This is a genomic window from Pseudidiomarina aestuarii (genome assembly GCF_003987355.1).
GTDB lineage: Bacteria > Pseudomonadota > Gammaproteobacteria > Enterobacterales > Alteromonadaceae > Pseudidiomarina > Pseudidiomarina aestuarii.
This window is the reverse complement of record NZ_PIPR01000002.1, coordinates 228,779-270,176: the sequence shown is the minus strand read 5'-3', so window position 1 is coordinate 270,176 and position 41,398 is coordinate 228,779. Positions and strand designations below refer to the sequence as shown.

The following is a 41,398-nucleotide window of genomic DNA, read 5'->3' as shown; positions in this document are numbered from 1 at the left end:
GTAAACTGCTGCTTTTGGCGACTTCATCGTCTGCCTCAAGCGTGGGGCGCATTTTAGAGATTTAACTGCGCCCGTCAAGCGCCTTTTGAGCATTTTGATATGTTTTTTTGCTGACTGCTGCTTTTCTGCGCAAACCGTTGAGAAAAAGAACAAAAAAGCCCACCGAAGTGGGCTTTTCTTCAACTTTTAAAAGCTTTGGTTAGTTTTTAGGGTCGCCTTTAGGGCCGCCTTTACCGCCGCCCTTACCGCCGCCACCAGTATCGCCACCGGTATCGCCACCAGTGCCACCACCAGAACCACCACAGCCGTTAGCAGTTAAGTAGTCAACCGCAGCTTTGGCTTGAACAATACCATGGCCATAAGCATTATCGCGACCAGCCGCACCTTTATCGATTGCCGTTGCCGCAAGCGCCGCACGGATATCGTTGTTAGTACATGCAGTATGTTGCGACCAAACTAATGCTGCAACACCAGCAACATGAGGTGTCGCCATAGAGGTGCCATCAAAGAACGCCCAATCACTATCTGTCACACCCACAGTCGCTGAACTACCCAGCTGACCTAACATAGCAGCACCATCAGTATCACTTGCTCCAACAGCAGGGATAGAAGCGCTGTATGTACCCAAGGTACCGAGAACTACACCGGGTTCATTATTGAACACAATTGCCGCAGCACCACCACCCGCTTCACAAGCCTGAACTTTTTCAGCAAATGAAATCACGCCACGTTCAATCAGACACACTGCGCCAGCAGCACCGGCACAAGCTGAATCACCAATACCGCAATCAACGAGAGGGCCCGTTGCTGACGTGCGAGCAGTTCCGTCCATGCCTGTTGCAGCATAGCTTGCGCCGCCAACAGTCAATTCAACACGTTCACCAGTACCACGTGGAACCGATGACAACACTGCAACACCTGGGCCAGCTAACTCTACTTGCGAAGTTTGCTGAGAGAATGCAGCAATAGTTTCCGTTGAGTCTACAGCAGCAACCGATACTACAGAGTCATAAGAAGCAGGATACGAGTCGCGTGTATTACCATCATTACCCGCAGCGGCAATACTTAAGATACCTGCGCTGTTCAGCTGACCAAACGCGCGATCTTCCGTACGGTTAGCGCGGCTGCCACCCAAACTCATATTGATTACTTTTGCGCCTTCTTGCGCACACTCATCAGCGGCAGCGATTAATGAAGACGAATAGCTCCAACCTGATGCGCCAAACACTTTGACGATATGCAGGTTCACTTGACCATTCGGCAACACGCCGACTACGCCATCACCATTTGTCAATGCTGCAATAGTACCTGCAACGTGAGTACCATGGCCGTTTTCATCTGAATACCAGTTGCCACTGCCACTATTAAAGCGACCTGTTACACCACTGGTTGGCAGATCTGGATGACCCAGGTCATAACCAGAATCGATAATACATACTTTGACTGCGCCTGCAGCAGCATCAGACACTTGATCCGCCTGAACCTGAACAATGCCGTAAGGTAGGTTCGGCTCATATTCAGAACTGAGGAGCTGACGTGGCGAATCTTCTTCAACCAAAACCACATTGGGGTTGTTACGAAGACCGTTCAACGCTTGCGCTGGAACCGTCACTGCCATCGCGTCAAAGTTAGACAAATCGACATTCTTATTACCGCCGACACGGTTAACCATTTGCTCAACTTGCGCTTTGCTACCCGGTTTAAATTGAATGATGACCCGCTCTTTATCTGCTGGAGCGGCTTGCACTGCTGTCGCAACAGCAAAAGAGAGTGCAGCGAGCGTGAACACGCCACGTTTAGTATGATTTGACATAAATAAAACCTTATTATTCTTGTTAGAAATCCTGTTGTTCGTCGTACTTAGTTGTTATTTTAACCAGCACTTGAAACATATTGTTACTTTCTGTAATCAACTGCAACCCTTAATTTTGAGCTTTTTTGTAAAGCCCAAAATGCGTACAATGCGCGCTCATTGAATTGAGGCACTCATGACGCACCAGGCTATACAACACGCAGATTATCAGCAGCAATTGACCGACAAAGTATCTCGCTTAAAGGCTCTTATTGGCCCCTATTGTGAGAGCGAACCCGAGCTATTTGCATCACCGTCTACACATTATCGAATGCGAGCCGAGTTTCGTATTTGGCATGAAGGCGATGACATGTACTGCATCATGTTTGATCCAGACACGCGCGAACGCATTCGAATCGATGAATTCCCGGTAGGAAGTAAGCTGATCAACACGCTTATGAAAGCTTCCATCGACTACATGAAGTCGAACGAGGCATTGCGACGTAAGCTCTTCCAAATAGAATTTTTAACGACGACTCATCAGCAGGCTTTGGTTTCGCTCATTTATCACCGTCCGCTTGGCGACGATTGGGAAGTTGCAGCTCAAGAGCTACGCGCACATTTGCAGCAGTTCGCGACGATTCACTTAGTTGGCCGCTCACGCAAACAAAAAATTGTTCTTGATCAAGACTGGGTCCTCGAAAAGCTGACCATTGCAGATCGAGATTACTGGTTTCAACAGGTTGAAAACAGCTTTACTCAACCGAACGCGGCGGTCAATCAGCAGATGGTGACGTGGGCTATAGATGCAACCAAGAATAGTACCGGTGATTTACTCGAGCTTTATTGCGGAAACGGTAACTTTAGTTTGCCAATGGCGCAGAACTTTGAGCGGGTGCTCGCCACGGAGATCAGCAAAACATCAGTAGCTTCGGCACGCTACAACTGTGAGCTGAACAACATCGATAATGTCACTTTGGTGCGAATGTCTGCTGAGGAGTTCAGTGCGGTGATGGCGGGAGAACTCGAATCTCGTCGAGCGCAAGAGGCTGATATTCGCTCATTTAAGTGCAACACCGTTTTGGTTGACCCGCCACGAGCAGGTTTGGATGCAGAAACCGTAGAGTTAGTTCGACACTACGAGACGATTGTCTACATCTCGTGTAATCCAGAAACTTTGGTAGAAAATATTGCGGCGTTAACGGATACCCATGCGGTGCAGCGTTATGCACTCTTTGATCAGTTCCCGTACACACACCATATGGAAGCAGGTGTTATTCTGAAACGGCGTCCGCTATAGCTGTATTGCCGCGAATCAATCGTAAATTGACCCAATGTGCAGCGATAATCATTGAAGCGCCGAGTAAGATAATAATGGGTTCGCCCATTTCACCGAGACTATCTTTGTGCCAATAAATCACACCACCGGCTAACAATAGGGCAATTGGATACGCCTTCATATGCTGACGCATACCAATAAATAATGCGACCATGCCAAGAATGATACTGGTACCCAGAATCACACGCTCTAAGATTTCTTCTCCAATAAATGACAACCCAATCATCGACAACAAAGGCAGAATCACAGGCAGCAACAAGCAGTGCAGAGCGCACAGTGTTGTTACCCACATTCCAGTTTTATCGATAGATTGCTTGGTCATGGAAAAATCTTTGAACCATAGGTCGTGAATTCGATTGTTATATTATAACATCACGATACTTGGGGCAAGTCACTGTTCAAATGATTGTCGCGCACTAGGCGCGGTCATGCGCAAAAGGCAAAATTTCTTCGATGTGTTGCTTATGAGTGGCAAGCATCACCAACCGATCAAAACCAAGAGCGACACCCGCACAACTGGGGAGCCCCGATTCCAACGCGGCAAGTAATCGCGGATCGGCCTGCATTGCTGTTAACCCATTTTGGGCTCGCTGTTTCTGATCATTCTGAAACCGCTTTGTTTGTTCGGCGACATCAGTCAATTCAAAATAGCCATTGGCTAGCTCTATACCGTTCACGAATACTTCGAAACGTTGGGCTGTCGCAGGATCATCCGAGCTCGGTGCAGCAAGCGCAGCTTGCGCAATCGGAAAATGGGTGATGAAAACAATTGTATTCGCGGGTAATTGCGGCTCGATCACTACGCTCAGAGCCAATTGCTGAAGCGTCGTAAAATCACTCTCTCGGGCCGCTAAATCAGCAACTTCCGATCGTTTGAGCAGTTGTGCCTGCAATTGTTCAAAGCCGTTCGAAGCAAAGATATCGACATCCAAAAATACCCTGAAGGCCTCAGCGTAAGTGAATGATTGTACTTGATTTAGCTCCAGCATTTGCTGTAAGTAAGCGCTCACCTCAGCAATAAGATCTGCCATAGTAAAACCAACGCGATACCACTCAAGCATCGTAAACTCGGGATTGTGTCGCCGACCTTGCTCGTCATTACGAAACACTTTACCTAGTTGATAGATGCAACCGGAGCCGGCAGCGAGGAGACGCTTCATAGCAAATTCAGGGGAGGTTTGCAGATACCACTTACGGCTATCGCCACTCAGCTTGGTCTCGAGATTACTTAAATGAACATCGGTGACACCAAACCGACTTAGGAGCGGAGTATCGACTTCCAAGACTTGTCGCGCAGCGAAAAACGCTCGTGTCTGTTGCAAAAGTGCAGCACGCTGACGAAGCGTTTCCAGCGTTGCGCTTGGGCGCCACTCATCGGCATGCTGCATACTTCTGGCCGTTATTTCTGAACGCGTGATACGTACTCGCCAGAGCGAGTATCGACCTTAATGACTTCGCCGATTTGCACGAATAAAGGTACTTTCACAACCGCGCCAGTGCTCAAGGTTGCTGGTTTGCCGCCAGTGCCCGCAGTATCGCCCTTCAGACCTGGATCGGTTTCGACAATTTCCAGTTCGACAAAGTTTGGCGGAGTCACCGCAATCGGGTTGCCGTTCCACAACGTGAGCGTGCAGATATCTTGCTCGACTAACCATTTGGTCATATCGCCCACTGCTTTCGCATCGGCTGCAATTTGTTCAAAGGTTTCGTTGTTCATGAAATGCCAGAACTCACCGTCATTGTACAAGTAAGCTAAGTCGACATCGATGACGTCAGCGCCTTCAACGCTATCGCCTGATTTAAACGTTTTCTCAACCACTTTGCCGCTGATCAATTTGCGGATACGAACCCGGTTAAAGGCCTGCCCTTTGCCTGGTTTGACCATCTCGTTTTCGAGAATGTTGCAAGGCTCGCCGTCCTGCATGATTTTCAGACCGGCTTTAAATTCATTGGTGCTGTAGTTCGCCATAGCTTCCTCGTATGCTTTCAAATAAGCGATTTCGCGCGCAATAATAAACCAAAGCGCTACAATTTTCAGGTAAAATCAGTGCCGAATCCAAAGAATTTTCGAAACTCTTATCCTTGAAGGAAGCCCGTGACGACCTCTGCAACCATCTCTATTCGGCCGCAATGGCAGCAAGAACTCGCACAAGCGGTCACGGATCCGCACGAGTTGATTCAGCTACTGGACCTGACGGACCAAGTGAGTACAGATGATATTGCTGCACGACGTTTGTTTCCGCTGCGAGTCCCCAAGCACTTTGTCAGCCTGATGAGCCGTGGCGACCGTAACGACCCACTGTTGCTGCAAGTACTTCCAAACGCAGATGAATTTGTTGAAGCTCCAGGTTACACCACTGATCCCTTGGTTGAGCAAGGTTCAACGCAAGCGCTTCTGCATAAGTATCAATCGCGTGTGCTGATTATCTTTCGAGGTGGCTGCGCTATCAACTGTCGGTATTGCTTTCGGCGCCACTTCCCTTATGAAGATCATCATTTTGGAGCGCAGGAACGCGCTCATTTGCTGAATTACATTAAGCAAGATCCAGCCATTAATGAAGTCATTCTGAGTGGGGGCGACCCGCTAATGGCGACTGACCAACAATTGGCGCGCTTATTAACCGAGTTGGAAGCTTTACCGCAATTAAAGCGAATTCGTATTCACAGTCGGCTGCCCGTCGTCATTCCCAGTCGATTGACACGAAAGCTCGCGGAGCGTCTGCAGCAAAGCCGATTGCAGTGTATTTTAGTGCTGCATGCCAATCACCCGCGCGAGGTATCACCAGCGCTACATGCAGGTACGCAGCTTTGGGCGGCACACGGTATTACGTTGTTCAATCAAAGTGTGTTGTTGAAGGGAGTGAATGATAGCGCTGAAACGCTAACCGAACTCAGTGAAGCTTTGTTTGACGCACGGATTATGCCGTACTACTTACATCAATTGGATAAAGTAGCGGGCGCCAGTCACTTCGCTGTTAGCGATGAAGGCGCCCGCTTGATTGAGGCGGAGTTGCGAGCTCGTCTGCCTGGGTTTCTCGTGCCTAAATTAGTCCGAGAGATAGCCGGCGAGCCCAGTAAAACTCCTTTATAACTGAATCTTAGTTATTACGTTCAAAGGTGTCGTTAAACCAACGGTCCAACAACTTTTTCTCGTAATACAGCTCATCACGACCACTTTCTTTCGCTGCTCGCATGGTTTGATGCGCACCCATGTCACGTAAATTTACGGACTCTTCACTGAGCACTGCACCTGAGCTATCGGTGTACTGATAGCTAAACTCAATGCGTGGGTAGTCGATGCGATCAACAATTCGCATGTAGGCTGCACCACCTTGACCGTAAGTAGGTTCAACGCGACCGGTAATGTCTAAATCAGTGACTGTAATCGAGAGCGTATTTCCTTCAGGCAATTGGGCGGCTAAACTTTCAAAATGCTTAGTCAGCCCCTCAAATAATTGCGCTTGGAAAGATGACTGCCGTTCATTCACTGCTTCAATGTCACGGTAATCGTCTGGATTTTTGAATTCCACTTTGGCGGTCGCTGCCAACGCAGTCGAGCTCATTAGCGCCAATGAAATTGCCATCGATAGTGTAGTTAACTGTTTCATAATGTACCTCCTTGGGTAGCTTTCATAAGTAAAGATGCATCATTTGCCGCAAATGTGACAGTTCTTTGCATGGCTTTAACTTATTTCGGGCAATAAAAAAGGGCGACTCGCAAGTCGCCCTTCTAATACTGCCATGACAGGACTTACATCATGCCCATGTTTGACTATCACCTAGCCCACGTATTGCGTGGATTCTGGGCTTCAGAGATAATACCTGTCTACATCAATGTCTACATTAGTGTCTTCATTTGTAGTGGTAGAAATGACAAAAAGAAAAAGCAATAACATCCATCTAAAGCTTCGGGGTAACGTCTGGTGGTATCAGCGACGTGTTCCTAAAGCATTACAAAAATTCTATCCTGACACAGCAACCATCTCTCGTAGCTTGGACACATCGGATGTTCATATAGCTCGTAAGTTAAGGGATAAGATAAACGGTGAGCTTGCTCATTCAGCATTAACGAGAACCGACGATGATAATAAAAGGTTCAGAGAACTTGTGCGTGAAATGCGAGCTGAAAAGGAAATCAACCAAGATTGGGATGCATGGATTTATCCTGAAAAGTTGTTGGAACGTGGTGATGAGCTAACACTGCGAGCTTACATGACCGTCAATGGCAAAGAAAATTATGAGCGCTATTACGCCTTTACCGTTCGTGAAGCTTTAGCTGAATGGCTTAATCGACATGGCGTGAACAAATCGAAGGAAACGCAACGCAAAGTTGAGCAGTCCGTAAACCTGTTCCTTGAATTTATGGATGCTGTCGATATGCCTATAAATGACATCACGAGACGACATGCTTATGACTTTCTGGCAACGATTGAGAAGGCCAAAGCTCGTGCAACGTGCCAAGCTCACATGAGCCGTCTAAAAACCCTTTGGAAGAATACTCGTGACTTAGGCGAAGTTAGCGGTGAAAACCCATTTGAAGGACACAGTTACACTAGCCCAATTACTAACAATAGAAAGCAGATGTTTGAGCCTCATGAACTACGAAAAATCATGGAGCTTATCAACGGTGAATCAAGAGAGCGCCAGCTATACATTCAGCTAGCTCTCTTTACTGGCTGTCGTTTAAGTGAACTCGGTAACCTTAAAAAGCGTCATCTGATGGAAAAAGGAGGCGTTCCATACATATTTATTGAGCAGGGCAAAACTTCAGCGGCAACTCGAAACGTTCCTATCCCTAGAGACATAGCCAGTGAGCTAAAAGTTATCGCTGAGCAACTAGACGATGAGTCGCCACTACTCGGCATCGAAGGGAAGACATTTGGCCGTTGGTTCTCAGTTTTAAAAACTAACCACATTACAGATGACTCAACAAAGAGCTTCCACTCATTCAGGGGCATGTTCATCACGGCCTTAAAACGCTGTGACATACCCGAGACAATTACTGCCGAAATCGTAGGTCACAAGCGAGGTTCAACGATGTCTTACGGTTACTATGCGAAAGACAATGAGGTACAGAAACTGAGTGAAAGCGCCAGTAAAGCTGAGAATTACATTAGAACTGAATGGTTAGGTAACAAAATGAAGTGAGGTTAATTATGGCAAAAAAAGCAAAATCGAAGCCTATAAAAATTGATAAATACAAGCCAGCGTTAAACGGACTATACCCTCGTCACTACGGATGGTATCTGACTCAATGTCATTCAACAGACTTTCAAGATATGTTCGGAGTAACGATAAAAGCTGGAGAAGCATATTACCGCAGGTATGTCGCAGGGATAGCTTATCAGTTGAGTATGCAATCTATGGATTCATTCATATCGTTGTTATTCGACTACAATGACGGACTGGTAGGTTTGGGTGAGAAGCTGCACGAATTGAATGAAACTAAGAGTATGAAAGACCTAGAGGACGCTAGAGATCTTTTGGAAAGCGCTGGGGCGTAAACCGCCCCGAGCTATAATATCAAACATCAAGTTTATCTGCGTTTTTTACTACCAGTCTTGCAAGTCGAGAAGCTAGTTCGTCAATTTCTTGGTTTAGTCGCTCAACTTCTCCCTTAGCTCTGTTTAGAGTGAATTCCCACGTCGCTATCACGCGTTTCTTCTGTTCAAGTTGCTCATGGAGGCTTACTAATTCGTCCATTTTTTCTTTCCCTCAGCTTTTATCTAGGCCGAGCAATTTTAGCAAAAAAATTTGTGAGCCTATTCGACAAATAAGGAAAAGCGATTCCCCCCCGTAGGGGTGCTTGTGCTTATCGAACATATCTCGAATCGCCAACGACCTAAGCGTTGGGAAGCTTTAGTAGAAGCGCTTGAGTCCTTGCGCCAGTAAATTCGTAGGCTGCGGCTGCTTTTTTAATGAGTCGCTCATCACTACTTAACAGGTAATCACAATGCGTGGCTAACGAAACGTGCTGCATGTCACTAAAGGAACTAGCAAATCTCTTACGTTCTTTTAATCCTTTATCGGGGTAATAACCAGCCAAGTTCAGATGAAAGTAGACGCTTGATACCTGCTCAGACACGAAGTTCCTTCGTTCGGGGTTTATGGGGTTAGGAGCATCTACGCCAAAGAACTGATACATGGTAACGTCTGACTGATTAATGTTTTCGTCACGAGATATCACTTGCCACACTTGCTCGACAACTTTTGGTGGCTCTATGTTATTAAGGTCTTTTGGGCTTAGCCTAAGCTCTTCTCGGTAACGACTGAGCGCTGACTGAGAAGTATCGTTAAGCTTAAGGGTGGTCTTAAGGTTATCCGCAAGCTGCTTAAGAATGATTTTGTAGTCTTTTAGCGAGACTGCTTTCATTGTTCCTAAAGACTCAAATAGGCGCGGAAGCTCTTCTCTAGCGTTTGGGAAGAATGGCTCTAGATTTCTTATGTTGTCTTCTAGTGACTTAGCGTTACGCTCAAATGCTTCAAGCATTCTCTTAATTATGTCGTCGACTGTAAGATCTGGTAGCCCTCCCATTACCTTGTGAGTGACTAGTAAGTTGGCTTCAACTAAGTAATCTAGGTCGCGATTCTGAATGAAGTTCTGATATACCTCAGCAGGACTCTGAGACTGAATGATTGCATCACCCGTCGGCGTGAATTGGGCGTTTAGGTTTAACCGCAAATGAAACGCTTCTAACTCTTTTAGAACATTCAAGTATTCCGTAGCGTTTCCACCACCATCTTCCGCTCGACTTATCTCTCTGAGTGTTTCGTCTGAGTAAATTGCACGGAAGCGCTCTGAGAATGTGGCGTCATCAAATGAGTAAACGCCTTTTCGCAAAGAGTCGATTATGTTCTGGTCTAAATACAACAAAGGCCTAGCGTCTTCACTATCACGGTAATACGGAATCATCAGCGCCCTCTCAAGCTTTAGCTAATCTCCACACCTTACTTAGTAATATCCAGCGATACAATCCTCCCAGCACAGTGATTCATTTAGGTATACCTCAACGATACACACAAATGAGACACAAAAAAGTGTATCAATAGAATTGATTTTAATATTTTAAGACAGTATAAAATTATCAGTCTAGAGTTAAATGAGACAGTTGAGGTGATTTTTGTATGTATAAAATTGGCTATATCCGAGTATCATCCGTTGACCAAAATACTGAGCGCCAGTTAGAGGGAATGGAGTTAAATAAATTTTATGTAGATAAATGTTCGGGCTCTACTACTGAGCGCCCACAATTAATCGAGTTACTAAAGGATGTCCGTGAGGGAGACATTGTTTACGTTCATAGCATCGACCGAATGGCTCGTAATCTCGAAGATCTGCTGAGTCTGATTAAACAATTCAATGAAAAGGATACTACGTTGCACTTCGTTAAAGAGGATCTGAAGTTCAAAGGGAGCGGTGACGATGCATCTCAGAAGTTAATGCTATCTATTATGGGGGCTGTTGCCGAATTTGAACGAGCGATTATCTTGGAACGCCAACGAGAAGGTATTGCTAGAGCGAAGCAACGTGGCGTTTACAAAGGGCGCAAGAAGTCTGTCGATAGAGACAAGGTGCTTGAGCTTCACCAGCAAGGCGTTAAGAAAATGCAGATAGCTAAAAAGCTAGGGATTGGTCGAGCGACTGTCTATCGAATACTTGAAGAACAGGCTGAGGCATAAAGTCTCAGCCGCTCGTGAGTAACTGAACTTTACACCAAGACAATATGGCTAGGACGCTTTTCAGGCTCATCTATTTGCCAATCTCCAGACTCAATAAGTCCGCTTACCGCAGACTTTATAGTTACACGCCCTCGCTTAAGATTCTCAACATACCCATCTAGCTCTTTCCTAACTGAATCGTTTCTAATAATTGGAATAATAACCTTCTTAGCGTCATCGCGTGAAATTTCTGCCAAACCGTCTGAACCCCTTGCGAAAGAACGCATTTGTACTCCCCAGCCCTCAGTATTCATATAAGCCAGCAAATCAATCAGGTGATGTTCAAACTCCGGTTTAATACGACAACGGTGGCACCCATTTGTTACAACATGACTATCATAACCTTGACCGATAAAGCACCACTTTACGGCACTCCCCCATATTGAGCCAAAATAAATATCTCCACTTTCAGCGAAGTGTCGTGCTCTGCTGGGTAATTCCCATCCCTTTAGCTTATTGCTATTAAAGTCGCCAAACCCTATATCGCTAAGTTCAACATAGAAATAATCGCGAGAAGGGACTGTTCTTACAGCGGCTCCTCCAGAAGTTTTCTTTTCATCAATAAAATCAACTATATCTCCAAGTACGAGATGGTCGTGTTTAGCTATTCCGTCCCGTAGATGACGTACTTTTCTGCTGTAGCGCTTGGGGTCAATGGTTAAATCAGGGTCTGAATACACCTCTTTAATATCAATAGACCATCCTTCAAATCCATCTGCGGGTGATTGTCCTTCAGTCAACCAATCAAAACATTCAGTAGCGCCGCTTGCTCTGATTCGATTTATAGCGGCCTCAAAGTCTGAGTCGACTATGTAATCCCCGTCATCGTCTACAATAAAGCTTCCATCGTCTGGATTTCTGACATAAGTCGGTGCAGCTTTTTTATTACCTGCTTCACATCCTACCTTCTCAATCATCTCGACAAAGAATTGATAGTCATCATCCGCGGGGCTTGAAGGCTTTGATTTCTTTTCCAAGAACAAAACGCTAGCACTTACATCTGCACCACTAGCTTTGAAAGTAAATCTAGGGAAAGAACAAATTCCTGCAAGCCGCGCATGTGTTAATAACCATTCACGGAATACTTGGTAACGATGCGAGCGATTCCCCAAATAGCCATTAGGCAGGATTATACCAATTCGGCCATTTGGTCTAGCTTGCTTCAGACAAACTTCAACAAACAACAACCCAGATTCCTGCGAATCTAATAATTTAGAGCTTTTCTGAAGTCCATTTTCAGAAAGCGACCATTCATATCCCAGATCGAAGTGCCGTAATACCGACTTTCTTTTCTCTATGATTTTCTTACCAAAGGGTGGGTTACATAGCATGATGTCGTATCTACTAAGACTATCTTCTACTGTTTCTAGAGAGTCAGCTTTTTGAATATTAGTTTTACCATCGCCATTTAGAACCATGTTTAAAACTGACACTTGGACAGCATTCGCCGAGTTATCAACGCCCCATACACAATCTGCATATCCTGGGTTGAACTCACGACCAATGTGAAATGCTGCAACTAAAAAGTCGGCACTGCCACATGCAGGGTCGCAAACATGTTCACCAAACTGAGGGTTCGCCAATTTGACGATAAAATCAGTTACCTCGGTCGGTGTGAAGAACTGTGCCAGATCCCACTTGTACATGTGTTTAGCAAACTTCATGTAAAAGGTCTGAACAATATCCCGTTTTGAGTGTGTGATTCTAACTGGAGCCAATATCCTTAGGACATCTAGCAGGGTATCACCAGAGACTGGAATAGAGCTCTCGATGGGGTTCGGGAGATGCTTTTCATAAAAAGTCACAGCCTTCGCTAGGATCTTGTTGAATTTATTCAATGCAGTATTCGATGGGGTGCCTATTGCACTGTAATCCTGTATACCGACCTCAGTATCAGGCCTTGTCGCATGAGCGTGCTCATCAAATATTTTTGCAAGCAATAACTGTAAGATAATCTCGTATCGTTTCTCGTGGTCGAACGATGCTTGATGCAAAATGTTCTCTATCCGTTCAAAAACATCGAGTAAGGAGTCTGACGGCGCAGTATCAGCAAATGTTAGAGGCTTCGTTTTTATTTGAATGCCATATTCAGGCAAAAAGCTAAGAGGCCCCTCTAGAGTTCCTCTAGTTCCTCCCTCGATTTCTTGCCAAAACACGCGTTGTTCTACGTTGTCCCAATACAAACCTATGCAATCATCTCTTTTAGAAAAATCAAGCATTGGCTGAACTTGGGTATGCTTTACATAATCTGACTTTGCGTTGTCGCGCTTCACTTCACACAATAGGATTGCGTGCGATAACAGCGTGTCCACATCGTTAGTGTCAATACTATCTATTGGCACATCTAAAACCGCAAAATCACTTCGGAAACTGTTACGCCCCCCATTACCGAACTTTTTGACTACAGGCTCTATTTTTATATGGTCGACAGGGTAATCTAGTTCTTCTACAAGGTACTTTATAGCTTCTACTCTGTAATACTCTTCGGTTGGTGTTAATCCATCCTTGCTTTTCTTGGATGCTTTTAAAATGCCACGAACTGGACATTTAAGAGTTAACTTTGTAGACATCTGCTTTCCCTAGTTTAAAACGGCTCGAAGGTAAATTTTTATTTACAAATACTAATGGCTATGACCCCGTGAGGCAATAGAAACAGGCAGAGGGTTGTTCATTCAGCCTGCTTTAGCCAGCTTAATATAACTATTACTTATGGTTTTTAACGATTCTATATCACATCCCTATGGGGAGGCTAAGCCCCTGTTTTTAGCGTTCTCTAGCAATTCCCACCCCTATGATAAAGCCGCCGCAGTAGTGGTGGTCTTGTCCTTACTTAGTCAGCTACTGGTGACTGTCTGGTCATTGGCTTGGTAGATAATGACTCAATAACCATCATGGTACGAATGAGCTAGCGGTTGTCTGTTAGTTACCAGTTATCTTGTCTTAAATTGATTAATTAACCATCGAACTAAGTGATTTCGACTGGTCTATAAACAGACTTCTAGCCCTTGTCTTAGCACTCATCAACCAACTACTAGCCAAGCATTGACCAAGCACTAGACCTCACTGACTTCATTTCATTAGTTATTCATTAACCAGTAAGACGCTGGGGGGTGACTTACCTATATTAGAGACGACCTTATGTCATATACCAGTGGATTAGACGACCATTGGTTATCTCAGCGTCCTCATTAGGAGGATTCCATGATTCATCAACTGATTACTGACTCAGAGATTCACTACGAGTGGTCAAAGAGTCTCAGCAAGACCTACGGTTACACTGAGCATGTTCGAGTTGTTCCACTAGAGACCAGCTTAGGGTTATCAAGTAGTGCAATAACTGACCTGTTTAGTGAGTGGTATCCAAGCATTAGCAACAGAGCTAGAAGAGGAACTCAGCAAGCACTTCAAGCTGTACTCCTGAACATAGCTAGAGCGCTACGAGAGACCCAGCGACATTCAGCGATGACAGGCTTTATCTGCCCGACATCCAATACCCATCACAAAACTATCAAGCGTTATCAGGAGTGTGACTTTAGTCGAGTAGTGTTTGGTTCTGTACTGAAAGATCTGGCTGATAAAGGGCTGTTAGAGTGCCATAAAGGCTATCGTGGCAAAGATTTCAGCGTAGGCTTAGCATCACTTTGGTTGCCAACAGACAACGCTAGAGAGCTTCTCAGTGAGCTTAGCGCCAGCGCTGAGGTGATGCCATTTCACGATAACACTGAGAGCATTGTTCTTAAGGATGACGAGGGTGAACTCATCGACTACCAAGATAACGATGAGACACGCTTAATGCGCTCAGAGTTGGAGCTATTGAACGAGCTAAGGCAATCAGCAACGTGGTCTTATCGTCCTGCTGAGCGATTTCATAACGACACTGGCGAGCTAGTTCTAAGTGACCAATATGTATCGCTAGGCTCTCGTAATGTCCGCTTTAAACGCTCATTCAAAGGCTCATTCAATATCGGTGGTCGGTACTATGGTCATGCTCAATGTCTAAGCAAGGCTGAACGTTCCACTATCATCATCGACGGTGAGCCAACAATTGAGCAAGACATTAAAAGCATGCACGTTCGTATGCTCTACAACTATCTAGGCAAACCAGCGCCAGCAGATGGCTATGACATTGACGGATATGACCGAGAGACCGCTAAGAAAGTGGCTCTGATTGCGCTTAATGCCGATTCAGAGAAGTCTGCCGCTGGCGCTATTCGTCAGAGCTTAGGGTTTACCTCAAATGAAGCAAAGCAAGCCATAGAGAGCTTTAGGCAAGCCCACAAGCCCATCGCTGAGTTCTTGTATTCGTCTAGTTGGAAGCAACTGCAATACTTGGACAGTGAACTGGCTAGGGGGATTCAGCTTAGAGCGGCTGAACAGGGGATTCCTGTGATACCAATTCACGACAGTTTTCTAACTGGTTCGAGCAAGGCTGATATTTTGGCTGAGATAATTCATAGCGAATACGAGAAGCGATTCGGTTATCCGCCAACCTTTAGTAATGCTATTACTTATAAAAAAAACTTTAACATGATACAAAGTTAACATGTTTGTCCGATGAAATCATAGAATTGCTGAAAATTATTACAAGGAGTGGCGATGAGTATAGTAAACGGATCTGTAGAAAATGCTTTGCGAGATAAATTGACGGAGCTACAGCAGGAGCATTTCTCGAATCACGACGTAATTATATATTACGGACCAATCGAGTTTTGGGCTAAAAATCTATTTCGCCAACAACTAGAGGAGCATGGGAAAAACGCAGAGCGAAAAAACAACCTCTTAGTCATACTCCATACCGGTGGGGGGTCAGCTGAGAGCGTTGAAAAAATGGTCGAGATGTCACGCCATTTTTATGAGAATATTGATTTTTTAGTTCCTGATGTGGCTATGTCGGCTGGCACCATATGGTGTATGTCTGGCAATAAGATATATATGGATTATTCATCGTCTTTAGGCCCGATCGACCCACAAGTGCAAAATAATGATGGTAAGTGGGTTCCGGCCCTCGGCTATCTGGATAAATGCAACGAACTCATTGCTAGGAGTTCTGGTGGAGGGGTACTTAGTAATGCTGAAATCATAATGTTAAATAGTTTGGATTTAGCATCTCTCAGAGCATACGAGCAAGCTAGGGATCTATCTATTTCGCTATTGAAAAAGTGGCTAGTAGAATTTAAATTTCGTGACTGGAGTGAGCATAGAAGTACACCAGCGAAATTAGGACAACCAGTTACTGATGATGAGAAAGCTGAACGAGCAGAAGAAATAGCACAACTTCTAAGTGACAATAATAGATGGCACAGCCACAGTCGAATGCTCGGTATCAAAACACTTCAAAATGAACTAAAATTAGAAATTGATGACTATACTGACAATGCAGACTTAAGATTAGCAATAAATCGACTACATGATTTTTGTGTGGACTATACTCACAAAATGAACAAAATGGTTCTTGTAGGGTCAAAGTATGAGTTGTTGTCATAATCAGGGAGAACACTATGAGCTATTTAGTTAAGCAAGTAGAGAAGGTTATTGAAACGCAAAAGGCGGAAAATCAAAAGCTTAATCAACAACTTGAGTTTTTAAAGCAGGCACAGAAAGCAGGTGTAATCAAAAAACCTGAATATGATGTAGCTAGTAGAGTGTACCTCTCTTCTCCTGCTTAACATATAAACTAAAGACAGCCCCGCAAGGGGCTTTCTTTTGCGTTAAATTTAAGTTTGTTGCAAACAAAAAAGGGAGATGCCGAAACACCCCCCCTTTTCTGACTGTCTACATTGATGTCTACAATTTCGTCTACACCAATTTCAACTCATTGTTTTTGAATGGATTTTATGATGCAACCGAAATTACATCATGCCGCCCATGCCACCCATACCGCCCATGTCTGGTGCGGCTGGTTCATCTTTTGGGATTTCAGCGATCATGGCTTCAGTCGTGATCATCAATGACGCGATTGATGATGCGAACTGCAACGCTGAACGAGTGACCTTGGTTGGATCCAAGATCCCCATCTCGAGCATGTCACCATAGGTATCATTACCGGCGTTGTAACCGTAGTTACCTTCGCCATTTTTCACATTATTCGCGACCACTGAAGCTTCAGCGCCAGCGTTCATCGCGATTTGACGCAATGGTGATTCCATTGCGCGCAACGCTAACTTGATACCGACATTCTGGTCTTCGTTGTCGCCACGCAGGTCAGCTAGTTTGCTGGCTGCACGAACCAGAGCAACACCGCCACCAGGCACAACACCTTCTTGAACCGCAGCACGGGTCGCGTGCAATGCGTCTTCAACACGGGCTTTCTTCTCTTTCATTTCTGTTTCAGTTGCAGCACCGACTTTGATGACTGCTACGCCGCCAGCTAATTTAGCCAGACGCTCTTGCAGCTTCTCACGGTCGTAGTCAGACGTCGTGTCTTCAATTTGCTGACGAATCTGTGCCACACGGCCTTCAATTGCTGCTTCGTCGCCGTTACCATCAACAATAGTGGTATTGTCTTTGGTGATCACAACGCGTTTTGCAGTACCGAGGTCCTCTAACTGCGCTTTGTCCAGTTCCATACCGATTTCTTCAGAAATCACAGTACCACCGGTCAGAGCTGCGATATCTTGCAGCATTGCTTTACGACGGTCACCGAAACCAGGCGCTTTCACACCTGCGACTTTTACGATGCCGCGCATATTGTTCACAACCAGAGTTGCTAACGCTTCACCTTCGATGTCTTCAGCGATGATCAACAATGGTTTGCCTGACTTCGCAACGCCTTCCAGCACTGGCAGTAGTTCGCGAATGTTGCTGATTTTCTTATCCACCAACAAGATAAACGGACTTTCTAGCTCCACAGAGCCGTTTTCTTGGTTGTTGATGAAGTATGGAGATAAATAACCACGGTCGAACTGCATACCCTCGACCACGTCAAGCTCGTCTTGCAGCGCTTGACCTTCTTCAACGGTGATCACGCCTTCTTGACCCACTTTTTCCATCGCTTTGGCGATGATTTCGCCGATAGTGGTGTCTGAGTTGGCAGAAATAGTACCGACTTGAGCGATTGCTTTAGTGTTGTCACATGGCTTCGATAATTTCTTCAGTTCTTCAACCGCAGAAATAACGGCTTTATCGATACCGCGTTTCAAATCCATTGGGTTCATACCCGCAGCGACGGCTTTCAAGCCTTCGTTAACGATAGACTGCGCCAATACCGTTGCAGTGGTCGTACCGTCACCCGCTTCGTCGTTTGCTTTAGACGCAACTTCTTTCACCATCTGTGCGCCCATATTCTCGAACTTGTCTTCCAGTTCGATTTCCTTCGCTACAGAAACACCATCTTTGGTGATGACCGGAGCGCCAAAAGACTTATCTAAGACAACGTTGCGACCTTTTGGACCTAAGGTGACTTTGACTGCATCGGCCAACACGTTGACGCCTTTCAGCATCTTTTGACGTGCGGTATTACCAAATTTTACTTCTTTAGCTGCCATGATTCTTTTCCTCTATCAATTCGTTGACGACCTAATCGAGATCCGAACTTAGCCTTCAACAATAGCCAAGATGTCCGACTCGCTCATGATGAGGTATTCCTCACCGTCGATCTTCTGTGTCTTCACGCCGTAGCTTTCATTAAACAGCACAGAATCACCGACTTTCACGTCTAATGCTTTGACGTCGCCGTTCTCTAGGATGCGGCCATTGCCCACGGCAACAACTTCACCACGAGTCGACTTTTCAGCGGCTGAACCGGTCAGCACAATGCCGCCCGCAGATTTGGTTTCTGCTTCCGAACGTTTAATGATCACGCGATCATGTAAAGGACGAAGTTTCATGTGTGATAACTCCTAAACCTAAGTTGTGGGTTGATAACAGCGCTCTTTCGAGCAGTTAAAAGATTAGTGCCACAGTTATGGGGGGCATTTTTGCGAACACAAGGTTTTTCAGTAAAAATTTTTTCTGAATTACGTATACTGGTGCGACGCAGTGAAGACACCTTATTAGTTTCTGGCTTCGACGAGGGTCCCAATGACTCAAGCTCACGATACAACAAATGAATTCCGCCTGGTTTTATGTAGTTGTCCAGACAAAAACACCGCTAAAGCGCTCGCTGAGAAGGCGTTACGTGCCAAGTTAGCTGCTTGTGTGAACATTTCCGCACCAAGCACCTCTATGTATTGGTGGGAAAATCATATTCACAGTGACGAAGAGGTCACACTTGCGATTAAGACTACAGAAGGTCACATCGTGTCCTTGTTTGCTTTAGTGCAAGAAGCGCATCCCTATGAAGTTCCAGAACTCATTGCTATTCCTATCAGTGAAGGTAGTTCTGCTTATTTAGCTTGGTTAGAGAAAGTAACTCAGGAAGGTTAAGACATGATGCTCGGAACGGTATTACGCAGTACGTTCGTTGCGCTCGCGCTAATCGTTGCTGGCCAGTTGTTCACAAGCGATGCGAAGGCGCAAGATTTTGGCGCCGGTGACGACCCCTTTGCACAAGAGCAATTCTTACCCGTTGACCAAGCATTTCAATTCGATTACCGCCAAAATGGCGCTGTCATCACCTTCACCTGGACGGTGGCCGATGGCTACTATTTATATCAGCATCGCTTTGCTCCTGACCCATCAGTCGAGCTAGCTGAAGTACCTGTTTACCCCGAGGGAGAGAGCCATACCGATGAATTTTTCGGCGAGTCGATTGTGTATCGCGATGCCGTGAGCATCACGTATGTAGTGCATTCCGCTGAAGCTGACCAACCTTTTACCGTTTCTTACCAAGGCTGTGCTGATGCAGGATTGTGTTACCCTCCAACCACCAAAACCATATATCTCAATGCGGTTAGCGGTGATGGCTCGACCGCAATTAGCTTTGAAGAAATAGTCGCGAACAGTCAAACCGACGATATTTTTGATCTCGCGGCACAGCCTCTATGGCTATCGTTGGGTATTTTCCTGCTGCTCGGTATTGGCCTCGCGTTTACCCCCTGTGTATTGCCGATGTATCCGATTATTTCGGCAATTATTATGGGATCAGGTCAACATAAGCAGACCTTGCCCACACGGCGCGCATTTACGCTATCGTTTGCCTACGTGCAAGGCATGGCGATTACCTACTCTATACTCGGTGTGATTGTTGCCTTAGCTGGACTGAAGTATCAGGCGATGCTGCAACATCCCATTATTCTGATTGGGTTAGCATTGCTGTTTGTGGTGCTGGCACTGAGTATGTTGGGTGCTTACACCTTGCAGTTGCCACAGCGCTGGCAGCAAAAGTTAAATGAAGTCAGTCAACAGCAACGTGGTGGTGCGCATCGCAGTGTGTTCACTATGGGCGCACTCTCAGGATTGATTGCCTCACCCTGCACCACGGCACCGTTGTCGGGCATTTTACTCTTCATTGCTCAAACCGGTGATATCACTATAGGTGGCGCAGTTCTCTACGCGCTCAGCATAGGTATGGGCATTCCGCTGATTATCTTTGGCGTGTCAGGCGGCAAACTGTTGCCGAAAGCCGGTGCTTGGATGAACACTATTAAACGGATCTTTGGTGTTATCTTGTTGGGTGTTGCCCTGCTGTTTGTCGAACGCCTACTGAGCTATGAAGTGGCTGGTTGGTTGTGGGTAGCTTTCATTAATGTGGCGGCTATCTATCTCATTGTCAGTGGTTACCGCGAACTCAAACGCAATGCAGCACATGTCTTCGCTATCATCTGGATTGTGCTTGGAATTGCTTTACAACACTATTTTTGGCCGACTACCTACCATCAAGCCGATTTTGTTGCGGTTGATTCCGTAGCCAGTATTGAAGCTGAGCTCGCCTCTGCCGGCGACCAGGTTGTGATGCTCGATTTGTATGCGGACTGGTGTGTTGCCTGTAAAGAGTTTGAACGTGAAACCTTCGGTGACGAGAACGTGCAAGTCATGTTTGATGAGATGCGCATCTTGCAAGCCGATGTCACCGCCAACAATGCGACCAATCAAGCAATTTGGCAGAAGTATCGCGTACTCGGCCTACCCACTATCTTATTCTTTTACGATGGTGAGGAAATTCCGGGATCGCGCGTCACAGGCTTTATGCCTGCCGATGATTTTCTACAGCACATCGAAAATTGCTGCGAAAAGCGCTGATAAGACCAGTATTTTGCTGCGTAACTGCGATTTTTCACTATAATGAAAAATCACCTGTGAACTAAGTGCCTAAAGCGGACACTAAATAAGCAGTTTGCAACGTAATCGAAATTTTCGAAGAAGATCGCAGCATAATGACGTCAACTACGCCGAAAAAACATCGAATTCTGTTGCTCAATGGGCCAAACCTAAACCTATTGGGAACCCGAGAACCAGAAGTCTATGGTTCCGCAACGCTTGCAACTATTGAAGCGAAGCTGCAACAACAAGCTCAGCAGTTTGGTTTTGAACTGAACTGTCGCCAAAGCAACGCTGAACATCAATTAATTGATTGGGTTCACGAGGCACAACAACAAGGCGTCGACTTCATTGTTATCAATCCGGGTGCATACACGCACACCAGCATTGCACTGCGAGACGCCCTCGCTGGCGTCGCGATTCCGTTCATTGAAGTACACCTATCCAATATTCACGCTCGCGAAGCTTTTCGTCGCCATTCATACCTCGCTGATATAGCCGTTGGAGTCATTTGTGGCTTGGGCGCTCAAGGTTATGAATTGGCGCTGACTGCTGCGCAGCAACAATTACACGATTAATCTCAACACTGGGGTCACACAAGATCATGGATATTCGTAAAATTAAAAAGTTGATCGAACTCGTTGAAGAGTCTGGTATTGCCGAACTGGAAATCACCGAAGGTGAAGAGTCAGTGCGCATTCATCGCGGCTCAAGTGCACAGCAGGCTATGCCAATGCACTACCAAATGCCAGCTCCGCAACACGCACCTGCTCCAGCAGCAGCGCCAGCACCAGCTGCCAGTGCGCCGGTTGCCGAACCAGAAATTAGCGGCCACGTAATGCGCTCGCCTATGGTGGGTACCTTCTATGCAGCGCCAGCACCAGGCTCACCCGACTTCGTGACCGTCGGTCAGCAAGTCAAAGCAGGCGATACCTTGTGTATTGTTGAAGCGATGAAGATGATGAACCAAATCGAAGCCGATAAAGGCGGCGTCGTGAAGCAAATCATGGTTGAAAACGGCGAACCGGTCGAATTTGACCAACCCCTGTTTATCATCGAATAAACCCACGCGATCAGGACATTATCATGTTAGATAAGGTTGTCATTGCCAACCGCGGTGAAATCGCATTACGCGTTCTACGAGCGTGTAAAGAACTGGGCATCAAAACAGTTGCGGTGCATTCGACGGTTGATAGAAATTTAAAACACGTGTTGTTGGCAGATGAGTCGATTTGTATCGGCAATGCGCCAGCAACGGATAGTTATCTCAATATACCTCGCATTATTAGCGCGGCAGAAATTACCGATGCAGCGGCGATTCACCCTGGCTACGGTTTTTTGGCTGAAAATGCCGATTTTGCCGAGCAAGTGGAGAACTCTGGCTTTATTTTTGTCGGTCCAACCGCTGATGTTATCCGGTTGATGGGCGATAAGGTCTCAGCCATTGAAGCGATGAAAAAGGCAGGTGTTCCTTGTGTGCCTGGCTCTGGTGGTGAACTGGATGACGATGACGAGAAGAATAAGAAAATAGCCAAACGTATTGGCTATCCGATTATCGTTAAAGCAGCCGGTGGTGGCGGTGGTCGTGGGATGCGCGTCGTGCGCAAGGAAGAGGAACTCCTGAGCTCGATCAGCATGACCAAAGCTGAAGCAGGCGCGGCCTTCGGCAACCCGATGGTCTACATGGAAAAGTTCCTCGAAAACCCACGCCATATTGAGATTCAAGTACTCGCAGATGGCCAAGGTAACGCAGTGTATCTGGGCGAGCGTGATTGCTCCATGCAACGCCGTCACCAGAAGGTTGTAGAAGAAGCACCAGCACCAGGTATCACGCCTGAAATGCGCAAGTATATTGGCGAGCGCTGTGCCAAAGCTTGTATCGAAATCAACTATCGTGGTGCCGGTACCTTTGAATTCTTGTACGAGAACGGTGAGTTCTATTTCATTGAAATGAACACGCGGATTCAGGTCGAGCATCCAGTCACCGAAATGGTCACCGGCATAGACTTAATCAAAGAGCAGCTGCGCATTGCTGCGGGGCGTCCATTGTCCATTTCACAAGAAGATGTGGTGATACGTGGCCATGCTGTGGAATGTCGGATTAATGCCGAAGATCCAAATACCTTCGTTCCTTCTCCTGGCTTAATTACTCGTTTCCACTCACCAGGTGGTTTAGGGGTGCGCTGGGACTCGCATGTGTATGCAGACTACAAAGTGCCACCAAACTACGACTCGATGATTGGTAAGCTCATTACTTACGGTGAGAATCGTGATGTGGCGATTGCGCGCATGCGTAACGCATTGAGCGAACTCATCATCGAAGGTATCAAGACCAATGTCCCGCTACAAAAGGACATTATGGCCGATGAGAACTTCCAGCACGGTGGCACCAATATCCACTATCTCGAGAAGAAACTAGGCATGGGCGGTCACTAACGCCTATGCCATGGATTCAACTTACCGTAGCCGGCTCTGAACAGGCAGCTCCGCACATTGGGGAGCTGCTTGAAGAGCAAGGCGCTGTTGCGGTGACCTTTCGTGATGCCCAAGACAATCCGATCTTTGAACCCCCTCGCGGCGAAGCGGTGTATTGGCATGAAACGCTGATCACCGGACTTTTTGATGCCGAGGCAGACTTGAAGCCGGTCATTGCTGCATTGCAGGCAAGCCCCCACTTTTCCGATGGCCTTGATTACAAAACCGATGGGCTGGAAGACAAAGATTGGGAACGCGAATGGATGGATAACTTTCATCCAATCCGTTTCGGTGAGCGCTTATGGGTATGTCCAAGTTGGCGCGAGATCCCTGACCCCGAGGCGGTTAATATTTTACTCGACCCCGGTATGGCGTTTGGAACTGGCACGCACCCAACCACTGCACTTTGTTTAACCTGGTTAGACGGACAAGACTTAACGGGTAAGACGGTCGTCGATTTTGGCTGTGGTTCGGGCATTCTCGCTATCGCGGCATTGCTACTCGGTGCAGAGCGCGCCATTGGTATCGATATCGACCAACAAGCCTTAATTGCGAGTCGCGACAATGCTGAGCGCAACGGCGTGGCGGATCGACTGGAAGTGTACTTGCCGAGTCAACAACCTGAATTACCAGCCGATATTGTGTTAGCCAACGTGTTAGCCGGGCCACTGCAAGATCTTTCCAGTGTGATCAGTGCCTATGTAGGTCCACAGGGTGACTTGGTGATGTCGGGTATCCTCGAGCGTCAAGTAAGTGCGGTTCAAGCTGCTTATGCGCCGAGCTTTACTTTCAGCCCAACCCAAATGAGTGCCGAGTGGGCGATGCTGCATGCACGCCATAACAACGCTTAGAGCCTAATCACAGAACGCTTTTGTCAAGTCAAAAAAGTGCAAAAAAGCTGGGATTTGTACAAATTCCAGCCTTTTCATTTGCGCACAAATTCCCTAAAATTTCCCACCCTTGAGTTGCACAGTTTTTAACCGATGCGGATCGGACCTTATCAATTAGATAATCCAGTAATACTCGCACCTATGGCAGGTGTGACGGACCTTCCCTTTCGGCAGTTATGCCAAGAGTTGGGAGCTGGACTAACTGTATCCGAAATGCTTTCGAGCAATCCGCGCGTCTGGAATACCCGCAAATCGATGGCGCGGATGGGCCACGCGGATGAACCCGGTATAAAAGCGGTGCAAATTGCTGGTTGTGAACCTGAATTAATGGCTGCCGCCGCGCAACACAATGTCGAGCATGGCGCGCAGATCATCGATATCAATATGGGTTGCCCAGCAAAAAAGGTGAATAAGAAGATGGCAGGATCTGCCCTGCTGCAATACCCAGAGTTGGTAGAAGAAATTCTGCATGCCGTGGTCAATGCAGTTGCGGTACCGGTGACGTTAAAGATACGAACGGGCTGGGATCCTGAGCATCGCAATGGCGTAGCGATTGCGCAACTGGCTGAACAGGCTGGAATTCAATCGCTGGCCGTGCATGGTCGGACACGAGCATGCATGTACAAGGGCAATGCGGAGTACGACACCATCAAAGCGATTAAACGCGCGGTGTCGATTCCGGTTGTCGCAAACGGTGACATTACGACACCAGAACGTGCCCGTGAAGTCCTCGATTACACTGGTGCAGACGCGGTTATGATTGGCCGCGGCGCACAAGGCAATCCGTGGTTATTTCGGGAGATTGCGACTTATTTAGCGACGGGCAAGAAAGTGGCTCCGCCAGCACCGAGTGAAGTGAGTGATGTGGTGTTACGTCATGTACACCGATTACATCAGCACTACGGTGATTTTATGGGAACCCGAATTGCTCGTAAGCATGTGGGCTGGTATTTGCAAGAACAGCAGCCTGCGCAAGCGTTTCGTCAGCACTTTATGGGTATCGAGGACCCGCAAGAGCAACTCGATGCCTTGGCGAATTTTTTTACATTTGGAAACTAGAAGAGATAGAGCGCACCTATGTTTGATCAAAATACGAATCGTGACACGGTTTCTCCATTTACCACTTTAGGTAACAACGCACAGCCTAAGCCTCTGCGTGATTCCGTGAAACAAGCCATCAATAAGTTTCTGAAAGCTTTAGATGGTCACGATCCTGAAGAGTTGTATGAGTTGGTTTTGGCGGAAGTAGAAGCTCCATTGCTCGAAGAGGTCATGACCTACACTCGCGGCAATCAAACGCGGGCAGCGACCATGCTCGGTATCAATCGCGGCACGTTGCGCAAGAAGCTGAAAAAATACGGCATGAATTAATGCCCCTTGAAAAAGAGCACCTGTGTGCTCTTTTTTCTTTTGTGCTCCAGTCAACTACACTCTTATTGCTTTTAACAGACGGTGATTTTTCATGGACCAACGACCGATTCAACGCGCACTGATTAGCGTTTCTGACAAAACTGGTATTGTCGATTTTGCCAAGGCCCTGGTTGCTCGAGGCGTACATATTCTCTCAACCGGTGGCACTGCCAAACTTCTGCGTGAACATGCTATAGCGGTTACCGATGTGTCTGAACACACCGGCCAAGTGGAAATCATGAATGGCCGGGTGAAAACGCTGCATCCTAAAATTCACGGTGGCATTCTGGCGCGTCGTGGTGTTGATGAGGCTGTTATGGCCGAGCAAGATATCGCTCCAATTGATATGGTCGTGGTGAATCTGTATCCGTTTGCTGAAACTGTCGCAGCCCCAGACTGTACCCATGAAGATGCGGTCGAAAATATTGATATCGGTGGCCCCACGATGGTTCGAGCGGCAGCCAAAAATCACCGCGATGTCACTATTGTGGTCAATGCCAGTGACTATGACCGCGTGCTGACAGAAATGGATGCAAACGCCAATAGCCTGACTTTTGACACGCGCTTTGACCTTGCCATTCGAGCGTTCGAGCATACTGCACAATACGACGGTATGATTGCGCAATACTTTGGCGCGCGTTTGCCGGGTCAAGAGAGTCCATTCCCACGCACCTTTAATATTCAGCTCGAGAAGAAGCAAGACTTGCGCTACGGCGAAAACAGCCATCAAAGTGCCGCTTTTTACACTGAAGCGAAGCCCGCTGAGGCGTCTGTTGCCACAGCACAGCAATTACAAGGCAAAGCGCTGTCGTTCAATAACATTGCTGACACCGACGCTGCCTTGGAGTGTGTGAAGTCGTTTGAACAGCCTGCGTGTGTGATCGTGAAACATGCCAACCCATGTGGTGTTGCCATCGGGGATAACTGTCTAGCTGCCTATCAACGCGCTTTCAAAACCGACCCGACCTCAGCGTTCGGCGGTATTATCGCGTTTAACCGCGAATTGGATGGTGATACTGCGCGTGCCATCGTTGAGCAGCAATTTGTTGAAGTGATTATTGCTCCGCGGGTTAGTGCTGACGCCCGTGCCGCCGTTGCTGCGAAAACCAATGTGCGGTTATTGGAGTGCGGTGAGTGGTCGTCTGAGCGTCCAGCCACGTATGACTACAAGCGTGTTAACGGTGGCTTGCTGGTTCAAGACAGTGATCAAGGCCAAATTACCGCAGCTGATTTGAAAGTTGTGACAACAGTGCAACCGACGGCTGAGCAGCTTCAAGACCTTCTGTTTTGCTGGAAAGTAGCAAAATTTGTGAAGTCGAATGCTATTGTGTATGCCCGAGACGGCATGACCATTGGCGTCGGTGCAGGCCAAATGAGCCGTGTGTATAGTGCCAAAATTGCTGGCATTAAAGCGGCTGATGAGAACTTAGAAGTAGCGGGATCGGTAATGGCATCGGATGCCTTTTTCCCGTTTCGTGATGGTATTGATGCTGCCGCTGCAGCGGGAATTTCTGCCATCATTCAACCCGGCGGGTCCATTCGCGACGACGAGATTATTGCCGCCGCGAATGAACATGGAATTGCCATGGTATTTACCGGAATGCGTCATTTTAAACACTAAAAACTTGTTGGTTATGTGGTACAACAGATTGCCCTTACATGCTTTGCAATGAGGAACTGACCATGAACAAATTCGCATTATCCAGTGTTTTTGCTATATCCGCGCTTGCTGCTGCTTGCAGCGAAGCTCCCCAACAGACCGAAGCTCCGCAAGAGCCAACAGCCGCTGTTGAAGAGCAAGCGATGCAAGAAGAAATGATGACCGAAACGGCTGGCCTAACCTTAGCTGACGTTGTAGCGAGCGAATTGCGCTCAGACAGCAACAAAGCTCGCGATGCTTTTCGGCATCCGGTCGAAACCTTAGAGTTTTTCGGCCTCGAACCCGACATGACAGTCGTTGAGATTTGGCCAGGTGGCGGTTGGTATACAGAAATTCTGGCACCGTATCTTAAAGACCAGGGTATGCTTTACGCAGCGCATTTCCCTGCGGATAGCAGCAGCGATTACTTCAATCGTTCACGCACTGCCTTTGCCGAACGGATCGCCTCAGATGATGCGTTTTCAGCAATCGTCATGACCGAATTCAATGCCAACGCCGTGACCGAAGTGGCACCAGCTGGTTCAGCCGATATGGTGTTGACCTTCCGCAACTTGCACAACTGGTATATGGCTGCAGGTGAAGAAGGTCTGCAAACGGCGTTTGCGACTTTCTATACGGCTTTGAAACCGGGCGGTGTGCTAGGTGTTGTTGACCACCGTTTGCCAGAAGATCGTCCAGATGAAGAAATGTCGAGCTCTGGCTACATGAAAGAAAGCGTTGCGATTGCCATGGCAGAAGCCGCGGGCTTTGAATTGGTCGGCAGTAGCCCAATTAATGCTAATGAAATGGATACGGCAGATCATCCGCGCGGTGTCTGGACATTGCCACCAAGCTTGCGTCTTGGTGACGAAGACCGTGAGAAATTTCTGGCTATTGGTGAAAGTGACCGATTCACACTGAAATTTATGAAACCAACCACAACTCAAGAGTAACAATAGGCATGAAGGTATTGGTTATTGGCGGCGGCGGTCGCGAACATGCATTAGCATGGAAAGCGGCACAGTCGCCGCTCGTTGAACAGGTTTTTGTTGCACCCGGCAATGCCGGCACAGCAAATGAGCCGAAATTAGCTAACATCGCCATCGGGGCTGAGGCAGTCGACGAACTCCTCGCCTTTGCTCAGCAAGAAGCGATAGGACTCACCATTGTGGGTCCTGAAGCTCCCTTAGTGCTGGGTGTTGTCGATAAGTTTCGCGCCGCTGGCTTGACTATTTTTGGGCCAACCCAAGGTGCCGCTCAACTGGAGGGGTCAAAGGCGTTTAGCAAAGATTTCTTAGCACGCCATCAGATCCCAACAGCCGCCTACCAAACCTTCACCGATATTGCCGCGGCGAAAGCTTATGTTGAGGCACAAGGTACACCTATTGTGATCAAGGCTGACGGCCTTGCCGCTGGTAAAGGTGTGATCATTGCGCAAGACCAAGCAGAAGCCTTCGCCGCTATTGATGACATGCTGGAAGGGAACCGCTTCGGTGCCGCCGGCAGTCGCGTGGTTATTGAAGAGTTTTTGGTGGGTGAAGAAGCCAGCTTCATCGTCATGGTTGACGGCAAAACAGCACTCCCGTTTGCCTCAAGCCAAGATCATAAAGCGCGTGATAACGGCGACAAAGGTCCGAATACCGGTGGTATGGGCGCTTATTCACCAGCACCTGTGGTCACGCCAGAAGTTCACAACTGGGTTATGGATCACGTCATTCAACCGACCGTGGAAGGTATGGCTGCTGAAGGTCATCCCTACACCGGCTTTTTGTATGCCGGTTTGATGATTGCACCCGACGGTACCGCAAAAGTACTGGAATACAACTGCCGCTTCGGCGACCCCGAAACACAGCCAATCATGTGGCGACTACAGTCTGACTTAGTGGAGTTGTGCTTGGCAGCCTGTCAGGAGCAATTGGCCGAACACCACATCGATTTTGACCCGCGTGCAACCGTCGGAGTCGTTATGGCTGCGGGTGGTTATCCTGATAACTATCGCAAAGGCGATGTCATTTCCGGTCTAGCCGGCGACGATGCGACCACCAAAGTCTTTCACGCCGGCACCCAACTCAATGAACAAGGCGAGGTGGTCACCAATGGTGGCCGCGTACTCTGCGTCACCGCTATCGGCGATAGCGTCACTCAGGCCCAACAAGCGGCCTACCAGCGCCTAGCCAACATCCATTGGAATGATGTCTACTACCGCACTGATATCGCCCACCGAGCTATCGCCCGCGAATAACTCCGTCCCCCCACTCCGTTCAACGAGCACCACGCTAGTTGAACGGAGCTGGCTGTCATGAATGGTTCATAATAGCGGTATATAGTCGGTGGTATTGAGCTTCATTTCTGCCCACAGACAGCCGATGACCTTATACCTTCCTGAGCAGCAATTACATAGATCTGTTAGTGCCATACAACATACTACGGACCGGCTTGAAGCGGCTCTGGAACTGTTACTTGAGAATGCGTCATTAACAGCGGTGTTTCAACCCATCGTCGATATCGACCAAGGTCCAATTGTCGGCTATGAAGCGCTGATCCGGGGACCGGAAGGTCATCCGCTACATCGTCCACTTGCGCTCTTTGATGTTGCGAAAAAAAGTGGTCGTGAAGCGGAGCTCGAAGTACTTTGTCGAGAAATTGCGCTGCAGCAGTTTGCTCGGTTGGAACTCCCGGGGCTACTTTTCCTCAACGCAAATCCGAATACCCTCACCGCAGCTAATTATCCACAAGGATGTACGTTGACAGCTGCAAAAACGGCGGGTATTGATCCAACCCGAATTGTGATTGAACTGTCGGAGCAACATCCCGTTTCTTCACCAGATGAGCTCAAACGCGTGGTACATCGCTACCAGCAAGCGGGTTTTAAAATTGCTTTAGATGATCTGGGTTCGGCGTATTCGGGTTTGACGTTATGGGCAGAATTGGAACCAGACTATATCAAGATTGATCGGCATTTTATCGACCGTATTGATCAGCAACCGCGTAAGCGTGAGTTCGTCAAAAGTATTACGCAATTGGCTCGTTCTTTGGGTGCAACGATTATTGCGGAAGGCGTCGAACGTGCCGACGAACTGCGCGAATTACAACGTATGGGGATTCCCCTTGCACAAGGCTATTTCCTCGGCTTACCCCAAGCGAACCCAGCCACGCAATTAACCAATACTGCGCTCGAGCAAACGCCAACGCCCAGTCGTAGTGGCACCATTGGAGAGCTGCTTGAATCGGTTCCCACTATTGCGCCGCAGGTCCCCTGTGTGCAAGTGCTGGAATACTTTAGTCGAAATAAAGAGCTTCTATCTTTGCCAGTGGTTGAAGGCGATCGTGTTTTGGGAGGCGTACGTCGTGAGCAAGTACTCGAAATATTCAGCAGCTCCTACGGGCGCGCGCTGTATGCTAGCAAACCGGTTCACCATATTATGGAACGAAATCCTCTGATTGTTGATGCAACCACACCTATCGAGGAAGTTAGTCAATTGATGACCGAAGATGAAGCTCTTGAGATTCACCGACAAATTCTGATCACCCAAGATAAGCGCTTTGTCGGCACCGCCTCAGTGAGGAATGTTCTGCGCCAAATTACTGAAGTGAAAATCCAGAATGCACGGTATGCGAACCCGCTGACGCTGCTGCCCGGCAATGTACCTATCTATCGTGAAATCGACCGTCGCTTGCAACAACATCAGAGCTTCTACGTCGCTTATTTCGATTTGAATAATTTCAAGCCATACAATGACCTTTATGGATACGGCGAAGGCGACCGGATTTTGCAGTGGCTGGGACATTTATTACAGAAAATACTTACAGGAAGCGGTACCTTTGTCGGACACATCGGTGGCGATGATTTTGTCGCAATTTTCTCGAATGATTCGAATTGGCGTGCACTGTTAAATGAGGTGTTGGAGGCCTTTAAGGAAAATATCGGCCAATTCTATCGACCACAAGACCTCACCGAGGGCTGTATATTAGGTACCGATCGCGATGGCACCCAAAAGCGTTTTCCGTTGCTAGCTCTCGCCATTGGCGTCGCGGCGGTTGACCCAAATCAGTGCCAATCACATGACGATGTGGCCGCGCTGGCTTCGCTCGCTAAAAAAGGAGCGAAGCAGCACGATCATTGCGAGTTCTGGCTCATTCCAGAGCCCAGTCAGACTACCAGCGCCACTGAAACCCAATAACAGGAACAAAAAAGCCCGTGCTGCCGAGGCAAACACGAGCTCTTCGAAACGGTTTAGGAAAGCTGATTAATCTTCGACGACCAGGTCGTCATCGTCGCTGCCACCGCCGCTGATTTCGAAAGCGTCATCGGTATAGCGGCTGCGGCCATACATACTGCCCACTTTCGGACGGTTAATGCGCGCCTGATATTTGGACCACGCACGCTCGACCGGTGAGTCGGCTGCTTTTTCGCCACGAGCGACAGCAAGCAATGATTGCTCTTCAGCTGATTGCGGTTCAAGTTCACCGCTCATCAATGCAGAAATCAGGCTGCCATGTTTAGCCAGTAAATCGCTTTCGCGAATTGAAAAATCTCCCGAGCGGGCAAAGCCATACGGGTAATGTTTGAAGTCGTTAAACGGCTTTTTCATAATTTGATCACGGGTCATAGATGTCATGGTGTGCCCTTCCTTTCGACCAACAATATCAAGGAAAACATGGTGCAAATGCCGAACTGCAATTGTCAGTGACGATATAGAGGTGAAATGAACGGCTGTCAATATATTTTTATTTTTTTTACGGTGCTGGTCGAATGCTAGCCCGATCAAGTAGAGTGGCAAGTAGGAATCAAGCAACACATAGGTTGAAGCAAATCATGAAATTATTTGCCATGTTGGGTGCTATCACAATGGCGCTCGGTGTGATTTTAGGGGCATTCGGCTCGCATGGTCTCAAGGAGCGACTCAGTGCCGATATGCTGGCGGTCTATCAAACTGGTGTTCAGTATCAAATTTACCATGCTTTGGGGCTGTTATTGGTTGCTGCGTTAATGGTGCCTTATCCAAACGCGACTGGCTTGCGTACAGGCGGCTGGATTTTACTCGCTGGTATCATCCTATTCTCGGGCAGTCTCTATTTGTTAGCGTTAACTGGATGGCGCTTTTTCGGTCCAATAACTCCGGTTGGTGGAGTCTGTTTTATTGTGGGTTGGCTGTGGATCTTTTGGGCGATGCTCAAGGAGATGTAAGCGCTAGCGCGAACCCCATCACTCGCATATACTAGCGGCTCATTCGTTACTGAGTTCATTCATGTTTTTGCTGATCGTTTTTGCTGTTATTGCTATCGGTGTATCGTTTATTTGTTCCATTTTGGAAGCGGCATTGCTCTCCATCACACCGAGTTATATTGCCCAGCTCAAGTCTGAACGCCCGCGCTTACACCAACGCCTACAAGCACTGAAGAGCAATATTGACCGTCCCTTAGCGGCAATCTTGACATTGAATACTGTTGCCCACACGGCGGGTGCCGCAGGTGTTGGCGCGCAAGTTGGTGTCGTATTTGGCGATGGCTATCTCGCCATTGCCTCTGCGGTCATGACGATTCTTATTTTAGTACTGTCAGAAATCGTCCCAAAAACCATCGGTGCGAAGTTCTGGCGCAGTTTAGCGCCATTCTTACCTGCCATTCTGAACTTCATGATTCTCTCGCTGCGACCTTTTATTTGGTTATCCGATAAATTAACCAAGCAAATTGGTGGCGGAGAGCCCGACATCGATGTGCGCTCAGAAATTAAAGCGTTGGCTACTCTCGGCAATGAACAAGACATTATTGACGCTGATGAACGCCGTGTGATTAGCAATATTCTGGATTTGCATACTATTCGGGTGCGCGACGTGATGACACCGCGAACCGTCTGTGAATCGGTTCGTCCTGACGAGACCATTAGCGAGTTTTTGTATCGCGTTAAATCGCTGCCTTATTCGCGTTTTCCGGTCATTGATGCAGATGAAGAGCCCCATGGTCTGATTCTTCGGAATGAAGCGTTAGAGAGCGAATCTGACAAGCAGGTTTCTGAATTGACTCGACCTATCGAAGTGGTTTCTGAGTATGTGGATGTCGAGACGGTGATGACGCAGTTCTTGCAAAGCCGTCAACATATGGCGGTGGTTTATGATGAGCACGGCAGCTGGTTAGGTTTACTGACCTTAGAAGACATCATCGAAACCATTCTGGGCCAACCCATTATGGATGAGACCGACACCATTCCAAGTCTGCGTCGCTATGCGCAACAGCGGTGGGGCAAGCGTCTCAAACCCGAGCCAACAAAAAACCCTGAGAGCTAAACGCTGTCAGGGTTTCGGTATTTGGAGCGAGAAACGAGATTCGAACTCGCGACCCCAACCTTGGCAAGGTTGTGCTCTACCAGCTGAGCTATTCTCGCAGTGCTTACATGAGGACGAAATTGGAGCGAGAAACGAGATTCGAACTCGCGACCCCAACCTTGGCAAGGTTGTGCTCTACCAGCTGAGCTATTCTCGCATTCATTTCGCTGTCACTTTATGCAACGGAGGCGAATTTTACTGAATTCAGTGGGCTTTGCAACCGCTTTTTATCGTTATTGCGCCTGAGTGCTGAAAAAGTGGGCGCGGTAGTAACGCAACTCCTCAATAGACTCGCGGATATCGGCAAGTGCCGTATGCGCGCCCTGCTTTTGAACTCCCGCGGCTATTTCTGGTGCCCAGTATTTCGCTAACTGCTTCACAGTACTGACGTCTAAATTACGATAATGAAAGAAACGCTCTAGTTCTGGCATGTAGCGAGCCAAAAAGCGCCGGTCTTGGCAAATACTGTTGCCACACATGGGTGAACTTCCCGGCGTGCACCACTGGGCTAAAAACGCTAACGTCTCTTGCTCTGCTGCTGCATCGTTCAGTTGGCTCGACTGGACGCGTTGTACCAACCCTGAAGCGGTGTGTGTGCGCACATTCCAGTCATCCATCTTATCCAAATGGGCTTGCGGTTGATATACGGCTCGCACTGGACCTTCCGCCAACACAGTCAAATCGAAATCGGTAATGATAGTGGCTATTTCGATAATGTGATCATGATCTGGATCTAAGCCAGTCATTTCCAAATCGATCCAAATGAGGCGTTCGGCGCTTGCAGCCATAGTAAATTCCTTTCAGTTATCGTTCGAGCCGTTACAATTAAGTTCAGGCGCTATTGTGCTGAATAATGTATGATCCGATCCAGTGTTAATGACCGCTTTTATTGCAACTATGTGATTTCGAGTGACCAAACAGCGACGTTTAAATAAAGGGCAACTGCGCCGCGTGCGCGCCAATCAAACCAAACGACTGCACCAAGCAGAGTTGGAACGTGATGTAGTGGATGCTACCACAGGTTCGGCTGAAGCTGGGGTAGTGATTAGTCGTTTTGGTCAACAAGCCATTATCGCGAGTGAATCGGGTGAGACGGTACGCTGTCACATTCGCCGCACCGTTGAATCCCTCGTCTGTGGCGACGAAGTGGTCTGGCGTCGCCTCGATCAGCAAGCTGAAGATAGCGTTGCTGCCGTGATTGAAGCGGTACAACCGCGCCGTTCTTTGCTGAGTCGGCCGGACTACTATGATGGCGTTAAGCCCGTGGCTGCCAATATTGATCAGATTCTCGTCGTCACCAGCGTGTTACCCGCGTTCTCGACGCAAATCATTGATCGCTATTTAGTGGCTTGCGAAGACATCGATATCGAGCCGGTCATTGTGCTGAACAAAGCCGACTTATTGGCTGACATTGAGCCCGAATTGCTGGAGCACATCACCGAAGCGTTAGCTCTCTATAAACGGATCGGTTATCGCGTACTGCAGGTTAGTGCCAAAGCTCAACAGGGCATGGCTGATTTACATCAGTTATTACGCAATCAAGTGTCTATTGTGGTCGGGCAATCTGGTGTCGGCAAGTCATCGTTGGTGAATGCACTGTTGCCAAACATCGATGCCGAAGTGAACGTCATTTCCGAAAACTCTGGGCTTGGTCAACACACCACCACGGTTGCTACACGCTATGTATTACCGCAAGGGGGCGTTTTGATCGACTCTCCCGGTATTCGCGAATTCGCACTCTGGCATTTAGAACCCGAGCGAGTCGCTTGGTGTTTTGTCGATTTTCGCCCATTCTTAGGGTTATGTAAGTTTCGTGATTGTAAGCACTTGGATGATCCAGGCTGTGCGTTACAAGAAGCTGCTGCAACAGGTGAACTTGCCGAAGCACGGCTGTACAATTTCCATCGTATTATTGAATCGATGACGCTGAAAAAGCCGAGTCGAGCTACATCTCGAGGTGATAAAACGTGAATTGGGATAAGTTTAAAATCCAGTTGCAGTATGCGACACCAAAGCATTTATTGTCCCGGCTGGTGGGCAAATTTGCTGCCGCCCGAGCTGGCTGGTTTACCCAACTGTTTATTCGTTGGTTTATTAAACAGTATCGCATCGACATGTCTGAGGCTGTGTACGAAAGTCCGCGTGAATACAGTACTTTTAATGAGTTTTTTACGCGCTATCTCAAGCCCGAACTGCGTCCACTTGAAGCTGCCGCAGATGATCAATTTGCGCACCCCGTTGATGGCTCTGTCAGCCAACTGGGTGAAATTGAGGAGGGTCGTATCTTTCAGGCCAAGGGACACGACTACAGCTTGACCGAATTACTCGGTGGCGATGTGCGCGATGGTCACGCTTTCCGTGATGGTGACTTTGCCACAATTTATTTGGCACCGAAAGACTATCACCGCCTGCACATGCCCTGTGATGGCGTGTTACGGAAAATGATTTATGTGCCCGGAGATCTATTCTCAGTGAATCCGCTCACTGTTGCCAACGTGCCCAATTTATTTGCTCGGAATGAACGGGTAGTCGCGATTTTTGAAGCCGATTTTGGCAAGTTTGCCATGGTGTTGGTCGGTGCCACCATCGTTGCTAGTATTGGCACCGTATGGGCTGGAACTGTCACACCGCCGACAGGCCCCAATGTGCATAGTTGGGACTATCCAGCGAGTGGTGACCAAGCCATTAAACTGCGCAAAGGCGAAGAAATGGGCCACTTTAAACTCGGCTCCACCGTTGTCTTGCTCTTCCCTGAGGACACGATCGATTTTGCTGAAGATCTCGAACCTGGTACGGTGACTCGCATGGGTGGCATCCTCGGTAAGCGTGAGTCTGACGATTAAATGTTTATCGTCGCGCATCGCGGTGCCAGCTTTGAAGCGCCAGAAAATACACTGGCGGCGTTCAGCCGAGCATTGGATGCGCAAGCCGATGGCATCGAAATTGACGTATTCCCAATCCAAGACGACTGGATTGTCTTCCATGACCGCTATCTCCAACGATTGACCGCCAATCCCGGGCGTCTTCTGGACTGCTCGTTGGCGGAACTCAAACAGATGAAAGTGTTCAGTCAGCAGCGCATACCGACACTTAGCGAAGCACTTGAGTTTATTAATGGCCGCTGTACGGTTAACGTCGAGTTGAAAGGTGCGGACATAGCGCGTGGACTCACGAAGCATTTGCGTCATGCGATAGCAAACTACAACTTCCAACCCGAGCAGCTCATTGTCTCAAGTTTTAATCATCATTGGCTGCGTCAACTCAAACAAGATCATCCTGAGCAACGTATCGGTGCACTCACCACCGCCTGCCCGCTAACCTATGCTCGTTTTGCCAGCGAACTCGATGCCTATTCGGTCCATATTGATGTTGATTTTGTGACGCCAGAATTTGTCGCCGATGCGCATGCCCGAGGCTTGTTGGTGTGGGTGTTTACAGTAGACGAACCAGACGATATCCGTGATTTAAAGGCGATGGGCGTGGACGGGATTTTTACCAATCATCCGCGGCTTGCTCGCAATATTCTGGAGCAATTACCCGTCGCACGGCATGAAAGCCTGCGCGACGGGTAAAGAAGCTATTTCGGATGTTTAAGTTCGAGCTCTGCTAACTCTTGGGCGAGTTGTTCTGGTGAACCGGTGTTCCGCGCCAGCAGTGAGTACAGAGACGGAATGACAAAAATCGTCAAGAACGCCGACAATGCTACGCCACAGAAAATCACTAAGCCGATGACCATGCGACTCTCAGCGCCAGGACCACTGCCTAAAATCAACGGCATTGCACTCATTAGAGTGGTAAACGCAGTCATAATGATAGGGCGTAGACGTTGCTGAGCTGCACGTACCAATGCGTCATCGAAATCAACACCTTGGTCACGTAACTGATTCGCAAACTCGACAATCAGAATGCCGTTCTTCGCCGCTAAGCCAATCAACATGACGATACCAATTTGGCTGTAAATATTGAGACTTTGATCAAATACATACAGACCAATCACGGCTCCCAGAAAAGCCAATGGCACCATCAACATAATGACTAACGGATGAATAAAGCTTTCAAACTGTGCGGCGAGCACCAAATAAGCAATCAACAGGGCTAGAATAAAGACGAAGATAACCGAGCTGCCACTCTCTTTGTAAAGTTGTGACTCACCTTTGTAGTCAATAGAAACATCATCAGGAAGCTTCTCCGCAACGATATTCTCCAAGTAAGCCAGCGCCTCGCCAATTGGATATCCCTCAGCCAAATTGGCTTCAATGGTAATGCTGCGCATGCGGTTGTAGCGGTTCAAACGAGCCGAGGTTGCCTGTTCTTCAATAGTGACGAGGTTGGATAGAGGGATGAGTTCTTGCGTGGCTTGTGAGCGCACGTAGATGTTATCGATAGCACCCGGGCTACGATAATCCGAGCGTTCACCCTCCAAAATGACATCGTACTCTTCACCGCGATCCAAATAGGTGGTTGCTCGTCGCTGACCTAACATCGTTTCGAGTGTACGCCCGATGTCACCCACTGACACGCCTAAGTCCGACGCGCGTTCTTGGTCAATTCGAATTAACAACTGCGGTAAAGTTTGTTTGAAATCACTGTCTAAATCGAGCAGATTTGGATTTTTACTGGCTTCCTCGATAACGACATCTCGATAAGCTGCGAGCTGCTCGTAGGTGTTTCCTTGCAGCACAAACTGCACCGGGCGACCATTACCACCGCTAATACCGCTGCGCATAAAGCCAAAGGCGCGGACACCGGTCACATCATTCAGCTTCTTAGATACTTCATCCATTAAGTCGAACGTCGACCAATCACGCTGATCAAAAGGTACTGCTCCAACAATCGCCATACCGGCAGAATCACCCCAACCTGGAGCTCGGATAATTAAACGGTCAATTTTCCCTTCGTCGATATAGGGCAGTAAGATTTGTTCGATCTCACTCATGTGAGCGGAGTTCGATTCAAAACTTGAGCCTTCAGCACCACGCACCATCACAAAGAAGGTGCCGCGATCTTCTGGTGGTACAAACTCTTGTGGAATGAGTTTGACCAAGCCGAACGATAGCGCACTGGCAGCAACAATGAGCAAAACCGCCATACTCGGAAATGCCAACGTACGCTTCAGCACACGGACGTAGCCAGATTCGACCCATTTGAACACGCGATCAATGCTGCGACCCAACGCACTCGAGCGCTCACGTTTCTTCAATATTTTCGAACTGAGCATTGGCGATAAGGTTAGCGCTGCAATACTGGAGAAGAACACAGCAGCCGCAATGGCCAGCGCAAACTCAGTAAAGAGCTGGCCGATATTACCATCCAAAAACGCTAGCGGGACAAATACCGATATCAACACCAAGGTGGTTGCTACAACGGCAAAACCAACTTCGCGGGCGCCGCGATAGGCAGCAAGTAACGGCGGCTCACCCTCTTCAACACGTCGATAGATGTTTTCCAAGACCACGATGGAGTCATCGACCACCAGACCAATGGCAAGTACTAACGCGAGCAGCGTCAGTAAATTGATCGAGAAACCCATGGCAAACAAAGCGATGTAGGATGCAATAATAGCGACCGGTACCGTGAGCGTCGGAATCAACGTAGCCCGAACATTACCGAGGAATAGATAGATCACCACAACAACGAGGGCAATGGCGATTCCGAGTGTGTTGTAGACCTCATCAATGGAGCCTTTGATGAATATCGACGAGTCATAACTCGGCACGATAAACATGGTTTCTGGTAACGTTTCTTCAATTAAGCCAATCGCGTTCTGCACATTCTCAACAACATCGAGCGTATTCGCTTTCGATTGCTTGATAATGCCGATACCAATCATGTTGATACCGTTACCCCGGAAATCGGTTTTATCGTTTTCAGCGTCCATTTCAACGCGCGCTATTTCACCGAGACGAACGAGTTGTCCAGTGTCACCGCGTGCGATACTGAGTCGCCGGAAGTCGTTCGGTGTTAAGTAGGTTCGCGCCACTCGAACGGAGAACTCGCGGTCAACCGACTCGACCTCACCGGCAGGTAATTCCACGTTCTCTGAACGGAGTTTATTTTCGACGTCAGTCACGGTGATGTTGCGCGCTGCCATGGCGTCACGGTCGAGCCAAATCCGCATGGCATACCGCCGCTCACCGCCGAGGTTAACCCGTGCCACACCGTCTACAACGGAGAGGCGGTCGACAATGTAACGATCGGCATAATCGGTCAGCTCCAGTACGGTCATACTCTCACTACGCAGGTTGTACCACACGACAGTACTTTCGTCGGAGTTGGCCTTGGAAACTTCAGGCGGATCGACTTGCTCAGGAAGGTTATCGAGAACTCGTGACACGCGATCACGAACGTCATTCGCTGCAGCGTCGATATCGCGATTCAGGGTGAACTCGATATTAATACTCGAACGACCGTTGCGACTGCTCGAATTAATATTTTTGATCCCTTCGATACCACTGATGCGGTCTTCAATAATTTGCGTAATTTGCGTTTCAACAATTTCCGCCGAAGCGCCATTGTAGTCGGTATCAATCGACACTACGGGGGGATCAATATCGGGATATTCACGCAATGGCAGCATCGTAAAACAGACGATACCGAATACAATCAGCAGAATATTGACGACTGAAGCGAAGACTGGGCGTTTTACCGAAACATCTGAGAGAAACATAACTTAGCCCTCCCGCACGATTACAGAAACGCCGTCGCGTAGCCGCACAATTCCCTCTGTGACGATTTGTTGGCCGGGTTCAATACCGCCTAACACCTCAACAATACCGGGCTTCCGACGACCAATCGTGACCTCAGTTTGCGTAACGGTATTGTCATCCTCGATGACGTATACATAGTGACGATCTTGCATCGGAACGATAGCTTTTTCGGGGACGATAATGGTTTCGTCAACACTGCGCAGTAGGCTTACGCGCAGAAGCATACCGGGTCGTAATTTAATGGCTTCATTCGGAATCAATGCCCGAACTAAAATTGAGCGGGTCAATGGATCAACTCGAGAATCAATGCCGCGGATTTCACCGATGAACTCTTCGCCAGGATAGGCGCCGCTGCGCGCAGCGACTGTTTGACCAATTTGCAGGCTGGCAAAGAACAGTTCGGGGACATTAAAATCTAATTTGATTGGAGTGATGTCATCCAGCGTGGTGATTTCTTGTCCGGGTGATACCAGCGAGCCCACGCTGACATTACGAATACCAAGCCGGCCACCGAAAGGCGCTGTAATGCGCTTCTGCGCCAACTGCGTTTCGGCCACTTCAAGGGCCGCAATCGTCTCTTTCACCACCACGTCTTGCGTTTCAAGCTGCTGCTGTGAAGCTGCATTTGAACGCGATAAGTCTAATAACCGTTGGTACTGACGATTCGCTTCAGCAAGCCGAAACTTAAGTTCTTGAACTCGCGCAGTTTCCTCCCGAGAGTCCAACTCGACTAGCCGCTGACCAGCCTCAACCACATCACCGTCGTCAAAAAAAACGGCTGTGACGATATCTTGTGCTTGAGCCGTTACCACAATGGATTCATTTGCTTGCGCGGTACCTAAAGCTTCGATGGTATCGCGATACTCACTCATTTGAACGGCTTGGGCCCGCACGGGAACTGCTTGTTGCGGACGTTCTTCTTCAATCGCTGGTTCGTGAATCAAAAGCAAATAGGCTGCTGCCGCTG

The 41,398-nt window shown here is 47.9% G+C and carries 38 protein-coding genes and 2 tRNA genes (1 of these 40 only partly in view); 25 read left to right on the top strand and 15 right to left on the bottom strand.

The features are described 5' to 3' along the window. Positions 1–199: 199 nt before the first annotated feature. On the bottom strand, positions 200–1,813 hold the full coding sequence (locus CWE22_RS10100) for a S8 family serine peptidase (RefSeq protein ID WP_169931345.1): 1,614 nt from the start codon (positions 1,811–1,813) through the stop codon (positions 200–202). A gap of 175 nt (positions 1,814–1,988) precedes the next feature. Here CWE22_RS10100 and trmA point away from each other — a divergent pair, with 175 nt between their 5' ends. Continuing rightward, complete coding sequence (trmA, locus tag CWE22_RS10095) at positions 1,989–3,092, top strand: tRNA (uridine(54)-C5)-methyltransferase TrmA (RefSeq protein ID WP_169931344.1); 1,104 nt, start codon at positions 1,989–1,991, stop codon at positions 3,090–3,092. On the opposite strand, the gene CWE22_RS10090 is transcribed toward trmA, so the two are convergent. The 3 genes from CWE22_RS10090 to efp all read right to left on the bottom strand — a co-directional run bounded on the left by CWE22_RS10090 (position 3,067) and on the right by efp (position 5,100). Further along, on the bottom strand, positions 3,067–3,453 hold the full coding sequence (locus CWE22_RS10090) for a MerC domain-containing protein (RefSeq protein ID WP_169931343.1): 387 nt from the start codon (positions 3,451–3,453) through the stop codon (positions 3,067–3,069). The genes trmA and CWE22_RS10090 overlap by 26 nt on opposite strands. Before the next feature lie 94 nt (positions 3,454–3,547). Continuing rightward, positions 3,548–4,519 (bottom strand): EF-P lysine aminoacylase EpmA, encoded by a 972-nt coding sequence (gene epmA, locus CWE22_RS10085; protein ID WP_169931342.1) that lies wholly within the window; start codon positions 4,517–4,519, stop codon positions 3,548–3,550. A gap of 11 nt (positions 4,520–4,530) precedes the next feature. Then, positions 4,531–5,100 carry an elongation factor P gene (gene efp / locus CWE22_RS10080; RefSeq protein WP_169931341.1) on the bottom strand — a complete coding sequence of 190 codons (570 nt, stop codon included), beginning with the start codon at positions 5,098–5,100 and terminating at the stop codon, positions 4,531–4,533. 126 nt (positions 5,101–5,226) lie between these two features. Between efp and epmB the strand changes: the two genes are divergently transcribed. After that, positions 5,227–6,222 (top strand): EF-P beta-lysylation protein EpmB, encoded by a 996-nt coding sequence (gene epmB, locus CWE22_RS10075; protein WP_211618687.1) that lies wholly within the window; start codon positions 5,227–5,229, stop codon positions 6,220–6,222. 7 nt (positions 6,223–6,229) lie between these two features. Here the strand turns inward: epmB and CWE22_RS10070 are convergent, their stop codons facing one another. Next, on the bottom strand, positions 6,230–6,739 hold the full coding sequence (locus CWE22_RS10070) for a DUF3016 domain-containing protein (protein ID WP_169931340.1): 510 nt from the start codon (positions 6,737–6,739) through the stop codon (positions 6,230–6,232). Positions 6,740–7,001: 262 nt separating this feature from the next. On the opposite strand from CWE22_RS10070, the gene CWE22_RS10065 reads away from it, so the two are divergent. Both CWE22_RS10065 and CWE22_RS10060 read left to right on the top strand, forming a co-directional pair. After that, on the top strand, positions 7,002–8,279 hold the full coding sequence (locus CWE22_RS10065; RefSeq protein ID WP_169931339.1) for a tyrosine-type recombinase/integrase: 1,278 nt from the start codon (positions 7,002–7,004) through the stop codon (positions 8,277–8,279). Between the two features lie 8 nt (positions 8,280–8,287). Next, entirely contained in the window at positions 8,288–8,635 is a 348-nt protein-coding gene (locus tag CWE22_RS10060) for a hypothetical protein (protein WP_169931338.1), read from the top strand. 338 nt (positions 8,636–8,973) lie between these two features. Here CWE22_RS10060 and CWE22_RS10055 read toward each other — a convergent pair whose 3' ends face one another. Further along, on the bottom strand, positions 8,974–10,044 hold the full coding sequence (locus CWE22_RS10055; RefSeq protein WP_169931337.1) for a hypothetical protein: 1,071 nt from the start codon (positions 10,042–10,044) through the stop codon (positions 8,974–8,976). A 212-nt stretch (positions 10,045–10,256) separates the two neighbouring features. Between CWE22_RS10055 and CWE22_RS10050 the strand changes: the two genes are divergently transcribed. Then, positions 10,257–10,811, top strand: coding sequence for a recombinase family protein (locus CWE22_RS10050; protein ID WP_169931336.1), 555 nt, complete (start codon positions 10,257–10,259; stop codon positions 10,809–10,811). Between the two features lie 29 nt (positions 10,812–10,840). Here CWE22_RS10050 and CWE22_RS10045 read toward each other — a convergent pair whose 3' ends face one another. Then, positions 10,841–13,420 carry an HsdM family class I SAM-dependent methyltransferase gene (locus tag CWE22_RS10045; RefSeq protein WP_169931335.1) on the bottom strand — a complete coding sequence of 860 codons (2,580 nt, stop codon included), beginning with the start codon at positions 13,418–13,420 and terminating at the stop codon, positions 10,841–10,843. A gap of 631 nt (positions 13,421–14,051) precedes the next feature. On the opposite strand from CWE22_RS10045, the gene CWE22_RS10040 reads away from it, so the two are divergent. The 3 genes from CWE22_RS10040 to CWE22_RS10030 are packed head-to-tail and all read left to right on the top strand — an operon-like array spanning position 14,052 to position 16,516. Beyond that, positions 14,052–15,392, top strand: a complete 1,341-nt coding sequence (locus tag CWE22_RS10040; protein ID WP_169931334.1) for a hypothetical protein — start codon at positions 14,052–14,054, stop codon at positions 15,390–15,392. A 54-nt stretch (positions 15,393–15,446) separates the two neighbouring features. Next, positions 15,447–16,334, top strand: a complete 888-nt coding sequence (locus CWE22_RS10035; RefSeq protein ID WP_169931333.1) for an SDH family Clp fold serine proteinase — start codon at positions 15,447–15,449, stop codon at positions 16,332–16,334. Positions 16,335–16,348: 14 nt separating this feature from the next. Continuing rightward, entirely contained in the window at positions 16,349–16,516 is a 168-nt protein-coding gene (locus CWE22_RS10030; RefSeq protein ID WP_169931332.1) for a hypothetical protein, read from the top strand. A gap of 183 nt (positions 16,517–16,699) precedes the next feature. Here CWE22_RS10030 and groL read toward each other — a convergent pair whose 3' ends face one another. Both groL and CWE22_RS10020 read right to left on the bottom strand, forming a co-directional pair. Continuing rightward, entirely contained in the window at positions 16,700–18,334 is a 1,635-nt protein-coding gene (gene groL, locus CWE22_RS10025; RefSeq protein WP_169931331.1) for a chaperonin GroEL, read from the bottom strand. Positions 18,335–18,382: 48 nt separating this feature from the next. After that, positions 18,383–18,676, bottom strand: a complete 294-nt coding sequence (locus CWE22_RS10020; protein ID WP_169931330.1) for a co-chaperone GroES — start codon at positions 18,674–18,676, stop codon at positions 18,383–18,385. Positions 18,677–18,869: 193 nt separating this feature from the next. Between CWE22_RS10020 and cutA the strand changes: the two genes are divergently transcribed. The 12 genes from cutA to CWE22_RS09960 all read left to right on the top strand — a co-directional run bounded on the left by cutA (position 18,870) and on the right by CWE22_RS09960 (position 31,582). Beyond that, positions 18,870–19,214: a divalent-cation tolerance protein CutA gene (cutA, locus tag CWE22_RS10015; RefSeq protein ID WP_169931329.1), complete on the top strand. Its 345-nt coding sequence runs from the start codon at positions 18,870–18,872 to the stop codon at positions 19,212–19,214. A 3-nt stretch (positions 19,215–19,217) separates the two neighbouring features. Continuing rightward, on the top strand, positions 19,218–20,969 hold the full coding sequence (locus CWE22_RS10010; protein WP_244596050.1) for a protein-disulfide reductase DsbD: 1,752 nt from the start codon (positions 19,218–19,220) through the stop codon (positions 20,967–20,969). A gap of 134 nt (positions 20,970–21,103) precedes the next feature. Next, entirely contained in the window at positions 21,104–21,565 is a 462-nt protein-coding gene (aroQ, locus tag CWE22_RS10005) for a type II 3-dehydroquinate dehydratase (RefSeq protein ID WP_169931328.1), read from the top strand. 26 nt (positions 21,566–21,591) lie between these two features. Beyond that, on the top strand, positions 21,592–22,050 hold the full coding sequence (gene accB / locus CWE22_RS10000; RefSeq protein WP_169931327.1) for an acetyl-CoA carboxylase biotin carboxyl carrier protein: 459 nt from the start codon (positions 21,592–21,594) through the stop codon (positions 22,048–22,050). Positions 22,051–22,073: 23 nt separating this feature from the next. Continuing rightward, on the top strand, positions 22,074–23,423 hold the full coding sequence (gene accC, locus CWE22_RS09995; RefSeq protein WP_169931326.1) for an acetyl-CoA carboxylase biotin carboxylase subunit: 1,350 nt from the start codon (positions 22,074–22,076) through the stop codon (positions 23,421–23,423). 5 nt (positions 23,424–23,428) lie between these two features. After that, entirely contained in the window at positions 23,429–24,313 is an 885-nt protein-coding gene (gene prmA / locus CWE22_RS09990) for a 50S ribosomal protein L11 methyltransferase (RefSeq protein ID WP_169931325.1), read from the top strand. Positions 24,314–24,445: 132 nt separating this feature from the next. Then, the gene (gene dusB, locus CWE22_RS09985; protein ID WP_169931324.1) at positions 24,446–25,411 is read left to right on the top strand and encodes a tRNA dihydrouridine synthase DusB; all 966 of its coding nucleotides are present in this window, start codon (positions 24,446–24,448) and stop codon (positions 25,409–25,411) included. A gap of 18 nt (positions 25,412–25,429) precedes the next feature. Continuing rightward, on the top strand, positions 25,430–25,723 hold the full coding sequence (gene fis / locus CWE22_RS09980) for a DNA-binding transcriptional regulator Fis (RefSeq protein WP_169931323.1): 294 nt from the start codon (positions 25,430–25,432) through the stop codon (positions 25,721–25,723). Between the two features lie 91 nt (positions 25,724–25,814). Then, complete coding sequence (purH, locus tag CWE22_RS09975) at positions 25,815–27,383, top strand: bifunctional phosphoribosylaminoimidazolecarboxamide formyltransferase/IMP cyclohydrolase (protein ID WP_169931322.1); 1,569 nt, start codon at positions 25,815–25,817, stop codon at positions 27,381–27,383. Between the two features lie 182 nt (positions 27,384–27,565). After that, on the top strand, positions 27,566–28,354 hold the full coding sequence (locus CWE22_RS09970) for a class I SAM-dependent methyltransferase (RefSeq protein ID WP_420821052.1): 789 nt from the start codon (positions 27,566–27,568) through the stop codon (positions 28,352–28,354). 8 nt (positions 28,355–28,362) lie between these two features. After that, positions 28,363–29,643 carry a phosphoribosylamine--glycine ligase gene (purD, locus tag CWE22_RS09965; RefSeq protein WP_169931320.1) on the top strand — a complete coding sequence of 427 codons (1,281 nt, stop codon included), beginning with the start codon at positions 28,363–28,365 and terminating at the stop codon, positions 29,641–29,643. Positions 29,644–29,767: 124 nt separating this feature from the next. Beyond that, on the top strand, positions 29,768–31,582 hold the full coding sequence (locus tag CWE22_RS09960; RefSeq protein ID WP_169931319.1) for a GGDEF domain-containing protein: 1,815 nt from the start codon (positions 29,768–29,770) through the stop codon (positions 31,580–31,582). A gap of 66 nt (positions 31,583–31,648) precedes the next feature. Here the strand turns inward: CWE22_RS09960 and CWE22_RS09955 are convergent, their stop codons facing one another. After that, positions 31,649–32,020 (bottom strand): MaoP family protein, encoded by a 372-nt coding sequence (locus CWE22_RS09955; RefSeq protein WP_169931318.1) that lies wholly within the window; start codon positions 32,018–32,020, stop codon positions 31,649–31,651. Positions 32,021–32,217: 197 nt separating this feature from the next. On the opposite strand from CWE22_RS09955, the gene CWE22_RS09950 reads away from it, so the two are divergent. Both CWE22_RS09950 and CWE22_RS09945 read left to right on the top strand, forming a co-directional pair. Then, a complete protein-coding gene (locus CWE22_RS09950) occupies positions 32,218–32,589 on the top strand; it encodes a DUF423 domain-containing protein (RefSeq protein ID WP_169931317.1) in 372 nt (123 codons plus the stop codon). Between the two features lie 61 nt (positions 32,590–32,650). Next, positions 32,651–33,685, top strand: coding sequence for a CNNM domain-containing protein (locus CWE22_RS09945; RefSeq protein WP_169931316.1), 1,035 nt, complete (start codon positions 32,651–32,653; stop codon positions 33,683–33,685). 22 nt (positions 33,686–33,707) lie between these two features. On the opposite strand, the gene CWE22_RS09940 is transcribed toward CWE22_RS09945, so the two are convergent. The 3 genes from CWE22_RS09940 to orn form a co-directional block, all read right to left on the bottom strand. Then, positions 33,708–33,783, bottom strand: a tRNA-Gly gene (locus CWE22_RS09940). A gap of 22 nt (positions 33,784–33,805) precedes the next feature. Beyond that, a tRNA-Gly gene (locus CWE22_RS09935) sits at positions 33,806–33,881 on the bottom strand. A gap of 76 nt (positions 33,882–33,957) precedes the next feature. Continuing rightward, complete coding sequence (gene orn / locus CWE22_RS09930; protein ID WP_169931315.1) at positions 33,958–34,512, bottom strand: oligoribonuclease; 555 nt, start codon at positions 34,510–34,512, stop codon at positions 33,958–33,960. A gap of 121 nt (positions 34,513–34,633) precedes the next feature. Between orn and rsgA the strand changes: the two genes are divergently transcribed. Genes rsgA through CWE22_RS09915 form a run of 3 tightly spaced genes read left to right on the top strand, consistent with a single transcriptional unit; the run spans position 34,634 to position 37,296 of the window. Further along, entirely contained in the window at positions 34,634–35,695 is a 1,062-nt protein-coding gene (gene rsgA / locus CWE22_RS09925) for a small ribosomal subunit biogenesis GTPase RsgA (protein ID WP_169931314.1), read from the top strand. Continuing rightward, complete coding sequence (asd, locus tag CWE22_RS09920) at positions 35,692–36,567, top strand: archaetidylserine decarboxylase (RefSeq protein WP_169931313.1); 876 nt, start codon at positions 35,692–35,694, stop codon at positions 36,565–36,567. The genes rsgA and asd overlap by 4 nt, the downstream gene beginning before the upstream one ends. Next, a complete protein-coding gene (locus tag CWE22_RS09915; RefSeq protein WP_169931312.1) occupies positions 36,568–37,296 on the top strand; it encodes a glycerophosphodiester phosphodiesterase in 729 nt (242 codons plus the stop codon). Positions 37,297–37,301: 5 nt separating this feature from the next. Here the strand turns inward: CWE22_RS09915 and CWE22_RS09910 are convergent, their stop codons facing one another. Beyond that, entirely contained in the window at positions 37,302–40,391 is a 3,090-nt protein-coding gene (locus tag CWE22_RS09910; RefSeq protein ID WP_169931311.1) for an efflux RND transporter permease subunit, read from the bottom strand. 3 nt (positions 40,392–40,394) lie between these two features. Further along, positions 40,395–41,398, bottom strand: the 3' portion of a protein-coding gene (locus tag CWE22_RS09905; protein WP_169931310.1) for an efflux RND transporter periplasmic adaptor subunit. It continues 52 nt past the right edge of the window; 1,004 of the gene's 1,056 nt are visible here — the last part of the coding sequence; the start codon falls outside the window, past its right edge; its stop codon occupies positions 40,395–40,397.

Coding starts and splice junctions, on each gene's coding strand:
- CWE22_RS10055 (WP_169931337.1), bottom strand. CDS start 10,044: ATGATTCCGTATTACCGTGATAGTGAAGACGCTAGGCCTTTGTTGTAT.
- CWE22_RS10060 (WP_169931338.1), top strand. CDS start 8,288: ATGGCAAAAAAAGCAAAATCGAAGCCTATAAAAATTGATAAATACAAG.
- CWE22_RS09915 (WP_169931312.1), top strand. CDS start 36,568: ATGTTTATCGTCGCGCATCGCGGTGCCAGCTTTGAAGCGCCAGAAAAT.
- CWE22_RS10040 (WP_169931334.1), top strand. CDS start 14,052: ATGATTCATCAACTGATTACTGACTCAGAGATTCACTACGAGTGGTCA.
- prmA (WP_169931325.1), top strand. CDS start 23,429: ATGCCATGGATTCAACTTACCGTAGCCGGCTCTGAACAGGCAGCTCCG.
- CWE22_RS10030 (WP_169931332.1), top strand. CDS start 16,349: ATGAGCTATTTAGTTAAGCAAGTAGAGAAGGTTATTGAAACGCAAAAG.
- accC (WP_169931326.1), top strand. CDS start 22,074: ATGTTAGATAAGGTTGTCATTGCCAACCGCGGTGAAATCGCATTACGC.
- CWE22_RS10050 (WP_169931336.1), top strand. CDS start 10,257: ATGTATAAAATTGGCTATATCCGAGTATCATCCGTTGACCAAAATACT.
- dusB (WP_169931324.1), top strand. CDS start 24,446: ATGCGGATCGGACCTTATCAATTAGATAATCCAGTAATACTCGCACCT.
- aroQ (WP_169931328.1), top strand. CDS start 21,104: ATGACGTCAACTACGCCGAAAAAACATCGAATTCTGTTGCTCAATGGG.
- CWE22_RS10100 (WP_169931345.1), bottom strand. CDS start 1,813: ATGTCAAATCATACTAAACGTGGCGTGTTCACGCTCGCTGCACTCTCT.
- trmA (WP_169931344.1), top strand. CDS start 1,989: ATGACGCACCAGGCTATACAACACGCAGATTATCAGCAGCAATTGACC.
- CWE22_RS09950 (WP_169931317.1), top strand. CDS start 32,218: ATGAAATTATTTGCCATGTTGGGTGCTATCACAATGGCGCTCGGTGTG.
- CWE22_RS10045 (WP_169931335.1), bottom strand. CDS start 13,420: ATGTCTACAAAGTTAACTCTTAAATGTCCAGTTCGTGGCATTTTAAAA.
- CWE22_RS09945 (WP_169931316.1), top strand. CDS start 32,651: ATGTTTTTGCTGATCGTTTTTGCTGTTATTGCTATCGGTGTATCGTTT.
- CWE22_RS10035 (WP_169931333.1), top strand. CDS start 15,447: ATGAGTATAGTAAACGGATCTGTAGAAAATGCTTTGCGAGATAAATTG.
- CWE22_RS10020 (WP_169931330.1), bottom strand. CDS start 18,676: ATGAAACTTCGTCCTTTACATGATCGCGTGATCATTAAACGTTCGGAA.
- efp (WP_169931341.1), bottom strand. CDS start 5,100: ATGGCGAACTACAGCACCAATGAATTTAAAGCCGGTCTGAAAATCATG.
- fis (WP_169931323.1), top strand. CDS start 25,430: ATGTTTGATCAAAATACGAATCGTGACACGGTTTCTCCATTTACCACT.
- CWE22_RS09955 (WP_169931318.1), bottom strand. CDS start 32,020: ATGACATCTATGACCCGTGATCAAATTATGAAAAAGCCGTTTAACGAC.
- CWE22_RS09960 (WP_169931319.1), top strand. CDS start 29,768: ATGACCTTATACCTTCCTGAGCAGCAATTACATAGATCTGTTAGTGCC.
- CWE22_RS10010 (WP_244596050.1), top strand. CDS start 19,218: ATGATGCTCGGAACGGTATTACGCAGTACGTTCGTTGCGCTCGCGCTA.
- cutA (WP_169931329.1), top strand. CDS start 18,870: ATGACTCAAGCTCACGATACAACAAATGAATTCCGCCTGGTTTTATGT.
- orn (WP_169931315.1), bottom strand. CDS start 34,512: ATGGCTGCAAGCGCCGAACGCCTCATTTGGATCGATTTGGAAATGACT.
- accB (WP_169931327.1), top strand. CDS start 21,592: ATGGATATTCGTAAAATTAAAAAGTTGATCGAACTCGTTGAAGAGTCT.
- groL (WP_169931331.1), bottom strand. CDS start 18,334: ATGGCAGCTAAAGAAGTAAAATTTGGTAATACCGCACGTCAAAAGATG.
- CWE22_RS10090 (WP_169931343.1), bottom strand. CDS start 3,453: ATGACCAAGCAATCTATCGATAAAACTGGAATGTGGGTAACAACACTG.
- epmA (WP_169931342.1), bottom strand. CDS start 4,519: ATGCAGCATGCCGATGAGTGGCGCCCAAGCGCAACGCTGGAAACGCTT.
- CWE22_RS10070 (WP_169931340.1), bottom strand. CDS start 6,739: ATGAAACAGTTAACTACACTATCGATGGCAATTTCATTGGCGCTAATG.
- CWE22_RS10065 (WP_169931339.1), top strand. CDS start 7,002: ATGACAAAAAGAAAAAGCAATAACATCCATCTAAAGCTTCGGGGTAAC.
- CWE22_RS09910 (WP_169931311.1), bottom strand. CDS start 40,391: ATGTTTCTCTCAGATGTTTCGGTAAAACGCCCAGTCTTCGCTTCAGTC.
- CWE22_RS09970 (WP_420821052.1), top strand. CDS start 27,566: ATGCAAGAAGAAATGATGACCGAAACGGCTGGCCTAACCTTAGCTGAC.
- purD (WP_169931320.1), top strand. CDS start 28,363: ATGAAGGTATTGGTTATTGGCGGCGGCGGTCGCGAACATGCATTAGCA.
- purH (WP_169931322.1), top strand. CDS start 25,815: ATGGACCAACGACCGATTCAACGCGCACTGATTAGCGTTTCTGACAAA.